The 56967-nt window shown below is 69.3% G+C and carries 52 protein-coding genes and 2 pseudogenes (1 of these 54 only partly in view); 28 read left to right on the top strand and 26 right to left on the bottom strand.

Annotated features, from left to right (window positions below; translation table 11 throughout):
- The 4 genes from G3I71_RS24035 to G3I71_RS24020 all read left to right on the top strand — a co-directional run.
- Positions 1-714, top strand: the 3' portion of a protein-coding gene (locus G3I71_RS24035; protein WP_203731175.1) for a hypothetical protein. 435 nt of this gene lie to the left of the window's left edge; 714 of the gene's 1149 nt are visible here — the last part of the coding sequence; the start codon falls outside the window, past its left edge; it ends in the stop codon at positions 712-714.
- A complete protein-coding gene (locus G3I71_RS24030; protein WP_164317124.1) occupies positions 711-1508 on the top strand; it encodes a glycosyltransferase family A protein in 798 nt (265 codons plus the stop codon). Before G3I71_RS24035 ends, G3I71_RS24030 begins: the two co-directional genes overlap by 4 nt.
- Positions 1509-1635: 127 nt before the next feature.
- Entirely contained in the window at positions 1636-2313 is a 678-nt protein-coding gene (locus tag G3I71_RS24025) for a class I SAM-dependent methyltransferase (protein WP_164317122.1), read from the top strand.
- Positions 2307-3296 carry a class I SAM-dependent methyltransferase gene (locus G3I71_RS24020; RefSeq protein WP_164317120.1) on the top strand — a complete coding sequence of 330 codons (990 nt, stop codon included), beginning with the start codon at positions 2307-2309 and terminating at the stop codon, positions 3294-3296. The genes G3I71_RS24025 and G3I71_RS24020 overlap by 7 nt, the downstream gene beginning before the upstream one ends.
- A 123-nt stretch (positions 3297-3419) precedes the next feature.
- On the opposite strand, the gene G3I71_RS24015 is transcribed toward G3I71_RS24020, so the two are convergent.
- Together G3I71_RS24015 and G3I71_RS24010 are read right to left on the bottom strand one after the other, a co-directional pair.
- The gene (locus tag G3I71_RS24015) at positions 3420-4319 is read right to left on the bottom strand and encodes a glycosyltransferase family 2 protein (RefSeq protein WP_164317118.1); all 900 of its coding nucleotides are present in this window, start codon (positions 4317-4319) and stop codon (positions 3420-3422) included.
- Positions 4316-6373, bottom strand: coding sequence for an O-antigen ligase family protein (locus G3I71_RS24010; RefSeq protein WP_164317116.1), 2058 nt, complete (start codon positions 6371-6373; stop codon positions 4316-4318). Before G3I71_RS24010 ends, G3I71_RS24015 begins: the two co-directional genes overlap by 4 nt.
- A 125-nt stretch (positions 6374-6498) precedes the next feature.
- Here G3I71_RS24010 and G3I71_RS24005 point away from each other — a divergent pair, with 125 nt between their 5' ends.
- Positions 6499-7170: a hypothetical protein gene (locus tag G3I71_RS24005; RefSeq protein WP_164317115.1), complete on the top strand. Its 672-nt coding sequence runs from the start codon at positions 6499-6501 to the stop codon at positions 7168-7170.
- A gap of 41 nt (positions 7171-7211) precedes the next feature.
- Here the strand turns inward: G3I71_RS24005 and G3I71_RS24000 are convergent, their stop codons facing one another.
- The 8 genes from G3I71_RS24000 to G3I71_RS23965 form a co-directional block, all read right to left on the bottom strand.
- On the bottom strand, positions 7212-8258 hold the full coding sequence (locus G3I71_RS24000; RefSeq protein ID WP_164317113.1) for a glycosyltransferase: 1047 nt from the start codon (positions 8256-8258) through the stop codon (positions 7212-7214).
- Between the two features lie 75 nt (positions 8259-8333).
- A complete protein-coding gene (locus tag G3I71_RS23995; protein WP_164317111.1) occupies positions 8334-11936 on the bottom strand; it encodes a DUF4082 domain-containing protein in 3603 nt (1200 codons plus the stop codon).
- Between the two features lie 70 nt (positions 11937-12006).
- The gene (locus G3I71_RS23990) at positions 12007-13125 is read right to left on the bottom strand and encodes a DegT/DnrJ/EryC1/StrS aminotransferase family protein (protein WP_164317109.1); all 1119 of its coding nucleotides are present in this window, start codon (positions 13123-13125) and stop codon (positions 12007-12009) included.
- Entirely contained in the window at positions 13122-13826 is a 705-nt protein-coding gene (locus G3I71_RS23985; protein ID WP_164317107.1) for an acetyltransferase, read from the bottom strand. The genes G3I71_RS23990 and G3I71_RS23985 overlap by 4 nt, the downstream gene beginning before the upstream one ends.
- Positions 13823-14962 (bottom strand): DegT/DnrJ/EryC1/StrS family aminotransferase, encoded by a 1140-nt coding sequence (locus G3I71_RS23980; protein WP_164317105.1) that lies wholly within the window; start codon positions 14960-14962, stop codon positions 13823-13825. The genes G3I71_RS23985 and G3I71_RS23980 overlap by 4 nt, the downstream gene beginning before the upstream one ends.
- Positions 14959-15954: an NAD-dependent epimerase/dehydratase family protein gene (locus G3I71_RS23975; protein ID WP_164317103.1), complete on the bottom strand. Its 996-nt coding sequence runs from the start codon at positions 15952-15954 to the stop codon at positions 14959-14961. Before G3I71_RS23975 ends, G3I71_RS23980 begins: the two co-directional genes overlap by 4 nt.
- A 30-nt stretch (positions 15955-15984) precedes the next feature.
- Positions 15985-17040, bottom strand: a complete 1056-nt coding sequence (locus G3I71_RS23970; protein WP_343243062.1) for a Gfo/Idh/MocA family oxidoreductase — start codon at positions 17038-17040, stop codon at positions 15985-15987.
- Between the two features lie 23 nt (positions 17041-17063).
- A complete protein-coding gene (locus G3I71_RS23965) occupies positions 17064-18503 on the bottom strand; it encodes a sugar transferase (protein WP_164317099.1) in 1440 nt (479 codons plus the stop codon).
- A 285-nt stretch (positions 18504-18788) separates the two neighbouring features.
- On the opposite strand from G3I71_RS23965, the gene G3I71_RS23960 reads away from it, so the two are divergent.
- The 3 genes from G3I71_RS23960 to G3I71_RS23950 are packed head-to-tail and all read left to right on the top strand — an operon-like array spanning position 18789 to position 22007.
- Positions 18789-19655, top strand: a complete 867-nt coding sequence (locus tag G3I71_RS23960; protein WP_164317097.1) for a glycosyltransferase — start codon at positions 18789-18791, stop codon at positions 19653-19655.
- 26 nt (positions 19656-19681) lie between these two features.
- Complete coding sequence (locus tag G3I71_RS23955) at positions 19682-20953, top strand: MFS transporter (protein ID WP_203731173.1); 1272 nt, start codon at positions 19682-19684, stop codon at positions 20951-20953.
- A gap of 31 nt (positions 20954-20984) precedes the next feature.
- A complete protein-coding gene (locus tag G3I71_RS23950) occupies positions 20985-22007 on the top strand; it encodes a PD40 domain-containing protein (RefSeq protein WP_164317095.1) in 1023 nt (340 codons plus the stop codon).
- Between the two features lie 9 nt (positions 22008-22016).
- Here the strand turns inward: G3I71_RS23950 and G3I71_RS23945 are convergent, their stop codons facing one another.
- The 4 genes from G3I71_RS23945 to G3I71_RS23930 all read right to left on the bottom strand — a co-directional run bounded on the left by G3I71_RS23945 (position 22017) and on the right by G3I71_RS23930 (position 28825).
- Entirely contained in the window at positions 22017-23267 is a 1251-nt protein-coding gene (locus tag G3I71_RS23945; RefSeq protein ID WP_164317093.1) for an SGNH/GDSL hydrolase family protein, read from the bottom strand.
- Positions 23268-23271: 4 nt separating this feature from the next.
- Positions 23272-25689, bottom strand: coding sequence for a glycoside hydrolase N-terminal domain-containing protein (locus G3I71_RS23940; protein WP_164317091.1), 2418 nt, complete (start codon positions 25687-25689; stop codon positions 23272-23274).
- 26 nt (positions 25690-25715) lie between these two features.
- Positions 25716-27515 carry a carbohydrate-binding protein gene (locus tag G3I71_RS23935; protein ID WP_164317316.1) on the bottom strand — a complete coding sequence of 600 codons (1800 nt, stop codon included), beginning with the start codon at positions 27513-27515 and terminating at the stop codon, positions 25716-25718.
- 128 nt (positions 27516-27643) lie between these two features.
- Entirely contained in the window at positions 27644-28825 is a 1182-nt protein-coding gene (locus G3I71_RS23930; RefSeq protein ID WP_164317090.1) for an ROK family transcriptional regulator, read from the bottom strand.
- A gap of 582 nt (positions 28826-29407) precedes the next feature.
- Between G3I71_RS23930 and G3I71_RS23925 the strand changes: the two genes are divergently transcribed.
- Genes G3I71_RS23925 through G3I71_RS23915 form a run of 3 tightly spaced genes read left to right on the top strand, consistent with a single transcriptional unit; the run spans position 29408 to position 31865 of the window.
- Positions 29408-30391 carry a hypothetical protein gene (locus G3I71_RS23925; protein WP_164317088.1) on the top strand — a complete coding sequence of 328 codons (984 nt, stop codon included), beginning with the start codon at positions 29408-29410 and terminating at the stop codon, positions 30389-30391.
- Entirely contained in the window at positions 30388-31137 is a 750-nt protein-coding gene (locus G3I71_RS23920) for an endonuclease/exonuclease/phosphatase family protein (protein ID WP_164317087.1), read from the top strand. The genes G3I71_RS23925 and G3I71_RS23920 overlap by 4 nt, the downstream gene beginning before the upstream one ends.
- On the top strand, positions 31134-31865 hold the full coding sequence (locus tag G3I71_RS23915; RefSeq protein WP_164317085.1) for a hypothetical protein: 732 nt from the start codon (positions 31134-31136) through the stop codon (positions 31863-31865). Before G3I71_RS23920 ends, G3I71_RS23915 begins: the two co-directional genes overlap by 4 nt.
- On the opposite strand, the gene G3I71_RS23910 is transcribed toward G3I71_RS23915, so the two are convergent.
- Positions 31823-32263, bottom strand: coding sequence for an NUDIX hydrolase (locus tag G3I71_RS23910; protein ID WP_343243061.1), 441 nt, complete (start codon positions 32261-32263; stop codon positions 31823-31825). The two genes, G3I71_RS23915 and G3I71_RS23910, sit on opposite strands and share 43 nt — an antisense overlap.
- Before the next feature lie 178 nt (positions 32264-32441).
- Between G3I71_RS23910 and G3I71_RS23905 the strand changes: the two genes are divergently transcribed.
- Both G3I71_RS23905 and G3I71_RS23900 read left to right on the top strand, forming a co-directional pair.
- Positions 32442-32660, top strand: a complete 219-nt coding sequence (locus G3I71_RS23905; RefSeq protein ID WP_164317043.1) for a hypothetical protein — start codon at positions 32442-32444, stop codon at positions 32658-32660.
- A gap of 180 nt (positions 32661-32840) precedes the next feature.
- A complete protein-coding gene (locus G3I71_RS23900; RefSeq protein WP_164317083.1) occupies positions 32841-35777 on the top strand; it encodes a LuxR family transcriptional regulator in 2937 nt (978 codons plus the stop codon).
- A gap of 76 nt (positions 35778-35853) precedes the next feature.
- Here G3I71_RS23900 and G3I71_RS23895 read toward each other — a convergent pair whose 3' ends face one another.
- The 4 genes from G3I71_RS23895 to G3I71_RS23880 form a co-directional block, all read right to left on the bottom strand.
- Positions 35854-36711 carry a hypothetical protein gene (locus G3I71_RS23895; protein ID WP_164317082.1) on the bottom strand — a complete coding sequence of 286 codons (858 nt, stop codon included), beginning with the start codon at positions 36709-36711 and terminating at the stop codon, positions 35854-35856.
- A 119-nt stretch (positions 36712-36830) separates the two neighbouring features.
- Entirely contained in the window at positions 36831-37661 is an 831-nt protein-coding gene (locus G3I71_RS23890; RefSeq protein ID WP_343243060.1) for a hypothetical protein, read from the bottom strand.
- Positions 37662-37702: 41 nt separating this feature from the next.
- Positions 37703-38104 carry a hypothetical protein gene (locus G3I71_RS23885; RefSeq protein ID WP_239149325.1) on the bottom strand — a complete coding sequence of 134 codons (402 nt, stop codon included), beginning with the start codon at positions 38102-38104 and terminating at the stop codon, positions 37703-37705.
- A gap of 449 nt (positions 38105-38553) precedes the next feature.
- Positions 38554-39042, bottom strand: a complete 489-nt coding sequence (locus tag G3I71_RS23880; protein WP_164317042.1) for a hypothetical protein — start codon at positions 39040-39042, stop codon at positions 38554-38556.
- Here G3I71_RS23880 and G3I71_RS23875 point away from each other — a divergent pair.
- A pseudogene (locus G3I71_RS23875) lies at positions 39028-39285 on the top strand (IS256 family transposase); the annotation flags it as partial. The gene G3I71_RS23880 and the pseudogene G3I71_RS23875 sit on opposite strands and share 15 nt — an antisense overlap.
- 36 nt (positions 39286-39321) lie before the next feature.
- Positions 39322-39996: a class I SAM-dependent methyltransferase gene (locus G3I71_RS23870; protein WP_164317078.1), complete on the top strand. Its 675-nt coding sequence runs from the start codon at positions 39322-39324 to the stop codon at positions 39994-39996.
- A gap of 331 nt (positions 39997-40327) precedes the next feature.
- Here G3I71_RS23870 and G3I71_RS23865 read toward each other — a convergent pair whose 3' ends face one another.
- On the bottom strand, positions 40328-40816 hold the full coding sequence (locus G3I71_RS23865; RefSeq protein WP_164317076.1) for a GNAT family N-acetyltransferase: 489 nt from the start codon (positions 40814-40816) through the stop codon (positions 40328-40330).
- Positions 40817-41357: 541 nt separating this feature from the next.
- On the opposite strand from G3I71_RS23865, the gene G3I71_RS23860 reads away from it, so the two are divergent.
- Positions 41358-42455, top strand: coding sequence for a barstar family protein (locus G3I71_RS23860; RefSeq protein ID WP_164317074.1), 1098 nt, complete (start codon positions 41358-41360; stop codon positions 42453-42455).
- A gap of 149 nt (positions 42456-42604) precedes the next feature.
- Here G3I71_RS23860 and G3I71_RS23855 read toward each other — a convergent pair whose 3' ends face one another.
- Both G3I71_RS23855 and G3I71_RS23850 read right to left on the bottom strand, forming a co-directional pair.
- Entirely contained in the window at positions 42605-43162 is a 558-nt protein-coding gene (locus G3I71_RS23855) for a hypothetical protein (RefSeq protein WP_164317072.1), read from the bottom strand.
- Positions 43162-43365, bottom strand: a complete 204-nt coding sequence (locus tag G3I71_RS23850; RefSeq protein WP_164317070.1) for a hypothetical protein — start codon at positions 43363-43365, stop codon at positions 43162-43164. The genes G3I71_RS23855 and G3I71_RS23850 overlap by 1 nt, the downstream gene beginning before the upstream one ends.
- 6 nt (positions 43366-43371) lie before the next feature.
- On the opposite strand from G3I71_RS23850, the gene G3I71_RS23845 reads away from it, so the two are divergent.
- The 7 genes and pseudogenes from G3I71_RS23845 (at position 43372) to G3I71_RS23815 (ending at position 49911) form a co-directional block, all read left to right on the top strand.
- Positions 43372-44127 carry a GntR family transcriptional regulator gene (locus G3I71_RS23845; protein WP_164317068.1) on the top strand — a complete coding sequence of 252 codons (756 nt, stop codon included), beginning with the start codon at positions 43372-43374 and terminating at the stop codon, positions 44125-44127.
- A 131-nt stretch (positions 44128-44258) separates the two neighbouring features.
- Positions 44259-45383 (top strand): TIGR03364 family FAD-dependent oxidoreductase, encoded by a 1125-nt coding sequence (locus G3I71_RS23840; RefSeq protein ID WP_164317066.1) that lies wholly within the window; start codon positions 44259-44261, stop codon positions 45381-45383.
- 7 nt (positions 45384-45390) lie between these two features.
- The gene (locus G3I71_RS23835; protein ID WP_164317064.1) at positions 45391-46092 is read left to right on the top strand and encodes a phosphonatase-like hydrolase; all 702 of its coding nucleotides are present in this window, start codon (positions 45391-45393) and stop codon (positions 46090-46092) included.
- Positions 46092-47147 carry an ABC transporter ATP-binding protein gene (locus G3I71_RS23830; RefSeq protein ID WP_164317062.1) on the top strand — a complete coding sequence of 352 codons (1056 nt, stop codon included), beginning with the start codon at positions 46092-46094 and terminating at the stop codon, positions 47145-47147. Before G3I71_RS23835 ends, G3I71_RS23830 begins: the two co-directional genes overlap by 1 nt.
- 473 nt (positions 47148-47620) lie before the next feature.
- Positions 47621-48016, top strand: a pseudogene (locus tag G3I71_RS23825) (ABC transporter permease subunit); the annotation flags it as partial.
- Positions 48003-48800, top strand: a complete 798-nt coding sequence (locus G3I71_RS23820) for an ABC transporter permease subunit (protein WP_164317060.1) — start codon at positions 48003-48005, stop codon at positions 48798-48800. The pseudogene G3I71_RS23825 and the gene G3I71_RS23820, both read left to right, overlap by 14 nt.
- A gap of 55 nt (positions 48801-48855) precedes the next feature.
- On the top strand, positions 48856-49911 hold the full coding sequence (locus G3I71_RS23815) for a 2-aminoethylphosphonate ABC transporter substrate-binding protein (protein ID WP_164317058.1): 1056 nt from the start codon (positions 48856-48858) through the stop codon (positions 49909-49911).
- Positions 49912-50197: 286 nt separating this feature from the next.
- Here G3I71_RS23815 and G3I71_RS23810 read toward each other — a convergent pair whose 3' ends face one another.
- Entirely contained in the window at positions 50198-50518 is a 321-nt protein-coding gene (locus G3I71_RS23810) for a three-helix bundle dimerization domain-containing protein (protein ID WP_164317056.1), read from the bottom strand.
- 364 nt (positions 50519-50882) lie between these two features.
- Between G3I71_RS23810 and G3I71_RS23805 the strand changes: the two genes are divergently transcribed.
- The 3 genes from G3I71_RS23805 (at position 50883) to G3I71_RS23795 (ending at position 52577) form a co-directional block, all read left to right on the top strand.
- Entirely contained in the window at positions 50883-51095 is a 213-nt protein-coding gene (locus G3I71_RS23805; RefSeq protein ID WP_164317055.1) for a hypothetical protein, read from the top strand.
- A gap of 244 nt (positions 51096-51339) precedes the next feature.
- The gene (locus G3I71_RS23800) at positions 51340-51669 is read left to right on the top strand and encodes a transposase (protein WP_164317053.1); all 330 of its coding nucleotides are present in this window, start codon (positions 51340-51342) and stop codon (positions 51667-51669) included.
- Complete coding sequence (locus G3I71_RS23795; RefSeq protein WP_203731171.1) at positions 51657-52577, top strand: IS3 family transposase; 921 nt, start codon at positions 51657-51659, stop codon at positions 52575-52577. The genes G3I71_RS23800 and G3I71_RS23795 overlap by 13 nt, the downstream gene beginning before the upstream one ends.
- Before the next feature lie 69 nt (positions 52578-52646).
- On the opposite strand, the gene G3I71_RS23790 is transcribed toward G3I71_RS23795, so the two are convergent.
- Positions 52647-53069 carry a hypothetical protein gene (locus G3I71_RS23790; RefSeq protein WP_164317051.1) on the bottom strand — a complete coding sequence of 141 codons (423 nt, stop codon included), beginning with the start codon at positions 53067-53069 and terminating at the stop codon, positions 52647-52649.
- A 176-nt stretch (positions 53070-53245) separates the two neighbouring features.
- On the opposite strand from G3I71_RS23790, the gene G3I71_RS23785 reads away from it, so the two are divergent.
- The gene (locus G3I71_RS23785; protein ID WP_164317049.1) at positions 53246-54142 is read left to right on the top strand and encodes a hypothetical protein; all 897 of its coding nucleotides are present in this window, start codon (positions 53246-53248) and stop codon (positions 54140-54142) included.
- Here the strand turns inward: G3I71_RS23785 and G3I71_RS23780 are convergent, their stop codons facing one another.
- A complete protein-coding gene (locus G3I71_RS23780; protein ID WP_164317047.1) occupies positions 54143-54331 on the bottom strand; it encodes a hypothetical protein in 189 nt (62 codons plus the stop codon).
- Positions 54319-55371, bottom strand: coding sequence for a radical SAM protein (locus G3I71_RS23775; RefSeq protein ID WP_164317312.1), 1053 nt, complete (start codon positions 55369-55371; stop codon positions 54319-54321). The genes G3I71_RS23780 and G3I71_RS23775 overlap by 13 nt, the downstream gene beginning before the upstream one ends.
- A gap of 403 nt (positions 55372-55774) precedes the next feature.
- Here G3I71_RS23775 and G3I71_RS23770 point away from each other — a divergent pair, with 403 nt between their 5' ends.
- Positions 55775-56863, top strand: a complete 1089-nt coding sequence (locus G3I71_RS23770) for an NB-ARC domain-containing protein (RefSeq protein ID WP_164317045.1) — start codon at positions 55775-55777, stop codon at positions 56861-56863.
- Positions 56864-56967 lie beyond the last annotated feature (104 nt).

Below are 56967 nucleotides of genomic sequence, written 5' to 3'. Positions count from 1 at the left end.
CTCGTCATCCGGGGCCAGGACATCACCGGCACGCTCGACATCTACGCCAACAACGTCACCGTCATCGACACCAGGATCACCTCGGACAACTGGTGGGGCATCAACCTGCGCCCCGGTTTCAGCGGCCTGAAGGTCCTGCACTCCACCATCACGGCCGTACCAGGCAAGGGGCCGGACAACGGCGGCGTGGACTACGCGGTGTCGAACATGGGGGTCAGCTCCATCGAGGTCGGCTGGTGCGACGTCTCGGTGTTCGGCGACGCCCTGTCCATGGGGCAGGGGAACCTGCACGACAACTACGTTCACGACATCGAGCCGTTCATCAACCTCGGCGGTGAGTGGCAGCACACCAACACGGTGATCAGCGGCGGCGGCAACACCGGCCACTTGATCATCCGCCACAACACCCTGCTGAACCCGACCAGCCTCAAGCAGGGTGCCTCGGGCAGCATCGGCCTGTTCGCGGACACCGGCGTGGTCCGCAACGTCACCGTGGACGACAACTGGATCGCCGGCGGCGCGTACGCCCTGTACGGCGGTGACACGGGCGCCACCGGGATCAGGGTCACCGACAACATCTTCTCGACGGAGTACCACCCCGCGTCCGGCGGCTACGGCGTCGTCGCCCACTGGAACGCGGGCGGCGCCGGAAACGTGTGGAGCAACAACCGGATGTCCGACGGCCGCCTCGTCCAGCCGGAGCCGTCGTCGTGAGCGGCGTCGTGCGCCGTGTCGCACGGGCGCCCTGGACCCTGCTCAAGGCGTTGTTCGGCTGGCTGGTGCTCTTCGAGGCCAGGAACAAGGTCCTGCTGGCCCCCACCGCGGTGCGGCTGCGCCGGATCGAGAACGCCGAGACCCGACGGCTGGCCGCCGGACTGCCGTCACCGCCCTCGGCGCTGGTCGCCACGGTGATCGCCACCCACCGACGTCCCGAGGCGCTGTGTGCGGCGGTGCGCTCGGCTCTGGACCAGACCGTTCGCGACCAGGTCGTGATCGTCGTCGACGACGGCGCCGGACTGCCCGAACTCCCGGACGACCCAAGGCTGTTCGCCGTCTCGCTGGCACGCAACACCGGCGTGGCGGGAGTCGTGCGCAACGTCGGCATCCGCCTCAGCCGCTCGCGGTACGTGGCGTTCCTGGACGACGACAACCTGTGGGAACCCGACCATCTGGAACGGGCGTTGGCGGTCCTGGAGTCCCCCGGCGGGCCCGACGGTGTCTACACGGCGCTGCGCCGTGTCCTGGCCGACGGAAGCGAGCGGGACGTCCTGTCGGTGCCCTACGACCGGCGCCGGGCCGCCCGCGAGTCCTTCCTCGACACGAACGCCTTCGTCGGCCGCCGCAGTCGCTCCCTGTACTTCAGCCGTCTGCGCCGGACACCGGAGGTGATGCCCCGGGAGGACTGGGAGCTGATCCACCGGTACGCCCGCAGTCACCGGGTGCTTCATGTGCCGCACCCCACCGTCCGCTATCTGGTGAACCCGGCCAGCTTCTACACCCGGTGGTGACGCCCGGATGAAGCCGCCCTGCTACGCCGACCGTTGCTCCTCCCCCGCCGCGCCTCCCCCGCGGTTCTTCTCCCGCTGCTCTCTCCCGCTGTTTCTTCTCCCGTTCCGAACACAGGTGGTTGATCCCATGCCCCGCTCCCGCGCCCTCAGGAACAAGTTCGTCGACGCGCCCGGCTCGCTGGGCGAACGCATGCGCATCGCCCGCTGGGAGCGGTTTCGGCGATGCTTCCCCGGCATCGAGAACATGAGCGTCGTGGACCTGGGCGGGACGGCCGACATGTGGCTGCGCGCACCCGTACGTGCCAAGCACGTCCATCTGATCAATCTGGCGGAGCATCCCGCCGAACTGCCCGACTGGATCACCGCAGAGGTCGCCGACGTCACCGACGAGGCGGTCGCCGCCGAACTGAGCGCCCGCGGCGGCTTCGACCTGGTGTTCTCCAACTCGACCATCGAGCACGTGGGCGGCCACAGCCAGCGTCGGAAGTTCGTCTCGGCCGTCGAGTCACTGGCGCCGCTGCACTGGATCCAGACGCCGTACCGGTACTTCCCCGTCGAGCCCCACTTCGTGGCGCCCGGCTTCCAGTTCCTGCCGCTCGCGGCCAGGGCACGTCTCGTACGCCGCTGGCCGCTTGTCCACAGCCGCCCCGACAGCCCGGAGTCGGCGATGGACGCGGTGATCAACATCGAGCTGCTGACCCGCACCGAAATGCGTTATCTGTTCCCTGGTTCGGTGCTCCTCAGCGAGCGGGTGCTCGGTGCCCCGAAGTCACTCATAGCCGTCAGAACGGAGCCCGTATGCTGAACAACCTGGTCAACAGACATGACGCGGACCGATTACTGCGCAAGTTACGGCGATTGGAACTCGACCCGGTGCTGGCCAAGTTACGGGTGCGGGGCGGCGCACGGGTGGTCCAGCACTGGTCCCAGGTCGACCCGTCGCTGACCGAGTGGTGGGCGATACCGGCGGTCGTCGAACGCTGGAACCTGCTGATGACCGGCGACCCCGACATATCATTTCCCGAGTACGTGGCCGCCGAGCACTTCGCGCCGCGCACCGATCTGCGCGGCCTGTCGCTGGGGTGCGGCACCGGCGGCAACGAACTTCTCTGGGCGAAGACCGGCGCGTTCGGCCTCCTGGAGGGCGTGGACGTGGCGCAGCAACGGATCGACTTCGCCACCCGCGCCGCCGCCGAGCACGGCCTCGCCGACGTACTGCGCTTCCGGGTCAGTGACGTCAACCGGATGGCCGGCGACGGGGAACGCTTCGACGTATTACTGGGCCTGCAGTCGCTGCACCATTTCGACGACCTCGACGAGACCCTGCCCCGACTCTCCCAACTGATCGAGCCCGGCGGGACGTTCGTGGTCGACGAGTTCGTCGGACCCACCCGGTTCCAGTGGACCGACGGCCAACTGGACGCGGCGAACGACCTCCTGGGCCGACTGCCCGAAGAGCGTCGGCGCCTGGCCGACGGCCGGATCAAACACCGTGTCGTACGGCCCAGCAGACTGGCGATGGTGCTGGACGACCCCTCGGAGGCGGTCGACGCGGCGGCGCTGCTGCCGGGTCTGCGGCGCGAGTTCGACGTCGTCGAGGAACGGCCTTACGGGGGGACGGTGTTGCACATCGCGTTCTCGGGGATCGCGCACAACTTCCTTGACCAGGAGTCCGAGACGCTGGCGCTGCTGGAGCGGTGCTTTGCTCTGGAGGACGCGGTCCTCCCTGACCTGGGGCACGATTTCGTTGCCATGGTGTGCCGGCCACGGAGTACGGCAGCGGGCTGAGGGGGTGCCTCGATCTGCTGGCGGCCGGCTGCGGCGCCATCGTGGCTTGTCGCGCCCACGCGGCGGAGCCGCATATCGATACAGCCCCGCGCCCCTGTGGGGCGCCCCTGTGGACGCTCGCTGTTACGGGCCCGGTGTTTTGCGCAGGGCGCCCGGTCTGGCCAGTGCGGTTGCCGCCGCGCGGGCGGCCGGGCGGCCCAGCGCGGCGCGTGACGTTTCGCGGAGCAGGACCGCTGTGCGGAAGGCCGCCGTGGCCAGGGCGCCGTGACGTCGGCGGTACAGGCGGACCCGGTTGAGGGTGAGGAGGGTCCAGAGGCGGGGTGACACCTGGGAGTCGCCGCCCAGGTGAACGGCCTCGGCGGTCGGCTCCAGCTGGGTGGCGTATCCGTGGTCCCGGGCGCGCAGGCAGTACTCGGTCTCCTCCGAGTAGAGGAAGAAGGACTCGTCCCACAGGCCGCAAGCGGCCAGGCAGTCCTCCGAGATGGCCATGAGCGCGCCGGTCGCCCAGTCCGCGCGCGTGGGCCGCCGGTACGCGGCGGGGTCGGTGACGAGCTCGCTGAGGAGTGGGAAGCGTCCGGCTCTGGTGTTCCCGATGAGGGCCTCGCCGAGCGCCCGGGTCACACTCGACTCGCGGCGCAGCGAGTAGTGGGGCGTGTCGCTGCCCTCTTCGTACAGCAGGGGTACGGCGATCCCGACACCCTCGCCGAGACTGTCGACGAGGCGTTTGGCGCAGCCTTCCCCCATCCGGATGTCGGCGTTGCAGATGAGGACGGTCCCGTGCTCACCGGCCGCACCCAGCGCCGCGTTGACCCCGGCCGCGTACCCGGCGTTGCGCCCGGTCTGGACGACGGTGGCGTCGGGGGCCAGTGTCCGGAGAACCTCGACGGTGTCGTCGGCGGAGTCGTTGTCGGCGACGACGAGCCGCCAGTCGAGGCCCGCCATGCCGTCGGGAAGCGCGGCGAGGAACCCGGGGAGCACCGAGGCGCTGTTCCAGGTGACGACGATGACGGCGACGGGGCTCATCGGGACTCCGCGAGTTGGGGGAGCTGGGCTTCGGGTGCCTTACGGGGGCCAGGAACCGTCACGGTGTCCGCTGCCGATGTCTCGGCTTCGGCCTCGGCGGCCTCGCGGCGGATGAAGCCGAGGTAGCTGCCGCCGGCCCCCAGGGTCAGGAAGAACATCCCGGCGTACATGGGGAAGCTGAGCGCGTCGAAGGTGGCGCTGATGACCAGGGCGACCAGCGCCGAGGCGAGGAACGCCTGACCGAGTTCCCGGTCCGAGTCGTTGCGGGCGAGCCGGCGGATGGCACCGCCGGTGTGGATCCCGGTGACGAACAGGGCGAGCAGCGCGACGAGCCCCACAATGCCCATCTCGGCGAGGGTCAGCATGTACTGGTTGTCCGTGAAGAAGTACAGGTCGGGAGTGAAGGTGCCGAACCCCCTTCCGAACCAGGGGTGTTCGTTGAGGTAGGGGACGATCGCGCTGTACTTCACGGTGCGCGCCTGGGTGCTGCTGTCGGAGCCGGCGAAGAAGGTGGCGAACAGGTTGGTGATGGTCCCTATCAGCCCGGGGATGATCACCTTGAAGCCGGCCACCGAGGCCACGGTGATTCCGATCGCGGCCCAGCGCCGCTCCGGCTTCCAGCGGGGCACCATCACCAGGATCACGATGGCGGCGCCGATGATGGACGTCCTGGACACCGTCAGCGGAAGCGCACCCGCCATGATCGCCACCGGGGCCCAGCGGCGCAGCGCGCCGGCGTGACGACGTACCGGATCGAACGCCTGGTGGCCGGCGAAGGGAACGAGGATGGCGAGCATCCCGCCGAACTCCAGCGGATGGGCCGTGGTGGAGCGCGGCCGGGTGAACGAGCCGCGGTCCATGGCGCTGATCCCGGCGGTGCTCGACTGCAGGCCGGGGATGTGGATGGAGTCGGCGATGTTGGTCGCCGCGAAGAAGTCGTAGTAGCCGATCAGGGCGACCACCGTGCCCAGGACGACGAGCCGGCGCATCAGGGTCTCCAGCCGGCTGCGCTCCTGGATGCCGGCCGAGGCCAGCACCACCAGCGCCACCCACACGCCGAGCCCGATGAGCCCCCGGTCGGCTCCGAGGACCTCCTCGTGCGAGCTGTCGCGGCTCGCGTCCGCGAGGTACGACAGCAGCACCGCCACGGCGAGCAGGCACATCGCCACGCGTGGCAGCCTGGTGCCCTCGGCGGGACGGATGCGACCGCCGAGCCAGGTCGCGAGGTACCAGAGAAGCCCCAGCAGGGCGAACACGTTGGCCGGGGTGCCGACACCGCCCAGGGCGGGCAGGGTGAGGTTGGACGGGACGAAGAAGGCCAGCGCCAGATAGCCGGTGAGGATCGTCGTGGCGTCCAGCTTCCGCACCAGCAGGCCCCTGGGCTCCCGCTCGGGGGGCTGGGCGCGATGGCGCCGGGGAACGTATCCGGCCGTGGCGCGTCCCCGGCGGCGGACCACCGCGACGCCCTCGGCCAGGATGGACAGCAGGAACGCGCTGACGATCCCGACGATGAGGACCGACGCGATGTTCTGGTAGCGGGCCTTCGACTGTGAGACCGGTGTCTGCGGCAGTACGACCGGCGTGGCCTGCACGGAGTACTTCGCCGGCACCTTGGAGGCGGCCTGCAGGGCCTTCAGCTGCTCGCCGGTGAACTTGGTGAGGGTGGTGGTCTCGCGCAGCACCTTCGCCCGGTCGGTGCCGGTGACGCTCAGGGTGAGCAGCGGGCTGTCGGCCTCCGGCGCGAAACCGGCCGTGTACCGGTCGGTGACACCGCGGGAGTGCAGTTCCTTGGCCGAGTCGCTCGACTGGAGGGTCCTGATCAGCACGTCGGCCGTGACGACCAGCGAACCGCCCGCGTTCGATATGGGGTTGCCGAAGGTCGGCGCCAGATCGGCGACCGCGGAGGAGTCGAGCAGTGTGACGGAACTCTGCGACTCGTAGGACACCGGGATCGTCCGGTACAGATAGCCGCCCGCGAACAGACTGAGCAGGGTGAGGGGCACCATGAAGTACCAACGCCTGCACATGATCGCCCAGATGTCACCAAGGCTCATGATCTCTCCCCCCGGCCCGGTGCCGCGTGACCGGACGTCCGGGCTCCGGCACAGCATAGGCCTCGTGATCTGGTGGCGATCCGCCCCCGCGCCTGCGAGGATCGGTGCCGACGGAAGGAATCCCTGTGTCGCCCCGTGACGTCGCCGAAGCGCTGCTCCGCCGCTGGTACGTGCTTGTGCTCGCGCTCCTGCTGACGGCCGCCGGCGCCTACCCGGTGCTCCGCCCCGCTCCGCGGTATCTGAGTTCGGCGGTGATCGTCCTCAAGCCGCCGGTGACGGGGAACCAGCCGAACCAGCTGACGAATCTGCAACCGCCGCTCGCCACCCTCTCGTACGGGGTCATCCAGCAGCTCGAATCGCCCGCCGGACGGAAGGAACTGACCTCCGCCGGCGTCCACGGGACGTACCAGCTGATCCCGCGCAACAGCGGCACCAGCGCGACGCCCGCCTATCTGATCCCCTCCTTGCAGGTCCAGGCTCGGGCATCCGACCCGGTCGAGGCCGACACGGCGGTCCGCAGGATCATCGACGTGTACTCGGGGCATGTGGCGGACGTCCAGGAGGCACAGGGGATCTCGGCGGCGGCGCGGATCAACGCCTCCGTCCTGGTCGCCCCGAGCGCCGCCCAGGTGCTGGGGACCAAGAGCCGCGCGGTGGCCGGTACGGCACTGCTGGGCGCGACCGCCGCGCTCCTGAGCGCGCTGTGGTTCGACCAGTACGTCCTGCGTCGCAGGAGCAGGAAGGGCGACTCCCCCGACCCACGCCAGCACGCAAGTGCGGTACCCGTGGCCAACTGAGCCGGGCGCCGTCACCGCGTACTGAACGGAGCGTTCCCGCATCAGATGCCGCGGCGCTTCCAGGACTGCCACCACAGCCATTCCCGCCCGCGATCGACCACGGCCGACCACACCAGCGGCTGGAGGTACGGCATCAGCCCGGCGCCGATGCGCCGGCGCCGGTACAGCGCCTGGTACTCGGGAAGGGAAGTGAAACCGGGACGGCACTCCGCGGCGAAGGCGACGAGATCGTCGACCGGGACGATGTCGGTGCGCCCCCGGTCGTAGGCGCGGTACGCGCGCCGCAGGGCATAGCGGGCGAGCCGGGTGTGCACCGTGTCGGCCAGCTGCTCGGCCTGCGGGAGCTGGTCGGCGCACTTGGCGAGGACGGAGTCGAAGGCGACGAGGCGCTGGCGGAGGTCGTCGAGCTGGCCGCCGAAGTCGGTGGTGGACATGTTGTTGCCGTGGACGCGGTAGAAGGCCTGGTCCGCGCCGCGTACGTAGCCGACGTCGGCGCGGGCGGCGAGCCGCATCCACATCTCGATGTCGCCGGCGTGCGGAAGTTCGGGGTCGTAGCCGCCCACCTCGCGCTGCAGGCTGGTGCGGACGACGACCTCGGGCGAGGTGATGCAGCCGGTGCCTTCGCGGAACCGGCGCTCCAGCCACCAGTGCCCGGGATAGACGACCGAACCGGTGCCCTGCGTACGGGCCTTGGGCAGCGGGCCGCCGTGCTGGAAGCGCAGGGGACGGCCGTAGGCGAACCCCGCTTCCGGATGGGCGTCCAGCAGGTCGGCGGCGCGCACCAGGGCGCCGGGCACCAGTCGGTCGTCGGCGGAGAGAAGTGCGACGTAGTCACCGTCGGCCCACTCGAGGAGTCCCTCGTTGTAGGTGGCGATGTGTCCCTTGTTGCTCTCGTGGACGCGGACCTGGATGCGTGAGTCGGCGGCGGCCAGCTTGAGCGCGGTCTTCGCCGAGTCGTCGGGAGAGGCGTCGTCGATGATGAGTACCCGGACGTCAACGCCGTCCTGCTCGTCCAGGACGCTGCTCACGCAGTCGGCTAGGAAATGGCCGTACTTGTAGCAGGGGATGACAACACTGACGGTACTCATCTGTGGGGAAAGCCAATCCCCGACAGTGGCCTCCCGCGAGTGTGCGGGAGGCCACTGTCGGTGGGTTGTGATCGGTCAGTTCTTCTTGCGGACGGTCTTGCTGGTGAGGGTCCAGACCCGGGACGTCACCATGTGGTTCTGCTTGTCCCGGGCCATGACCGTGATCTTGAACCGCGTGCCGTCCGGCAGCGGGGTGGACAGATGGACGGACACCTTGTGGGTGGCCCGGTTGTAGGAGAGGACGGCCTTGACCTTGAGCTTCCCGGCGGCAGCGGCCTTCGCGCCCGGCAGGACGGTCACCGTCGCCTTCACCGTGGACAGCTTGGCGGTGCTGGGCAGCGAGGTGACCAGGGGGTTCGCCGCGTCGGCGGTGCGCGCCAGCGCGGAGGTTCCCACCTCCGAGGAGGTGCCCGACGTCAGCGACGCGGACGGGTCGTCGGCGGTGAAGACGGGACCGACCCAGTAGTTCGCGGATCCGTAGGAGCCGTTGGGGAAGGCCACGTCACTGCCGTACCGGTACAGCCCGTTGTGGGCCGTACTGATGTCGGCGGTGGCGGTCAGCGGATAGGACTTGTGGGCCGACGCGAAGTAGCCGCCGTCCACCGCGTAGTTGCCGTTCGGCGCGTGGTAGGAGACGACGTACGCGGTGTCAGCGCTGATCGCCACCGGGGTCGCGAACGTCATCGTCTGCCAGCCGGAGGCGGACTCCGTGGTGAAGGTGCCGGAGGCGAGGAGCGTGCCGTCGGCGGACCAGAGACTCCCGGTGTGGGTGCCGGTGTTGGTGGCGCCCTTGTAGAAGGTGACACCGGTGACCCAGCCGCTCGCCGAGGACTGGAACCTGGTGCCCAGTTCGAGGGAGTTGGGGTCGTCGGTGACGGCCGTCCTGGCCGGCACGGTGCCGGCACTCCACAGCGTGCAGGGGCAGGTGACCGCGGGCGGGGTGGAGCTGGTGGTGAACGACCACGTCACCGGGGCGGTCATGGCGTTGCCCCACAGGTCCTCGGCCTGGACGGACGCGGTGTACGTGGTGTGCAGTTCCAGTTCCGTCGACGGCGTGAACGTCGCCTGGTTCGACGCGGGGAGCGTCTTGGTGCCCGGCACGGTGTTGCCGTTCGGGTCCTTCAGGGTGAACGTCAGCGTGTCGGCGTCGATGGCGTGGTCGAAGACGGCCGACACCGGTGCCGTGATCGACGCGCCGGTCGCTCCCGACGTCGGTGAGGTCGAGGTGACGACGGGCGGGGTCGTACTGGCCGTCGAGGTGTCGAGCACCACGTCCACCCAGTAGTTGCTGCCCGAGGACGCCGAGGACGGGAAGGCGCTGGTCGAGTTGTACCGGTAGACGCCGTTGCCGCCGTCGGTGCCCGACTGGAGTGCCGTGAGCGGGGCCAGGCCGGCCGCGCTGCCGGAGAAGTAGCCGCCGTCGTAGGAGTATCCGCCGTTGGGGGCGAAGTACGAGGCGACGTAGGTGGTGTTGGCCTTGACCGTCACCGGGGTGGCGAAGTTCAGCTGCTGCCAGCCGGAGGCCGTCTCGTTGGTGAAGGTGCCGGTGGCCAGGCGGGTGCCGGAGGCGCTCCACAGGCTGCCGGTGTGGGTGCCGGTGTTGGCCGGCGACTTGTAGAAACGGACGCCGGTGATCGAACCGGCCACCGTGGTACGGACCTTGACGCCGAGCTCCAGCGGACCGTTGTCGCCCGCGTTGAGGGTGCCGGGCACCGCGGTGGCGGGCCAGATGGTGCAGGGGCACGCCTGGGGACCGACGGTCACCGGGCGGGTGTTGACGGCTCCGATGTTGACGCTGTCGTCCACCGCGCGGACCTTGATGGACGCGGCGCCCGGGGCCGTCGGCGTCCAGCTGTAGGTCCAGGACGTCAGTCCGGTGGCGGCGTTCCAGGTCGTCCCGCCGTCGGTGGACACCTCGACGCGGGCCACCACGCCCCCGCCGGAGTCGGTGGCGGTGCCACTGATCGTGACCGGCTTCAGCGCCGGGACGGTGACCCCGGAGGCCGGGGTCGTCACGGTGACGGCCGGGCCGGTGGAGTCGGTGGTGGCCGTGGCGGAGACGAGGTTGCTCTGCAGGGTCAGCGGCTGGACGCCCATGTCGGCGAGGACGTTCGCCGTCGCCTGCTGCATCCGGGCGTCCTCGGTGACGACCACGTCATCGGGGTCGTACACCGGGAGGTTGGTGAGCCCCCACGACCACTGCACGGTCCCCGCACCGAACACCAGGGCCCCGGAGTCCTGGTCGCGGAACTCGACGAGATTGTGCGTCGCCGTGCCGTTGCCGTACATGTTGCCCCAGTCGAGGCGGTACTTGCCGTCGGTGATGTCCACTGTCGTGGACGACACGTCGATCGCTCCGGCGGGTCTGGTGCTGTTGACGAGGTCGCTGTCCCACTCGTAGCCGAGGGTGCCGGTCGGGAAGGTGGCGGTCTGGCTCGACGTGAGGTTCGCGATGGAGGTGTTGCGCCAGATCCGGTTCTTGCCGTACGCGCCGGGGACCGTGATCGCGTCGGCGCGGTAGCCGTTCACCGTGAACATGGAGCCGGTGAGGATGTTCGGCGGCTGGTAGGTCTGACCGTAGGAGGTGCTGGTCGGGTCCATCCAGGTGCCGGTCCAGGTGCCGCTGGGGTCGGCGATGCCGTTGCCCTGCACCATCTTGGTCATCTTGTAGCAGACCAGGGTCCGGTTCGCGGTGCTCGTGCCGTCGTTGCTCGCGGCGAGCCGGGTCTTCCAGAAGACCTCGTTGCCGCTGAAGAAGGCCTGCCGCACGCCTGCCTTCCTGGCCGCCAGGACGTTGGAGTACTGGCTCTGCGTCCAGTACTCGTCATGGCCCGAGGACAGGTACACCTTGTGCTTCGGCAGCAGGGTGGCGCCGTTGGTCGACACGTCCACGCCCGACAGATAGCTGACGTCGTAGCCGTTGCGCTCCAGCCAGGACAGCATCATGAACTCGGAGCCGTAGATGCCGTTGTCACCGCCGATGTCCAGCGGCCGGTTGTAGCTGACCTCGTAGGCGCGGCCGTCCGGCGCGGGTCCCGCGCCACCGTAGAAGTCCTGGCCGCCGTAGTCGTTGTAGGCCTGCCAGGTCTGGTCGCTGGTCTGCACGACGATGTCGGAGGTGCTGGAGTCCTTGCGGACGACGAACGGGTACGGCATCAGGCCGTCGCCGTCCGTCTGCGTCAGGTTCGCGATGTACAGGCCGGACACGGCGTCGCTGGGCACCGCCCAGGAGGCGGTCACAGGCCAGTTGCCGCAGTCGACGAGTCCCGTGCTGCTCTTGGTGGTGCAACTGGCGGGATTGTTCGAGTAGTTGGCCGAGTAGGTCACCGCGGCCTGGGCCGCGGTCGATATCAGCCGCGCCCCGTCGCCGCCGTACCAGCCCAGGCGGTAGATCTCCACGTGGTAGGTGACCGGGGACTGGATCTTGAACTGGACGGTGTCACCGGCCTGGACGCTCTCCTTGGTGGAGAAGCCCTTGATGCCACCGTAGGCGTTGGGCGAGTACCAGTCGGACATAGGGCTGCCCGTCTTGGAGTTCTCGCAGACGATCGCGTTCGATGCCGTTCCGCACGGATCGGATGCCGCCTGTGCGGGCAGGGCCTGCGGGAGCACCGCCCATATCAATGCTGCTACGACGGCGAGGCGCCCGCCCCGGATCCGTCTGCCCCATCTGTTCATGTGTACCTCTCAGCGGTGCTGTGCACGGCCGACCCGTGAGGTCGACGTGGAGCGTCAAACAGGGGACCGATCAGCTTTGGAGCGCCTTGGCGAGCGTGTCCACGACGCGTTGCTGCTGGTCGGGGCTTATCTGGGGGAAGAGCGGCAGCGACAGGATGCTGTCCGCCGCCTTCTCGGCGTGGGGGAAGTCGCCGCGGGCGTGCCCGAGATGTCGGTAAGCCTCGGTGAGATGGACGGGCGCGGGGTAGTGCACCCCCGCGCCGATGCCTTCCGCGTTGAGCTTGCCGACGATGTCGTCGCGGTCGGTGCCGGAGACCTGGACGACGTACAGGTGCCAAACGTGGACGTTGCCGGCGTCCGTCGTGGGGAGCACGACCCGCCCGGCGGACGCCAGGTCGGCGAGCAGTGTGTCGTAGCGGGCCGCGGCGGCCCGCCGGGCCGCGTTGCCGTCCGCCAGCCGGGCCAGCTTCGCCCGCAGGACGACGGCCTGCAGCCCGTCCAGCCGGCTGTTGAACCCGGGTACGTCATGGCGGTACTTGGCGACGCCGCCGTGGTTCGCGATCGCGCGGACCAGGCCGGCGAGTTCCTCGTCGTCCGTGAGGACCGCGCCCGCGTCGCCGTAGGCGCCCAGGTTCTTGCCAGGGTAGAAGCTGGTCGCCGCGATCCCGCCGCTGCCCGGCGACCGGCCGTCGCGGGTGGCGCCCTGGCACTGGGCGGCGTCCTCGACGACCGTTACGTGGTCGGGCAGTCGACCGGCCAGCCCCGTCACCTCGGCCATCTGCCCGTACAGGTGCACCGGCACGACCGCGCGGGTGGCCGGGCCGACCGCCTCCAGCGCGGCCTGCGGGTCGAGCAGGTAGGTGTCGGGCAGGCAGTCGGCCAGGATGGGCCGGGCGCCGATCCGGGCCACGGCGCCCGCGGTGGCGATGAAGGTGTTGGCGGGTATGACGACCTCGTCGCCGGGCCCCACCCCGCTCGCCCGCAGGGCGAGTTCGACCGCGTCGGTGCCGTTGGCGACACCCACGCAGTGCGCGACGTCGCCGAAGCCGGCGTACTCGCGCTCGAAGGCCCCCACCTCGTCGCCGCCGATGAACGCGGTGTTGGCCAGGATCCGTTCGAATCCTGCCCGTACCTCGTCGGCGACCTCCTCATGGGCCGCTTTCAGGTCCACAAGCGGAATCTGATTCATCTCAGCGGTCCCCCCACTGTTGTTCGTGCTGTTGTTCGTGTCGCGAGTTCATCGAGTGCGGGCGCCGCCGCCGCGCGCAACCGCCGGGCCGGGCTCCCCACCCAGACCTCGCCCGGCGGCACATCACCGAGCACGGCGCTGCCCATCCCGATCAGCGACCAGGCGCCGACCACCGTGCCCTCCCTGACCAGGGCCCCGGAGCCCACATAGGCGCCCCGCTCCAGCCGCGCTCCCCCGCCCAGCCGGACGCCGGAGGCGATCGTGGCGAAGTCCTCGACGACGTCGTCATGAGTGAGGACGACCTGGGGCATCACCGCTACATGCGCGCCCACCCGCACGGCGGCGGTCAGGACGCAGTGCGCGAGCAGCACCGAGCCCGGGCCGACCTCCGAGGTCGCCGACACCGACGCCGTCGGGTGGATCACCGTGGCGTAGCGGTCCGCCGACAGGCCCAGCCTGCGGACCAGGCGGGCGCGGGCCGCGTAGTCCCGGGGATTGCCCACACAGATCACGACCCGCGCCTCGGGCAGGTCGTGGACCAGGTCGCAGCCGCCCAGTACGGGCACGCCGTCCACCTCGGTGCCGTGCAGGGCGGAGTTGTCGTCGAGGTGCCCGAGCAGCTCGATGTCCCCCGCGTCCCGTACGGCCTGTGCGGTCTCCCGGGCGAAGCCGCCCGCGCCGATGATCAGCAGTCCGCTCATCTTCGGGCCTGTTCGCGCAGCGCCGCCACGACGCGGTCCTGCTGCGCCTCGGTGAGCGTGTGGAACAGCGGCAGGATCAGCGAGTCGCGGCTGATCCGCTCGGTGACCGGCAGCGGCACGCCGGGGTGACCCTCGTAGGCGGGTTCGAGGTGCGAGGCCATGATCCCGCGCCTGGCGGAGACGCCGGCCTCGGCGAGCGCGGCGAGCAGGTCGTCCCGGCCGACGGGGAAGTCCTCGTCCAGCAGCACCCAGTAGGACTGGAAGTTGCTCTGCCCGTGCTCGGGGTCGCGTACGGGGGTGAGTCCGGGGACGTCCCGCAGCAACGCGTCGTAGCGGGCCGCCAGTTCGCGGCGGCGGGCGATCATCGCGTCGAGTTTGCCGAGCTGGACCAGGCCGATCGCGGCCTGGACGTCCGTCATCCGGTAGTTGTAGCCGACCTCGAGGTAGCTCTCCAGGACCGGCTTGCTGCTCGAATGGCGTTCGGCGGCCGAGGCGTTCATCCCGTGCTCGCGCAGCCGGCGCAGGCGTGCCGCCCACTCGGCGTCGTCGGTGGTGATCATGCCGCCCTCGCCGGTGGTGACGAGCTTGCGGGGGTGGAAGGACCAGGCGGCGATCAGCGCGCCCTGTCCGACGGGCTTGCCGCCGACGGTCGAGCCGATGGCGCAGGCCGCGTCCTCGACGAGGGGCAGGTCCCACTCGGCGCAGGCGGCACGCAGGCTGTGCACATCGGCCGGTACACCGCCCTGGTGGACGACGAGGACCGCCTTGGTGCGGGGGAAGCGGACCGCGTCCACGGTGGCCGCCGTCAGGTTGCCGGTGGCCGGGTCGACGTCGGCGAACACGGGCTCGGCGCCGACGTACCGTACGGCGTTGGCCGTGGCGATGAACGACAGCGACGGCACCACGACCTCGTCGCCGGGCCCGATGCCGAGCGCGACGAGCGCCAGGTGCAGGGCGGTGGTGCAGGAGCTGACGGCGATGCCGTGTTCCGCTCCCACCCGCTCGGCGAAGGCCTGTTCGAAGGCGGCGACCCGGGGGCCCTGGGCGACCCACCCGGACAGCACGGCGTCGGAGGCGGCCTTGGCCTCCTCCTCGCCGAGCCAGGGGATCATCACCGGGATGCGGTCGGTGCTCACTTGGCCGCCTCCGCAGCGGCGGCGTCGGCGACGCGCTCGGCACGCCACCACTCCACCAGGTCCTTGAGCCCGGTCCGCATGTCGATCCGTGCCGTGAAGCCGAGCCGCTCGGCGGCCTGGGTGGTGTCCGCGAGCCGCCGGACCACGCCGTTCACCGCGCGGGCGGGCCCGTGCTCCGGTTCCAGGTCGGACGCGCCCATGGCCTCCAGCAGACCGTCGGCGAGTTCGCGCAGCGAGGTCTCCGTACCGCTGGCGACGTTGAACACCTCGTCGGTGAGGTCCGACTCGGCGGCCAGCACATTGGCTCTGGCGATGTCCCGGACGTCGACGAAGTCCATGGTCTGCGTGCCGTCGCCGAGGATCAGCGGCGGCTCGCCCGCCTCGATGCGCTCCATCCAGCGGATGAGCACCTCGGTGTAGAGCCCGTGGATGTCCATCCGGGGGCCGTAGACGTTGAAGTAGCGCAGCGCCACGTAGTCCAGTCCGTACATGGCGTGGAAGCTGCGCAGCATGCCCTCGTTGAAGGCCTTCGCCGCGCCGTAGAAGGTGTCGTTGTTGTACGCGTGGTGGCGCTCGGTCGTCGGGAAGGCCTCGGCCATGCCGTAGACGGACGCCGACGACGAGGCGATCACCTTGCCCACCCCGGCCTCGGCCGCCGCCTCCAGGACGTTGAAGGTGCCGTCGACCATGACCTCGTTGGCCAGCCGGGGTTCCTGCGCGCACTGGGTGATGCGTATCGCGGCGAGGTGGAACACCAGGTCGGCGCCCTCGGTGACCTTCCGTACGGTGGCGGCGTCCCGGATGTCGCCCTCGACGACCTCCACCACGCCGCTGGGCATGGCCTTGGCGAGGTTGGCCCGCCGCCCGCGCACGAAGTTGTCCAGCACCACGATCTCGCGGGCGCCACCCTCGGCCAGGAGGTCGACGAGATTGGAGCCGATGGTGCCCGCTCCCCCGGTGACCAGGATCTTCTTGCCTCGTACGCTGCTCAACTGCCCTGCCTTCTCAGTGAAATGGGAACGTCAACGCCCGGCACGCAGGCCGACGACCGCGCCCTTGAATTCCAGACTCCGGGACGCCGCCTCGAGGATGTCCAGCACCCGCAGGCCCGCGCGGCCGTCGGTGAGTGGTGCCCGGCGCTGTCTGATCGAGTCGCCGAACTCGTCGACCATGCTGCGCAGCGCCTCCTTCTCACCGATGGCGGGAGCGACCATGTCGCCGGAGCGGTACGACACGAGCATGTCCCGGCGCTCGTCCGCGCCGATCTCCTGCGGCGCGGCCAGGTCCACTCCCCGGTCGTAGACCGCCACGCGCTGGAGGGGATTGAGGTCGTCCCAGACCAGGGTGCGTTTGGCGCCGCCCACCATGGTGGTGCGAACCTTGGTCGGCGACAGCCAGTTCACGTGTACGTGGGCGATGGCCCCCGTGTTGAGCTGAAGTGTCAGATAGGCCACGCAGGCCTGTCCCGCGCCGATCGGGTCGGCCCCGTGGGCGGCGACGGCGACCGGCTCGACGTTGTCCGGAAGGATGAAGTCCAGGATCGACAGGTCGTGCGGGGCGAGGTCCCACATCACGTCGATGTCCTTCTGGACCAGCCCGAGGTTGATCCGGACCGAGTCGACGAAATGGATATCGCCGAGTTCACCGGAGCGGACCAGCTCCCGGATTCGGCCCACGGCGGGCGTGTAGCAGTAGGTGTGGTCGCACATCAGGGTGAGCCCGCGCTCCTCCGCCTCGGTCACCAGGCGCACCCCGTCGGCGTAGGTCGCCGCGAGCGGCTTCTCCACGAGGACGTGCTTGCCTGCGCGCAGGGCGGCCAGGGCGATGTCGAGGTGGGTCCCGGCGGGCGTGGCCACGGCGATGGCGTCGACGGTCGGATCGGCGAGGACGGCCGCGTAGTCCGAGGTGGCCTGGACGGTCGAGTAGCCGCCGAGGACCCGCTGGGCCCGGTCCACGTCGAGATCGCACAGCCAGCGCAGCCTGAACTGCTCACTGGCCTGGAAGTTGCGTACGAGGTTGGGACCCCAGTAACCGGCCCCGACGACCGCGATCCCCAACGGTTGTGTGCCCTGCGTCACTTGGTTCCTCTTCCGTCGGTCCATCAGTAGGCCCCCGTTCCACGCACCACCGCGGACCCGGTGCGCGCCAGAATCTCCAGGTCGAGACCCATCGACCAGTTGTCCACGTATCCGAGATCGAGCCGGACCGCCTCGTCCCAGGGCAGGTCGGAGCGTCCGCTGACCTGCCACAGCCCGGTGAGGCCGGGCTTGACGAGCAGCCGGCGCTTGACCTCCGGCGTGTACTCCTCCACCTCCTCGGGCAACGGCGGACGAGGGCCGACGAGCGACATGTGGCCGCTGATCACGTTGATCAGCTGCGGCAGTTCGTCGAGCGACGTGCGGCGCAGCACCGAGCCGACCCGGGTGATCCGCGGGTCTTCCTTCACCTTGAACAGCAGGCCGTCGCTGTTCTCGTTGAGGTGCTCCAGTTCCGCCCGGAGGGCCTCCGAGTCCGGCCGCATGGTGCGGAACTTGAACATGGTGAAGTGGTCGCCGTACCGGCCCACCCGCTGCTGCCTGAACAGCGTCGCCCCTGAGCTGTCCAGCCGGACGATCAGGGCGATCAGCAGCATGGGCAGTGCGAGGAGCGCCAGGAGCGCCGCCGCGAGCGACCGGTCGAGCAGTTCCTTGGGCAGCCGGGAGATCCGGGTGAGGTTCGGGGCCTGTATCCGGACCAGCGGCACCCCGTTGGTGGGGCGTACCGCCAGCCGGGAGGCGGACACGTCGGTCAGTACCGGGGCCAGCAGGAAATCGACGCCCTGTACGGCCGCTGTCCAGGACATCCGGCGCAGGACGGAGGCATCGGCCTCGGGGATCGGCAGTGCCACCACGGTGCTGATGCCCATGACCCGGACCACGTCGTCCATGTCGCCGACGCCGCCGAGGACGGGGAGCCCCAGCTTGTGGATCTCCGACCGGTTCTTCGGATCGCTCAGGCACACCCCGGCGACGTGCAGTTCCTGTGAGCCGCCTCGGCGGAGCACGGCGACCAGTTCCACGATGCCGCGTGACGGCCCGACCAGGAGCGTCGTGCTCCGGTCCCGGCCGCGTGCCCATCTTCGGTGCAGTCGGCGGCGGAGTGCGTAACGGCCCGGAAGGGCGATCACGACAGCCGGCACCGTGGCCATGATCATGTCATGGAGAAGTCCCTCGTCGTGCGCGAACAGGTAGTGCGCGACCGCGGCGAGCGCCGGCAGCACGAGTGCGCCGCGAAGCACCCGTCGGTACTCCTCGGTCCCCAGCCCCAGGGCGGTGCGGTCATAGGAGCGATGGGCGACCATGACCACGATCCACATCGGAGGCAGCACGAGGGCCACCGCCCAGCGGCCGTACACCGCGTGGATCAGAAGGGCCGCGACAACGGCCGCGAAGCCGTCCGCGACCAACAGAGCGATCCGGTATTTGCGATCCCAACGTCTTCGGCGAGCATCCGGAGTCCTGCGTTCCACAACCAGTTGCTCATGCGTGACCTCAATGGCCATGCTCCCCCCACCACATGCGCGGCTACCCCCCGATCGAAGTGCCCTCCACACAGCGACACTGGAAAGCGAGGGAGCGTCAGCGGTTCCCCAACCGCTTCATGCCCCCCAGCATGCATTTCCTGCAAGTTCAAATTCGGGCAAAAAGCCGCACCATGACATCAAGTTGAGGACAGTTCCCCACCCAAACCGGTCCGGCGGCACTCAATCTAGACCACGGAACGCAATGACGGGAACGGTTGAACGAAACACACATCGCATTAGTGACACTGACGGCATACTGCCCACGTGACGAGCATCGTGATCCCGGCCCACAACGAGGCGCAAGTCATCGGCCGACTCCTAGATTCGCTGATGGCCGACTCCGCCGACTCCACCGGCCCCGCCGACGGCGAGACCGACATCGTGGTCGTATGCAACGGCTGCACGGACGACACCGCGCGGATCGCCGCCGCCCGCGGACCGCGCGTCCGCGTGGTCGAGATCCCCACCCCCTCGAAGCACGCCGCCCTGCGCGCGGGAGACGACCACGCGCGTGGCTTCCCCCGCCTCTACGTGGACGCCGACGTCGTGATCACGGGCGCGGACGTACGGGCACTGGTCGAGCCGCTGAACGACGACAGCTCGGACATCCTGGCCACCGCCCCGGAGCGGCGGATCCCGCTGACCGGCTGCGGCTGGCGGGTGCGCGCCTACTACCGGGTGTGGCAGCGCCTCCCGGCCGTGCGCGAGGGGCTGTTCGGCCGGGGCGTCATCGCGGTCTCCAAGACCGGGCACGCCCGCATCGCCGCACTGCCCCCGCTGATGGCGGACGACCTGGCCGCATCCCTGGCGTTCGCTCCTGCGGAGCGGCTCGTGGTCGACGGGGCCGGTGTCGTCGTCCACCCTCCGCGCACCTGGCGGGACCTGATGAAACGGCGTGTCCGGGCCGCCGTGTCCACCGCCCAGGTGGAGCAGCACCAGGGACCGGAGGATGCCTCGGCGCGCACCAGCGTGGCGGATCTGAAAGCCCTGGTCCGCAGGGATCCGAAGCTCTTCCCGAGTGTCGTAGTCTTCCTCGCGGCGGCGGTCGCCGCCCGGCGGGCATCCAGAAAGGCCATCCGGGCGCAGGACTTCGGTACCTGGCTACGGGACGAGAGCAGCCGGCAGAACTGATCGCACCGCACCTGGAGTTCTCGATCATGTATCTCACCGACCGTTCCGCCCCCGGCCAGGCGGACTCCGAGCAGGGCCGAAGACGCGGCCCGGGGCACAAGGTCGCCCCGGTCGTGCTCGTGCTGGGCTCGGTCAGTCTGATAACCGACATCTCCTCGGAGATGGTCACCGCCGTTCTGCCGCTCTATCTCGTCACCACGCTCGGTTTCACCCCGCTGGTGTTCGGCACCCTCGACGGTGTCTACAACGGTGTCAGCGCGCTGGTACAGCTCACCGGCGGCCACCTCGCCGACCGGGTACGCAACCACAAGCTGATGGCCGGGCTCGGGTACGGCCTGTCCGCGCTGTGCAAGCCCCTGCTCCTGCTCGTGAGCAGCATCGGCGCACTCAGCACGGTCCTCGCCCTGGACCGGACCGGCAAGGGCCTGCGCACCGCCCCGCGCGACGCGATGATCTCCCTGTCCACGCCGTCCGAGCGACAGGGCCGCGCCTTCGGCGTGCACCGGGCGATGGACACCACGGGCGCGATGCTCGGCCCACTGGCGGCCTTCTTCATCCTGCGCGCGGCGACCGACGGCTACGACGCCGTGTTCGGCGTGAGCGCGTGCGTCGCCGTGCTCGGCGTGCTCGTACTGGTGCTGTTCGTACCGGGCAGACGGCAGGGCGCGCGGCCGGACGAAGCCGCCGCGACGGACGCCAAGCCGCCCGTGCGCGTGCGCGAAGCGCTGGCACTGCTGCGTCTGCCGCGGCTGCGGGCGCTCGCGATCTGCGCCGCGCTGCTCGGCCTGACGACGGTCAGCGACGCCTTCGTCTATCTGCTCCTCCAACGGCGTGCGGGCATCGCCGACGAGTGGTTCCCGCTGCTGCCGCTGGGCACCGCCGCGGTGTTCCTGCTGCTGGCCGTGCCCCTCGGCTCACTGGCCGACCGGATCGGGCGGCGCACCGTGTTCCTCGCCGGGCACGCCAGTCTGCTCACCGCCTACGCCCTCCTGCTGTGGGCCCCGGCCACACCCGCCCTGCCCTTCCTCGTACTCGCCCTGCACGGCGTGTTCTACGCGGCCACCGACGGCGTACTCCCGGCCGCCCTGGCAGACATCGTGCCCGAACAGCTGCGCGCCAGCGGCCTCGCCATCGTCGGGACCAGCCAGGCGCTGGCCCGGTTCTGCTGCTCGCTGGCCTTCGGCGCCGCCTGGACGGTGTGGGGCGACGGCCCGGCGCTGGCCGGATCGGCGGTCGGTCTGCTGTGCTGCGCGGCCGTCGCGGGCATGTTGCTGCGGCCGAGCGGCGAATCCCGATGACCATCACAGTCACGAAGCCCCGGGGATCCACATGACATCGCTGCGCCGACGCCTGCTCGTACTCGTCACGGGGGTGCTGATCCTCGCGGGCGTGGCAACCGGCGTGGTCCTGCACGCCGCCGACCGCGCGGACCGGGCGAACCAGTCGCAGCCGGGCGGCCCCGCCGTCAGCACGGGCAGGCTGACGCTCGACCAGAAGAGCCGCCTGACGTTCGTCAACGCCGCCGCCGGCCCGCACCGCACCGCGGTCGCCTCGGTCCCGTCCACCGACCCCGGGGCCGGCCGGACCGCCTCCGACCTGAAGTGCGCGCGCTTCTACGCGGCGGCCGGCACCGGCGTCTGCCTCCAGTCCGTCCCCGGTGTCCTCAAGCAGAGCAACCGCGCCCTGCTCCTCGACGCGGACCTCCGCACCCTGCGCACCTATCCGCTCGCGGGCACCCCCAGCCGGGCCCGGGTCTCGCCCGACGGCCGTTTCGTCGCCTGGACCGTCTTCGTCTCCGGCGAGTCCTACGCGTCCGCCTTCTTCTCCACCCGGACGTCGATCCTGGACACCCGCACCATGAAGCTGACGCCCAGCCTGGAGACGTTCTCCATCACCATGGACGGCAAGTCCTACCGCGCCTCGGACGTCAACTTCTGGGGCGTCACCTTCGCCTCCGACGACGACACCTTCTACGCCACCCTCAACACCGGCAACAAGACCTACCTGGTCCGCGGTTCGCTCTCCGGGCGCAAGGTCACCACCCTGCTCGAGAACGTGGAGTGCCCCTCGCTCTCCCCCGACGGGACCCGCGTCGCCTTCAAGAAGCGGGTCCTGTCCCGTACCGCCCTCTGGCACGAGTACGTCCTCGACCTGGGCACCCTGAAGGAGACTGCGCTCGCCGAACGCCACAGCGTCGACGACCAGGCCACCTGGCTCGACAACGACACCGTCGCCTACGCCCTCCCCACCGACGGCAAGATCGGCAGCAGCGACCTGTGGACCGTACCCGCGAACGGCTCGGGCAGCCCCCGCCTGCTGATCGCGGGGGCTTCGTCCCCGGCGCCGCTGTAGACGGCGGGGTCAGGGGGCGTCGCGATCGCAGGAGAGGTCTCGCAGCCCCACTGAGTCGGCCATCGCCTGCATGCCGGTGTCGTTGGGGTGCAGGTGATCGCCGTTGTCGAAGAACGGCAGGATCCGCTCGTGGTCGTAGGGGCTGCGCAGGATGCGGTCGAAGTCCGCCACGGCGTCGAACTCGCCGCCGGTGCGGAGGAACTCGTTGACCTCCCGGCGTACGGCCTCGGCCGGCGCGTCCCACTCGTACCAGCCCTTGAAGGGCCCGACCGTGGCCCCGACGACACACACACCGGCCGTGTGAGCGCGGTCGATGATCCGGCGGTAGCCGTCGATCAGGTCCTGGGCCGTGACACCGGTGTGGGCCTTGATGTCGTTGACGCCCTCGAAGAGAAGGACCGTGCGTACGCCGGGGTGGGAGAGCACGTCCCGGTGCAGCCTGTTCAGGGCGCTCTGCCCGGCTCCGTCGGCGAGGACCTTGTTGCCGGAGATCCCCTCGTTGGCCACCCCCTCGATGTGGGTGTCGGCATCGGCCTGAAGACGGCGTGCCAGGTAGTCGGGCCAGCGGCGGTCGTGGTCGGTGGTGGACTGCCAGCCGTCGGTGACGGAGTCGCCCAGCGCGACAACCGCACCCACGTCCGGGCCTGTCCGTACGGTGACGGCGTCCAGGTAGAACCAGGATCCCGTGGTTCCGGTCCAGTCGGCCGGGCCCTCCGCCGCCACGTGGTCGCCCGCACTGGTGTAGGACGTCTGCATGGCCATGCCGTGACCCGTGGCCGGGCCACCGGTATCGGCCACGTACAGACTGACCACCAGCGAGGTCGCCGCCGGCAGCCGTCCGGGCAGCGGATCACTGAGCGCGGACTCACCGGCGGGTACGGTGACGGACCGCTCCCCGCCGAACGTCAGAGACCGGTTGCTGCCCCGGACCAGGGCGGCGCCCTCCTTCTGCACGCCCGCGTACGCCCGGCCGAAGGTCAGGGGCCGGTCGCCGAAGGCGTTGGACAGCCGGACGCGGAGGTCGGTTCCGCCCGCGCTGGTCCGTACGACGAGCCGGTAACCGCGGTTCGAGGCGGCCTCGCCCATACGGTCGGCGCTCGCACCCCAGGTGACGATCTCGTGCGCCGAGGCATGCGCGGGAGCCGTGGCGGGAGCTGCCGTGGCCGACGCCGTCAGCAGTTGGGCGGTGGCGGTCAGCGTGACGACCGTGAAGGTGAGGCGTCGTAGCATGCCGGCGAGACGAATGGTGTGTTGGGACATCCCCTCACCGCCCCAGATCGCGAAGCGTCACGGACCGGCCGGGAGCCAGGGTGAGTTGCCGTTTCCCCGTCCCGTACGCCAGCGTGGTCGTGCGCCCGCCGACGCTCGTCACCGTGGCCTCGGTCGGCCTGCCGTCCTTCCAGCTCAGATCCACGGTGAAGCCACCGCGTACGCCCACTCCCGTGATCGATCCGGACGCGGCCCAGGCGTCGGGCAGCGCGGGCAGCAGTTCGACATGGCCGGGCCGTGAGTACACCAGCATCTCGATCATCGCGGCGGGCGTACCGAAGTTGCCGTCGATCTGGAAGATGCCGCGGCCCTGCTCGACCTGGTAGATGTCGAACAGGTTGGGCGCGGTGCCGTTGCCGCCGTCGGCGGAGGGCCGCAGGTTGTTCACGACGAGCTGGTAGGCCTCGTCGGCGTCCTTCAGCCGGGCCCAGCACAGGCTGCGCCAGGCGTTCGCCCAGCCGAAGCTCTCCATGCCGCGCGCGGTGAGCAGTGCCGTCGCGCCCTCGACGATCTCTTCCGGCGTCGAGCCGTCCGGGCGGATCCGGTCGCCGGGGAACAACTGGACGAGCGGGGACAGGTGACGGTGGGTGGTCTCCCCCAGGTTGTCCGGGGACATCCACTCCTCCAGCCAGCCCGTCTTCGGGCTCACCTGAGGCAGATAGAGCCGATTCTGCAGGCCGGCGACGGTCCGAGCGTATGCGCTGTCCTTGCCCAACACCCCACATGCCGCCCGGTAGTTGGCGAACAGTGACCAGACCAGTTCCTGGGCGTACGTGATGCCCTTGGCGTCGAGCGGGCCGTGCTCGGGCGACCAGTCGCTGTCAGCGACGAGGACCTCCCGTTTTTCGCCGGTGACCGGGTCCGTGACCGTCGTCGTCAGCAGCCTCGCCTCCCAGAACTCACAGGCACCTTTGAGCATCGGGTGGATACGGGCGAGGTGGTCGCGGTCCTGGGTGAACTCGTAATGCTCGTACAGGGAGTTGCACAGCCAGGCGTTGCCGGCCGGGTGCCACCACCAGCCCATGCCACCGTGGATGTTGGTGGAGACGGCGACGGTCCAGCCCGCGACCCTCCCGGTGGAGTTGCGGTAGCGGTTGCGGGGGTCGTTGAAGTGGGTGTGGGTGAGTTCGGTCCACGAGGGCAGCTGGGCCAGGCAGTAGTCGGTGAAGGCGTCGAAGCAGTCGGACAGGGCGGCTCGGTCGGTCATCCAGTAGTTCATCTGGAGGTTGATGTCGGTGTGGTAATCGCCCATCCAGTCAGGGGCGTTGCCGTCGAGCCACAGTCCCTGGAGGTTCAGCGGCAGACTGCCGCGTGAGCCGGCGATCATGAGGTAGCGCCCGAACTGGAGGTAGGAAGCCTCCAGTTCGGGGTCGGGCGTGTCGTCCGCGTGGCGTGCCCTGAGCCGCTCCCAGGTGTCCATGCCGCGTTGCAGTTCGGTGGAGGTGCCGAGCGACACGTTCATGCGCTCGAACAGCCTTCGGTGGTCGGCGACATGGGTGTGCAGCAGGGTGGTCGCGGAGTGCCCGGCGGCGTCGAGGACCTTCGTGCGGGCGAGCTTTCGGGGGTCGAGCGACGGATCGCGGTAGTCCTTGGCCGCGTCGGGCGCGTAGTCGGTGCCGCCGGTGACGATCACCGTGACGCTCTCGCAGTTCCGGAAGGAGATCCGCGCCCCGTCGACGGCGACGGTTCCCCCGCTGCCGTACGCGGTGACGGCCGCTCCGTACCGCAGGCGGTTGGGCAAATCCGCGCCGAAGGACGCGTAACGACCCGCCGGTACACCGGTGGTGGTCTCACCGTGGGTGCCGTCCAGGCTGATGTCGCCGGTGTAGCGCCCGCCGCCGTCCTGGGTGAAGTGCAGGACGAGGACGTCGTCGGGGGCGCTGGCGAACACCTGCCGCCGGTAGGTCACACCGGAGCGCACGTAGGAGGCGGTGACCAGGCCCTGGCGGAGGTCGAGGGCGCGCCGGTAGCCGGAGACGGCCGAGAGGCCGTGGTCGGGTATGTCGACGGTCAGCTTGCCCAGCAGGGTGAACGACCCGAAGTCCTCGCGGGCGTACGGGAACTGGCCGTCGCTGCCGAGGGTGGCGTTGAGCCCTCCGGTCCACATGGTGGCGTCGGTGATGAACAGCCGTTCCCGGCCCGGGTCGTTGCTCACGAGCGCCCCGAGGCGGCCGTTGCCTATGGGGAGGCCCTGAGTGATCATCGAGCCGTCGTCGGCGGGTGCCTGCCACCACAGTTCGGTGCCGGTACCCTTGGACACCATCGGGGAGTCGGCGGGTCTCGCGGGTGCGGCGGAGGCGGTGAAGGCGGGCGCCCCACCGAGGGCGGCGAGTGCTCCGGAAGCAGCGGCGAAGGAGAGAAGGCCACGTCTACCGGGAAGGGTTCGTGGCGAATCGGGGCGTGGGGTGTCCATGGATGCGCTCCCTTACGAATCGGCCGTCAGGACAGGTTCGGTACGTCGATCCGGTCGATGTCCGGGGCGTAGCCGTCGCCGCTGTCGAAGGTGATGGTGTTGACGCCGGCCTTCAGGTTGAGCGGCACGCTCACCGTCTCGACGGTCCCCCAGTCGCCGGTGGAGGGGAACTTGTGGCTGGTGGCACCGCCGCCGTTGGCGGAGATGCGCACGGATCGCGCGTCGCCGCTGACGTAGGCGATGTCGACGACGTAGCGTCCCGCCTTCGCGGCCGTGACGCCGTTCACGGTGAGCTTTCCGCCGACGTAGAGGTTGCCGACCTTCTTGCCTCCGGAGCAGGCGCCACAGCCTGCCACCGAGGCGTTGCCGCTGAGGGCGTTGGTCCCCGCCTCCGCCTCGTAGGCCGTCTTGGCCAGGGCCGGGCCCTGCGGGGTGACGGTGAACAGCCGCGAGCCGTGCGTGGGCAGCGCCTGGGTGACCTTGTCCTTGTACGTGCCGAGGTTCTCGTGGTTCCACAGGTCGCGGACCTTCGCCTTGCCGGAGAAGCCGAGGGTGGACCAGTCGGCGGTCACGGACGCGGGCGCGTTCCCGAGGTTGAACAGGGCGACCGTGAAGCTGCCGTCGGGGTTCCTGGCCGCCCAGACCTGCTGGTCGTCGGAGGGGGTGAGGGGCCTGGCGGGCGGTGCGGCGCCCTGGTTGACCCCGATGACCTCCTTGTTGGTGAGCAGGGAGAGCCCGTAGGAGTCGAGGCGCGTCGGGTCGTCACCGGTGTACAGGGGCGACTTGGCGACGGCCCACAGGGTGGCGTAACTCTGCCGTTCGGCCTTGGTGAGCCCGTCCATCTCGCCGTTGCCGACGTTGAGGGAGTCCAGGTCGTTCCAGCCGCCGGGGCCGGCGTGGCGGGTCCAGGCGGGGGTGTCGTCCCAGCGGTCCTCGACGGAGTTCTCCCAGGTGACCAGCGTGTTGCAGTAGCACTCGACGTCGGTGTCGATGCGCCAGCCGCCCGAGTACCGCTTCCAGTCGGCGGCATGGCCGATGTCGAGGGACCAGGACAGTTCGAGGTGGATCGGCCGGCCGGTGGCGGTGATCGCCTTCTGCCATGCGGCGACGTCGGCAACGTTGTCGTAGTTCTCCCCGCTCTTGAACGAGCCGGGACCGACACCGTCCAGCTTGAGGAAGTCGTAGCCCCAGTCGGCGAACAGCCGGGCCTGGGAGTCGATGTACTTCTGGGCACACGGCCGGGAGAAGTCGATCTTGTACGCGCTGTCCCACCCGTTGGTGGTGCGCAGGTCGCCGTGGACGATGTCGGCGGTCGTGCAGTCCCCGTCGTTCCAGACGGGAACCCGGCCCTCGCCGTAGGCCTCCTTCTCCAGCCCGACCGGCAGATAGATGCCGGCCTTCAGCCCCTTGGCGTGGAGGTCGTCGGCGACGGCCTTCATTCCGCGAGGGAAGCGCCCGGGGTCTGCGGCCTGTCTGCCGTACCCGTCGAAGCGGGGCTTCCAGCTCATGTCCCGCCACCAGCCGGCGTCGATGTTGACGTACTCGTAGCCGTACGGCTTGAGCTTGGCGGCGAGGGCGTCGGCCTGCTTCAGGACGTTCTTCTCGGTCAGATAGCTGTAGTCGCCGTCCGGGTTGAGCCCCGGATACCTGGACGACTGCATGCTCCAGCTCGTCCAGCCCATGTACGGCCGGTCCGCCGGCGCCGGGACGGCGTCCGCGACCGGGGTGGCCGTCGCGGCGGGGGTGAGCGCCGCGAGGCCGGCGGTCAGGGCGAGAACGAGCAGGGCGCTGCCGGTGCGGCGGGCGCGGTGGGGGGACAACCGCATGACTGTGACCTCCGGGTCGGTGAAGGACGTACGGGGTTGCGGGTGCGGGGACGGCCTGGTTGCGGGCGCGCCGAATCGCGCGTCCGGGGCAGCGGGATGCAACGGGAAGGCCTCGGCGCTCTGCGTCACTACTCCTTGGGCGTGTCCGATCTGATGAAGGACTGGATGGCGGTGGCCGCCGCTCCACGTGCCCACTCCTCGAAGGGCAGCGGACGCGTCCTGACATCGCAGCGCGCGGCGGCGCCGAAGGCGGAGGCGGCGAAGGTCTCCCTGATCCGCTCGGCGAACAGGTCGTAGGCGGCGAGCCCTTCGCCGGAGATGATCACTCGTTCGGGTCCGAGCAGATTGACCACGGACCCGATGGCCCGTCCGATGGCCGCGCCCGCACGTGCGTACACCTCACGGGCTCCGGGGTCGCCGCGGTGGGCGAGTTCCAGGGCCTCGGCCGCGTCGGCCACGTCGATCCCGGTCTCCGCCCGTACGTCGCGCACGATCGCCGAGTCGGAGGCGATGGCCTCCACACAGCCCCGGTTGCCGCAGTGGCACCGCGGGCCCGCCGGGTCGAGGGAGAGATGCCCGATCTCACCGGCGACGCCGTGCGCGCCGGAGACCACCCGGCCGCCCACGACGAGACCGCAGCCGATACCGGCACCCACCGTCACCAGCGCGAAGTCGGACAGGCCCACGCCCGCGCCGAACCACTGCTCGGCGACAGTGAGCGCGCGGACGTCGTTGTCGACGGTGACCGGCAGGCCGACCGTCATGGCGGCGAGGTTGGCGAGCGGGACGTCCCGCCAGTCGAGAAACGGGGAGTACCGCACCATGCCCTCCGCGCGGTCAACCTCACCGGAGACGGCGATTCCCACACCCCTGACCGGTACCCCGAACCCCTCGGCGTCGGTGAGCAGTTCGAGGACGAGGCCGCTGAGGGTGGCGAGAACACCCCCGGGCCGTCGGTCGCCGAGCGGGATGTGCCGAGCGACCCTGATACGGCAGCACAGATCCGTCAGCACGGCGATGATCTCGTCGCCGGTCACCTTGACCCCGATGAACAGCGCGCGATCGCCGTCGACCCGCACCGGGTTGGCGGGGCGGCCGAGCGCCCGCCTGTGCTCCTCGTCGACGTCCTCCAGCAGGTATCCCGTCTCGATCAGAGGCCGGACGGCCTTGGTCACCGCCGCGGGCGACAGGGCGGCCCGCCGTGCGATCTCCGCCCGGGTGAGCGGGCCGTGGGAGAGCACGATGGTGAAGATCTGGGCGGCGGCGGGCGTATGGACCGGGAACGTCTCGGAGGGCGGGGTCGAGAGCATGGCCGGAACGTACGGTTCATTCTTTTCTGTTGTCAATAAAAGAAGCACGATTACTGTGAAGTTGCTGTCCCTCCCCCTCGCGCGGATACCGGACCGGCAGGCGTTGTGCGGGCCCCCACGAATCCGCCGGGCAGGGCGGCACTTGTTTTGGTGTGCAGGGGATTCTGCCGTGTTCCGTATCTCCGTATAATCCCCATCATCCCGTTTGGGTTGCACCCAGCGGGATGCGTCTCGGGGGGAGAGATCGTGGTTCAGTCACCGACGCTGGTCCGGTCCCGGAGTCGTACGACAGCCGCCTTACGGGAGCTTTCGCGTTATGGGCCGTTCGCGGCTGCGTACGCGATGTTCCAGTCACTGGTCGGCGTGCTGCCGGAGACGATTTCCGGCACCAGCGCACGGTATGCGCTGGCCACGTGTGCAGGGCTTTCCACTGGAATCATCGTGCATCTCTCGGCGGTCACAGCACGTCATCGTTCCGAGCAGCGTGCGATACCGACGCGAGGGCCGCAAACCGTCCCGTTCGTCGGTTCGTCCAGGCTTGTCGATGGCACGGCCGCAGCATTGCTCGCCAGTTGCTCCACCGTGGTCGACCCCGAGCGGGGGCGGCTGACGGGCTGGTCGCATTTCCTCGAGGAGGGGCAGGCGGGGGAGCCGCCGACGGCAATCGGTACGGCTTACGGACTGCACACCGTGCTGACCCTCGGCGCCACGGACGGCCGACTGGCCCCGTCGGAACTGGTGGAGACGTTGTGGCGGTTACGGCTACGCGACGGCGGATGGGCAGCCCGCACCGGTGCGGGCGTCGGCCGCCCGGAGGTGACTGCGCTGGTGGCCGGGGTCCTGAGCCGAGCCGGCGCGGACCGCGGCCGACTGGACGAGGCCGTGGCCAGTCTGGAACAGATGCTGCAGCTCGGTGAGGACCCGGAGGGACTTGCCCGTACGTACGTGGTGACGACGGCTTTGCGTGGACTCGTGCGTGCCGCGCCGCACTCTCCGCTGATCGCGAGCCTGCGCGCCGAACTCCTCAGCGGGACCCTGCGAGACGCGGAGCACGGTGGACTGCTGTGCTGGGGGGCGTGGCTGGGCGGCCCCACAGGACTCTGGAGTGCGCCGTCGCCCTCGACGGTGCACACGGCTCAGGCGGTTCTCGCGCTGTCGAGAGCCGCTCAGGTGCTTCAGGAGGACAACCATTGCCGGCAGTCACGCGAGCAGGGCGTGCGTTGGCTGCTCACCGCAGGCGGTCTCGACAACCGCGTCGAGCATGTACGGCGTTCCCTCTCCCCGCCTCAACAGGGCCGTGATCACGCCGTGGTGCGGCACTTCACGGCGGCCTGGGTCGCCAAGGCCCTGCTCAGCACCCCTGCCGACTACCTGGCCGGTGGCGCGGACAGCGAGCAGCGCCGGGTCGACCGCCTGGAGGCCGCGGTCGCCGCGGTCTGGCGGTCGCAGAGCGACGGGGTATGGGGATGGGAGGACGACCGGTATCTGCGTCCGATCTGGATGACCTACCAGGGCCTGTCCGTGCTGCGGTCACCGGAGCTGTGCGGCTGGACGCCCCCCTCATGACGGGCAGGCTGCGGGTGGTCGGCTGGAACATCAGAGAAGGAGTGCCGGTGCGCGACCCGGGCCGCCCGGTGGCCGAGGCGCTCCGGGCGGACGTGGCTCCCCTGCACCCCGATGTGATCGCCATGCAGGAGGTGCCGTTCACACCGGGAGGAGAGTCGCCGCTGCTTGATCGCGTACAGCCCCTCCTCGGCCTGCCCCATCGGCTGTCCTTCCCGTATTCACCGGCCATGCATGTCGACGGGGGACGCGCCGGGCTCGCGCTGCTCAGCCGTCACGCTTGGCACGAGGAGTCGCGGTTGCTGCTGCCCAATCCACGCCTGCGGCACTCGGGTCCCGCCGGAGAGCTGGTGAGCTGGGACAAGGGCATGCTGTTCGGACGACTGAGGTTCTGTGGCCGGGACCTGTGGATCGGCAGTGTGCATCTGCCTCCCTTCCACCTTTTCGGACGGCAACCCGACGACCCGGTGGTTCGGCCCGTGTGGGAGGGCCTGACCAACTTCATCCAGGCCCTGCCGTCGGCCCCGCTGATCGTCTGCGCCGACCTGAACACCGAACGCAGAGACCTGCTCGGCGACCTGCTGCGAGGACGCTTGCTGCGTGGAGCGATCAAGGAAGGCACCTCCCGCATCGGCATGGCCGTCGACGACATCCTCATCGGTCCCGAGTTGACGCTGCACGACTGCCGTGTGCGCTACGGCTTTTCCGACCACGCACTGTGCGCCGTGGAACTGGAGTTGAAACCATGACGGCCGTCGAGACGGTACGCGGCATGCTGGCAGAGACACTGGGCGACCGTACGGGCGGCCGAAACGCGGGCCCTGCCGCGCTCGAGGCCGTAGGACGTCTGTGCGGACACGACCTGCTGGGCTCGTTGGTGGAGGCACTGATCCTCCAGGTCGAAGCCGACCGACCGGACACCGCACGCCGGGCCGCGCTGTCGTACGACCACGCCCTGGGCTTCAGCAAGCTGATGCTGCTGACCGGCGAACCCGACTACATGCTGCGCGCCCACATCTGGTCAGCGGGCCCCGCGATCCGCACCCACAACGATCCGGAGCACATCCACAACCATCGCTTCGCCTTCGCCTCCGCGGTCCTGCGAGGAGCACTGCGGATGAGGATCTACGTCCCCGATCCGCAAGGAGAACCGGTCGCGGCCTACCGAGAGGAGATCGGACCGGGTGACACCGCCTGGCAGATCACCGACGCGGGAACGGCGAGGCTGCGCATGGCAGCGGACCTGCGCCTCGAAGCCGGCAGCCGGTACTGCCTGGACGCGGACACCCGCCATCAGGTCGCCCTGACACCCGGTCTGTCCACCGTCACCTGCTTTCTGGAAACGGCGGCGTTACGACAGACCACGGACGTCTACGCCATCCCGCACGATCATCTGCCGGTCAGCATCCCCAAGCAGCCCCTGTCGCCGGAACGTTACCTGCTGCGGCTACGGGAACTGGCCGAACTCATCTCATGAGGTCGTTTCAGGGCCTGACGGATCGTGCCCAGGTTGTGCTCGTCCAGACCCGCGTCCTCCAGCTTTTCCGTGGACACCCAGCGGTAGGCCTGGTCGGGCTCGGGCAGCACTACATCGAACGTCAGAGGACGGATCAGAAAGTTCGACTGACAGCTGTGCACGGTACGACCGTCCCACTCGCTGACGAAGACGCGTTCACCCGCCGCGGCCAGAACCTGTCCCTTCAGCCCCGTCTCCTCCTCCAGTTCGCGCAGCACCGCCTCTTCCGGCCGCTCGCCTTCGTCCAGTTTGCCGCAGGGCACACCCCACACACCCGGCAGGAACCCTTCACGGTAGCTGCGACGGACCACCAGGACGCGATCGTCGTGCACGACCACGCCCGCGGCGAGACGTTTCACGGTGTGTGGTCTGTCTGGGCTCGCTGTCATATCGCTCCACCAGTCGTCGGCACAGTCGGCTCTCCAAGAAGTTGCCCATTCTCCATGACGCCGGCCTGTCCGGGCGACGACTGCCGGATGACCGCGACGAAGCCACTCGGCCCCGGTGTCGACCCAGCGATCACCCACGACACGGGACTTGCCGTTCGTCCGACCGAACGTCACCAGTGGCAGACCGCGCACCGCGTCCCTGCGGCACCGTCCGAACGACCAAGGTGTGGGCCGTCCCGTCCCCCGCCGCCAGGAGCAGCTGTTCGGCGCCGCCCCCACGGCCGAGGACGCCCTCGGCCGGTACACCGACGAGCTGGGCATGGCGCCGGCCGATGGCCCGAGCGGCCAACCGGAAAGCGACCTCTGAGGAAACCACCCGTCTCCGACCTGACCGGCGGCTCTCCCTGTGAGAACCGTCCCTCCCGGTTCACCGACGCGGCGGTTACGACGATCAACAGGAGAGAATGATATGTGAGGGGAATGTAAAGACAGGGGGGCAACTGTGGGAGCAGATACGGTAGTTGAGTACAGCGGGAACGGGGCTCCGTTGCTGGGCCGCTCCGTCGAACTGGCCCGGTTAGACGCGCTGCTCGACCGTGCGGCAGACGGCGCGCGCGGCACGGCACGGGGTGAGGAGTTCCCTGACAGCGGCCGTTCCCGGCTCGTCGACATCACCGGTGAGGCCGGCATCGGCAAGAGTCGGCTGCTCGGCGAGGTCTGCGCGCGGGCGCGCCGACGCGGAATGACGGTACTGCGCGGCAGAGCCACGGAGTACGAGCGGCAGGTGCCGTTCCAGGTGTTCACCGACGCGCTCGCCCACCTCGACCCGCACGCCCTGGACGGCTTCCAGGAGACCGACGCGGTGGCGCCCCTTCTCCAGCGGAGCGGCGCGGTCGACCGTTTCGGACTGCACCGGTCCACGGCCGTCCTGCTCGCCCGGCTCGCCGCCCCGTCCGGGCTGCTGCTGGCCCTCGACGACCTGCACTGGGCGGACCCGGCGTCACTGGAGTTGCTGGACCATCTCGTACGCCATCCCGTGCACGCCCCCGTCGTCCTGGCCGTGACACGCCGTGACCGCCAGAGTCCCGAGTCCCTCGCCGCCAGGCTCACCCGAGAACTCGACACCGGCACGGTCGTCAGACTCGGTCTGAGACCGCTGAGCGCACGCAACTGCGCCGAACTGGCCGGCCCCGGCCTGCCGCCCGCCGAGACCGCCGCACTGTACGCCGCGAGCGAGGGCAACCCGTTCTACTTCCTGACCCTTCTTCAGGCCCATCGCGGGGGTACGACGCCCGAGTCCTCGGCGCCGCCCGAACTCGGCACCCTGCTGCTGGACGAACTGACCGTGCTCGACCCCTCCCGGCGCGGCATCGTCGACGCCGTGGCGGTACTGGGCGAGCACGCCACCCCGGCGATGGTCAGCCGGGTGACCGGCAGCTCCGGCGCCGCGTTCACCGCCGACGTCCACGCTCTCACCCGACGCGACCTGCTGCGCTCCGCCCCGCAGGGCCTGCTGACCCTGCGGCATCCGGTCGTGCGCACCCTCGTCCACGAAGGCACACCCTTCTTGAGGCGCGTGGAGATCCACCGGCTCGCCGCGCAGGAACTGGCCCGCGCAGGTGCCTCCGCCGCCGAACGGGCCCACCATGTGGAACAGTCGCTGACCGCCTGGGACCCGGCAGCGGTGGCCGTGCTCGACGAGGCCGCCGCCCGAACCGCCCGAACAGCCCCGGCGAGCTGCGCCCACTGGCTCGATGTGGCACTCCGCCACCTTCCGCACACTCCCGAACACACCTCCCGGCGGCGTGAGTTGATCCTGAGGCGGGCCCACGCCCTGGCCGCGTGCGGTGGCCTGCGCGAGAGCCGTGACCTGCTCCAGGAGCTGATCGCCACCCCGCGCCGGTCACCCGGTGACCCGGCCACCGGCGAGAACAAGGGCCTCGGCGAGCACCAAGACCGCCTCAGAGTGCGCGCGGTCGTCCTGTGCGCGCTGGTGGAACGTCATCTGGGGCGCTGCACCGAGGCGGTCGCGCTGTTGCGCCGCGAGCTGGCTCGCGGCCCCGCCCCGGCCGACGTCGTCCGGCTCGGCCTGGAGCTGGGCTCGGCCGCGCCCCAGGACAGCGACACCTCGTACGCCCAGGTGCGCACCGAGGTCGAGGTGGCGCTCGCGGCGGCCCGGTCCACGGGGGACGAGGTCGGGGAGGCGGGCGTCCTCGCCGTCGCCGCCCTGGGAGAAGCGTACGAGGGCAACATGACCGCCGCGCACGGACTCGCCCGGCAGGCCGCCGCCCTGGTCGACTCCCTGCCCGACAACGACCTCACCGCGCTGTGCGAACCACTGGCCCGGCTCGGTTGGGCGGAGGCCTTCCTGGAGCACTACCCGGACGCGGAGCGGCACACGGAGCGCGGCCTCGACATCGCCCGCCGCAGCGGCCAGCTCTATGTCGTGCCCCATCTGCTGCTGTGCCTGTCCCATGTCCGGGTCCAGACCTGCCGGATCTCCTCGGCGCTGGAACTCGCCGAGCAGGCCGAGGACATCGCCCGCGGGATCGGCAGCGACCAGTTGCTCGCGGTCGTACTGGCGAGCAAGGCCGCGGCACTCGTCGCCGCCTGCCCGCCGGGCGATCCGCGCCCTCTGGCTGTCGCCGAGGAGGCGGTGACCGCGGCCGGTACCGGGGTCGACTGGTGGGCCTCCACGGCCTGGTGCATCTTCAGCTGGGCCGCGCTCATGTCCGGCGATCCGGTCCGGGCCCGGGACGCGATGCTCCAGGCGGGCGGCCCCGAACTGCAGCGGATCCAGCCCTCGCTGCGGCCGCTCTACCTGGAGATCCTGGTCACGTCCGCACTGGTGACGGACAGGCCCGAGGAGGCCCGCAGCTGGGCCGAGCGGGCGCGTAAGGAGGCGGAACAGCTGGGGCTGCCGATGCAGCGGTCGTCCGCGCTCCGCAGCGCCGCCCATCTGCCGCTGGCGCAGGGGGACACGGCAGCGGCGGCGGACCTGTTCGCGGAGGCCGCGGCGGAGAGCGCCCGCTGCGGCGCGGTCTTCTGGGAGGCCCACTCCCTGTTGCTCGGCGCCCCGCTGGAAGCGGCGGCGGGCCATGGCCCAGGCGGCACGCGCGCCTGGCTCAGAGGGCGCCGGCTCGCCGAGGCGGGCGGCAGCGGAATGCTGGTCGGCCTCGCCGACGCCACCCGTCCGCCCGGTGGCGGCTCCGAGCCTCCGTACGGTTCCCCCGACCGCGCCGAACTCACCCAGCGGCTGGCCACCCTGACCGCCCGGGAGCTGGAGATAGCCGAACTGGTGGCGCAGGGGCTCACCAGCCAGGCCATCGCGGACCGGCTCTACGTCAGCCGGCGTACCGTCGAGACCCATGTCTCCCGCGCCTTCCGCAAGACCGGGGTCTCCTCACGTACCGCCCTGGCCACGCTGATGGCCCGCCGCCGCAGCGGGAGCCGTTTCGGGGACGCCCGCGCGGAGCAGGACTGAGCCCGGTCCAGGTGCCCTCGGCGGTGATCGGTGAGCCTCTGCGGACCGGCCGGCGCGGTCTCGGCCGGGAAGCCGCCTACCTGACGTCGACGACGTCGCCGGGCACCGTCGCGGAGCCGGTCGTGAAAGTGCCGTCGAAGACGAAGCGGTAGTCGCCGTCGACGCCGGCCTTGGTGGTGGTGCTCAGGGCGCCGGTGCGGCTGGTCTTGACCGTCTTGAGGGTGGTGTAGGTGCTGCTGCCCTTCTTGCGGAACTGCAACTTCACCGGCTGGGTCGCGTAGCCCGAGTACTTCCCCGTGCTCCAGTCGGCGCGAGTGAGCTTGCCGGTGACCGTGATGGTCTTGCCCTTCTTCACCGGCTCCGGGGAGGCGTTGACGGTCAGCTTGGCGGCACGCTTGATATTCCCCCTGACGACGTCGTCGTCGATAATGATGTTCAGGTAGAGGTCGTAGGCGCCCAGGAAGAGCTTCCAGGGCCCCGCGGTGCCGTTGCCGTCCTTCAAGTCGACCGCGGGGTCGATGGTGAAGACCGTCTTGCAGCTGTAGCTGTAGCCGCCCTCGACCGTCGTCTCCGTGCAGACGGGGTCGTCGTCCGTCCCCAGGGCGCCGGTGATGGTGTCCGTGTCCGAACTGTCGGTGCCCTGCCACAGGAACGCCTGGGTGAGTGCCAGGCCTTCCTCGTCGAAGGCGGTGAACGTGACGGGAACGGCCTTCTTGCCCGTCACGCCGAGAACGACGTCCTTGCCCTTGTTGACGACCCCGTCCTTGAAGGTGGTGTCGCCCAGCGCGTCCTTCGGCTGGACGCTCCGCGAGGCGAAGGCTCTGAGATCCGTCGCCGCCCCAGTGTGCGACGCTCCCTGGGCCGCGCCCGGAAGAACGATCGCCGAGAGCACGAGGGCGCTGGAAAGGACGGTGGCCGGAGTGTACAAACGCATGTGATTCCCCAGGGTGAAGTCGGGCGGTACTGCCGAACTGACCTCGCGGCAGGGCCCGTTGATGTGGTGAAGAAGAAGAGGTCAAGAGGTCGGTGCACGCCGGGACCCGAGGAAGGGCCTCAGGGCGTGGGAGAGCGGAAGACGTCGTCGATGTCGAGGCTGTAGTCGGGCGTCGGGTAGAGGTCCGTCGGGTAGAGGTCCGTCGGCTGGGAGCCCGGGATGGGTACGTCGGCCGGGTCGGCGGTGGGCTTGCCGTCCGGGCTGCACACCTGCGGTGCCGAGGGCTCGGACAGTTCGTAGTCCGCGACCCGCTGCGACCGGAAGTCCACAGTGGCGCGACCCCAGAGGTCCTTCTCGCCGCCGACCTCGACCTCCTCGGGCAGTTCCTTGCTCGTCAGCGGCTTGCCCACGGTGATCGAGATGAGGGCGCCCACGCAGGGACTGCGGTCCGTCGCGTAGAGGGACGTGGGCAGGGCGATCGTCCGCTCGACGCCCGCGTCCGTGTGGAGTTCGACGCGTTTTCCCCGGCGGATGTCGAAGTAGTAGGCGGGTGGCATCCCGTTAGAGAGGCGTTCGCCGTCGGTGCCGTTCGCGACTCCGTACACCAGCTTCCAGAACTCCACCTGCACGGTGATCTTCCGGCAGAGCGGTCCGTTGTATCCCGGCAGACTGACAACCCTCAGCTCGTCCTCCCCATAGTTCTCCTTGGGCGTGTCGACGACGAGCCCAACCCAGTCCGTGGATTCCTCGGCCGTCCACCCCTTGTTGTCGTGGCAACCGGACGCCCCGGTCGGATACGGAGGAGTGAGCGACGGGGTCGGCGAAGGGCTCGGCGACTCGGACACCCCTGTCGCGCTCTCGGACGGATCCCCGGAAAGGGACGTGCCGTGGGCGCTCGAACAACCCCCGGTGAACAGGACGGCCACGGCGAGGGCCGCGACGACAGGCACGACGGAGTCGTTCCGCCCGGGTACGCGCCTCGGTACGTACCTCATCGGTCGAACCAGTTCCTGCCTTCCGCGCTGCTGAAGCCCCGCAGCACGATGAGGGCCAGGACGATGCCCGGGAGAACCGAGACGCCGCCCTGGAACAGGGCCAGCACACTGCCCAGCAGGCCCAGTACCTCGATGACGATGACCGTGACACGTATCCCGTTCAACCGCTTGTCCGCGAAAACGCCGCACAGCAGAAGCGCCCCGGCGATCACCAGCGTCAGCACCAACAGGAACCGGAGCATCCCGGACCCTTCGTCCCGGCCGTGGTTCGCCGCGTCGTTCAGCAAGGCCATCGACAGGAATCCCACCACCAGGTTCAGCACGCCCTGGATCCAGACCCCCACCAACGCCAGCCTGACACTCTTCGGCATCTGCGCTTTCACGCTCAATGTCGTCATGAACGCAAGAAAACGGCACACGCGTCAGGGACACGTCGGTAGGAGTACGTACTCCATGTACGTATGTGCCATCGCCGCCCGGCCGCCGCGATCTCCTCCGCCGTCGCGTCGGCGCCCGGAAACACGCTGTCCGCTCTCGGCGACGACGTCCACGGGCGAGACCAGGATGCGAGCACCGGGCCAACCCGCCGACCGCACGGTCGACGCGCCCCTGGACGCGCCCGGGCGCCGGCATGGCCGCCCGTTACTCGACTGCCGCGTCGGGGATGTCAGCCCTTGCTGTGCAACCTGCCGTTGGAACAACACGAACCAGCCTGAAGACATCGTCGCCTCGACCACGGCCACAGCCACGCCGTCCCGGCCCCTGTACGGCCCGTGGGTTTTCCATCGCCGGGGCTTGACGCAAGGCCGGGTAATTAGCGTATTTCCGCTGGTGGCAGGGTATTTGATCAGGTTCTCGGGCTTCTGTAGGTGGCGGGTCCGGTCTTGGTGATGAGTCCGTGCGCGGCCCATCTGTCGAGCTGGTCGTACATCGTGAGGGTGATGCCTCCGAGATGGCGGGCGAGGTCGCGGGTGTGCCAGTGGCGGTCGGGTTCTGCGTGAAGGAGGTCCAGGACGCGCTGTCGGCGTCGGTCGGCGTGCGGTATGTACCGGTCGTCGCAGGAGACGGCGGGCAAGTCGCCCGCGGGTTCGAGGATGGCAACATCGAGGGCGGTGACCGGAAGCCTGACGTCGGGGCGGCCGTCGTCCTGGCGTCCGGCATATCTGGAGACCGCCGACCTGACTTTTCCGGTGCTGAGGCGGAGGCGCCGGTGCGGGAGGAGTCCATCCAGGAACCGCTTGCCGATGACGCCAGTAGTGCCGGCGCTCGGGGCGACGAGCTTGACGACGTCGGCGGCCTGGAGGACGAGGTCACGGGCCACTTCCCGGCCGAGCACTGGGTTCACCTGCGCACAACGAGTCCCATCGAATCGGCCTTCGCGACGGTGAGGCTGAGGACCAAGGTCACCAAGGGCGCCGGCAGCGCGGCCGCCGCGCTTGCCATGGTCTTCAAGCTCGTCGAGTCCGCCCAGGCGCGCCGGCGAGCGGTCGACGCACCCCACCTCGTCGCCCTCGTCCGCGCCGGAGCCCGCTTCGAACGCGGCCACCTCGTCGAACGCCCCGAGACTGTGGCAGCGTGACCACCTTCCCCGAAACGCCCTTGGGAGGCATCCACCGTGTCCGACCTCGACAGCCAGACCGCTTACTGGGACGCCGCCGCGACGACGAAGCGATTCACGCACCCGCTGCACACACCGTGGCTGGACAACGTCGAACGAAGCGCCGCGATCCTGGACTACGGCTGCGGCTACGGCCGAACCCTGGACGCGCTGGAACAGCAGGGCTTTGACAACCTCTCCGGCGTCGACACATCACCGGGGATGATCGCCCGGGCCCGCAGCCTGCACCGCACGATGCGCTTCGCGGTGCTGGACACACCGCCGACACTCGCGTGCCTGGACGCGAGCATCGACGTGGTCGTGCTCTTCGCGGTGCTGACCTGCATCCCAAGCGACGACGCGCAGCGGCTGCTGATCGGCGAGCTGAACCGCGTACTCAAGCCCGGCGCACTGCTCTACCTCAGTGACCTGCTGCTACAAGACGACCAGCGCAACCGCGACCGCTACGCGAGGTTCGCCGAGCCCTACGGCACCTACGGGGTATTCGAGACCGGCGACGGCGCAGTGTGCCGCCACCATCCGAGCGGCTGGTTCACCTCCCTGCTCGCCGGTTTCGAGACCATCGACACCCGACGAACCACCGTGACCACCATGAACGGCAACACATCGGCGGGCCTTCAGATCCTGGCCCGCAAGCCGGCCCCAAGTCACCAGACCCCTACCAGGTATTGACAATTACTCGGCCTGCTCCGGCAAGGCATCATCCTCTACAGCGCTGACGGTGGACTGTTGCCACTTTCGCCTCGCAGATCAGGGTTGTGTGAACCACGTATTTACGCGGCCGACCTCGATCGTGTGTGAGCGAGCCGAGGTGTACGCGATTTCGATGGCCCTGGGAGTGCCGGAGGCGAGGCAGTCGCCGGGAGAGGCCGCCGGCGCAGGCGATCCACCCGCCAGGACAGAGACGGCGGCACACACTGAGAGCGCGGCGTCCAGCGGCTCCTGCATGCCGGCCCAGCCATCATGCAGGCGAAGCCGGTGCCCTGCGAACCGGCACACTGCGTCACTCCGATGGAATGCGAAACTCGAATGTGGGACGGTCCCACGGCACGGCCGGCGGGTTCGCGAGCGCGGTCCCGGTCCGCACTGCGCCGACGCGGTGGTAGAAGTCCTCCGCGGGAAGATGCGACACGACCTTGACACGGTCGAGCCCGGCGGCACGGGCCTCGGACTGCATGTGTGCGATGAGCAGCCGTCCGATACCACGTCCTTGCGCTTCGTCGGCGACGAACAGCAGGTCGAGCTCCGGTGGAGCGAGGACGAGCGAGTAGAACCCGAGGACCCGGCCTCCTTGCTCGTCGGCACCGACGGCTACGAAGGCGCGGTGAGTTTCGATGTAATCAGGACCGACCTGGTAACCCGCCACTGCGGATGCGTACTTGCCCTCGTATGCGCCTGAGCCACGCACGAGCCGCGTGAGCCGTTTGGCATCCCGCGCGACTGCCCTCCGTATCGTGATCGGCTGGCTGATCGGGGAAGTGCGTGATCTCATCGGGAGAGTATTTCGCACCGGGGAGTGCCTTCCTGCGGTGGGTCGACTGCTCGGGCAGGCGTTCCTGTACCGCTCCCGCGATCCACCCGCTGCCGGCCAGACAGCGGCACTGGGCCAATACTGCCCTGCACGCTGAATCCCCTGACCTGCAATTTCATGCCCACGATTAACTGGTGTAGACGCCTGGAGGGTCCCTACCGCCTGTGCCTTTCCCTCTGTCGTCCCCGTCCATAAGGCGAGCAGCAGCGTGGCGATAAGGGCGCACGGCATCACCAGCTCACCGCAGAGGAGCCACACCCGACTCAGCTCGGATTGCGAGGAGATTCGTTGCGCAGCCTCCAGATTTCCTTCCACTGGCGGGCGTGATCGGCCGCCAACAGCGGGTCGGGCGCGTCGGCCCGCTGCACCGCGAGGCTGACCCCGCATGCCCTGCACAGCAGATGGATCCGGTAGACGCCGTCGTTCGCACGTCACTTCGGCGGCCCAGAGTTTCGCCCCGGCAGTGCGGAAAAGGGCTGCGCCACGGAAGCCGGGTCCGGGCATGATTTCCACCGTGGATGAGGACAAGAACGATCGCGGGCGGGCACGGTACACGCTGACCGGGACGGAGCACGGCCATGCCTGGGGCGTCTGCGCCGAGGCGAAGGGGCTGTTCGGGGAACCCCGGCGTGGGACATACGAACTGTTCGGCTGGGTTGACGAAGGAGCCGAGGTCCGCGGCTGGGCCGGCAGCCGGGTGTGGTTGGTGCCGGAGGACGAGGCACTCGGGCCTTGGCTGCTGGAGGACGCGGAGAGCGTAGGGCAACTGCTCGCGACAGACAGCCTCGTGCTCACCGGTCCGGACGACTACGAAGGTCCGCCCGATGGGCACAGGGGTCCCGTCCGAGTGCACGACGGGCACCGGTGGCTGGGCTCCTGCCGGGAATTCGCCCGTGTCCTGCCGCCCGAGCAGGTGGCGCCCCCGCTCGTCCTGCGGGGGCTCGCCCCGGGTGATCGGCTGCGGGCAGCACTGACGAAGGGCACCCGGCGGGCACTGGACCTGGAGGAGGCCGCCCTGGAGATACAGGACGACCGGGGCGAGCCGCTCACCGAACGACTGCTGTGGGCCCAAGTCAGCACCTGGCGCCCATCCCCCTACGGGACGAATCTGATCGACCTGGAGCTCCACGGCGAGCTCTTCACGCCCGTTCCCGAATACGCCCGGCCCATCTGGGAGCGATGGTTCGCCGGGCCGCCGGACACTCCGGGTGCCTGGGCCGGCCTCGACACCCGCCGCCGCGGGGCCTGGCTCGATCTCGTCCGAGAACGAGCCTGCCGACGCACCCACCACGACCGGCCCGCGGATCACACCTATGAACTCGACGGCCGGCACATCACCGACGAACCGGGCCTCTACCTGGCGCTCGGCGAGGCGGTGAACGGGCCGGGTGGCTACTTCGGCGGCTGCCTTGCCGCCCTCGACGACTGCCTGCGCGGTACCTTCGGCTACACCGCCCCCGCAACCATGCTCTGGCGGGACGCCGCGACCGCACGCGAACACCTGTCCCGGACCCGCACACCGGCCGGCCGGCCCTACAACCTGTTCGCCGGACTTCTCGATGTCCTGGCCGAGGGCGGCATGCACGTCACCCTGGCGTGAGCGAGTCCCCGATGCCAGGCACCGGCGCCACCGCCTCGTCCGACGTGGCACTACCCAACAGGGCCCCTCACCGGCCCCTGAGGGTCTTCGAGGCGAACGCTCGCCACAGCAGCAGCCGCGTCCGCCCGGTTCAGCCAAGAGCATTGGGGCTAGACGGTGACATGTGCGTAGACCAAGGGCTTGGCCACCTCGCTCTCGTCGACGGTCAGCAGGGCGGTTCCCACGGTGTCGCTCTGCTCGGGGATGTCCGCGTAGAGGCCGGCGAGGTGCCCCTTGCTTCCGATCTTCCAGGGAAGGTCGACGGAGTCGATGTCGTCCTGGTCCAGGACGGCGTCATCGGCCGTCAGGTCTCCGGTGGTCTTGTCCAGGGAGGTCAGGAACCCCTTGAGGCCTGCGGCGGTGGTGCGGAAGCGCAGGTAGAGGTCCTGGCTGCTTTCCGCGCTGCCGTCGCCCGGGACCACCAGGTAGGAGGCCTCCCGGGCGCCGGCCGGCACCGCGAGCCGGAAGGTCTTCTGGAGCGCGGCGCCGGGGACGCCGCGCTTCTCCCCCGTGGCGCCCAAGGAGGGCCCGGGAATCGTCGGGGTTACGGACACCACCGGCCAGACCACCACCGCGACGGCGGCCAGCAGCAGCACACCGCACAGCACGACCAGCAGCGGCACGGCGGGTCCCCGCGAGGCGCGCTCCTGGCGCGAGGAGTGCGGCATCACGGCTTCTTCCTCATCTTGGACGTCCCCCGGACGTCGTAGTCCCAGGCTAGTACCACGGTGTGCAGATGGGCGATCTCGGGCTGGGCGATGTCGTAGCCGAGCACGCCGGGGATGCTGATCTTCAGATTCGCCCGGTGTTCACTGGGCACACCGCATGAGGCGGATGTCCCGTCGGAGCCGGTGACCGTGTCTGCGACCATCCTTGTGTGGACTACCCGAACGACCAGGCCCCGGGCGCACCCGTCCGCTCCGGGATCCCGGAGCACGGCCGTGTGCCGAAGTACTACGCCGTGAAGGCGCGGATCGACCGCCTCGTGAGCGAGTTGGGGGAGGGTGACACCATCCCCACCGAGCGGGATCTCTCCGAGCGGTACGAGGTCGCCCGCGAGACGGTCCGGCAGGCGGTGCGCGAACTGGTGTTGGAGGGCAAGCTGCGCCGGCAAGGCCGCGGCACCGTCGTCGCGGGGCCCAAACTGGAGCAGCCGTTGTCCTTGGCCAGCTACACCGAGGGCGTGCGCCGCCAGGGCCGTACCCCCGGCCGTACGCTCGTCACCCTCGACTGCTTCCCGTGTCCCGAACCGCTCGCCGCCGAGACCGGCCTCACGCGTGGGGAGCCGGTCTGGCACCTGGAGCGGGTGCTGCTGGCGGACGAGGAGCGGGTCGGCCTGGAGAGCACCTATGTTTCCGTGGCCCGCGTCCCCGACCTGGACACCGCCTTCGACCCGGACTCGTCCTTCTACGCTCACCTCTCCGAGCGGGGAGTCGCCTTCGGCGAGGCTGACGAACGCATCGAAACCGTCCTTGCCACCCCGCGCGAGGCATTGCTCATCGGCACCCCGCCCGCCCTGCCCATGCTGCTCATCCACCGCATCTCGCGAGACGCGGAGGGCCGCCCGCTGGAGCGCGTGCGCACCCTGTTCCGAGGCGACCGCTTCTCCTTCACCGCCCACCTGCAAGGCTGAGAGCCACCTCCTCTCCACACCGCAATAAGTAACTAAAAGATAACGGGTCTAGCCCAAATGTGACAGCTCGTTCACGCTCTCGTCGGCAGCCGGATTCCTCCGGTTCCCCGATGCCGAAGAGCGTTGCGGTCATGAGAGTGATAGTCGTCGGAGCCGGCGTGGTGGGCACCATGCACGCCTGGCACGCAGTCGAACGCGGCCACGAGGTCGTACAGATCGAGCGCGAGACCGAGGCGCGCGGTGCCTCACTGCGCAACTTCGGCCAGATCTGGGTCAGTGGCCGCGCGGGCGGTGAGGAACTGGACACCGCGCTGCGGGCCCGAGAGCTGTGGGAGGAGATCGGTGACCGTATGCCGGCGCTGGGCTTCCGCCCCAACGGTTCCCTGACCCCGGTCCGCGGCGACCTCGAACTCGCCGTCGCCCAGGCCGCTGTAGCCCGCCCGGATGCCGCAGCCCGCGGCTACAAGCTCCTCACCCCCGGTGAGGCCCGCGCCCTCAACCCCGCGCTGCGCGGCGAGTTCGACGCGGCCCTGTACTGCGAGCGCGACGCGGCCGTCGAACCACGCACCGCCCAACTCGCCCTGCGTGCCGAGCTGCTGAAGTCGGAGCGCTACACCTTCCTGGCCGGCCGCGAGGTCCGCGACGTCATCGGCGAGAGGGCCGTCCGCGACGACCACGGCGATATCCACACCGGCGACGTCGTCGTCCTGTGCACCGGTGCCTGGCTCGGCGGCCTGGTCCGCGAACTGGCCGGTCCGGACCTGCCCGTGCGCCGGGTCCGCCTCCAGATGATGCAGACCGACCCTCTCGGTGAGCCGATGACCACCTCGGTCGCCGACGCCGACAGCTTCCGCTACTACCCCGCCTACACCTCGCCCGCCCTGGACGAACTCAACGCCCGGCAGGCGCAGGCGGAGACGGCCGCGGAGCACGCCATGCAGTTGCTTCTGGTCCAGCGGGCCGACGGCGGCCTGACCATCGGCGACACCCACGAGTACGAGCACCCCTTCGCCTTCGACACCCACGAAGCCCCCTACGAGCACCTCGCCGGCGTCGTGGAGTCCCTCCTCGGCCGCCCGCTGCCGCGTATCCGCCGCCGCTGGGCCGGGGTGTACGCGCAGTGCACCGACAAGAACCGGGTCGTGCACCGCCAGCAGGTGCGCGACGGCGTCTGGCTGGTCACCGGGCCCGGCGGGCGCGGCATGACCTGCTCGCCCGCGATAGCCGAGACCACCGCGAACGAACTGGGCTGGTGACACCCTCATGATTACGACGACCCTTACCGACATCCGCCTCGTCGTCCTCGACATGGCCGGCACCACCGTCGCCGACGGCGGACTCGTCGAGCGCGCCTTCGAAACCGCCGCCCGCGAGCTCGGCGTCGAGCCCGGCACGGAGGAGCACGCCGGGAAGCTCGCCTACGTCCGCGCCACCATGGGTGAGTCGAAGATCTCCGTCTTCCGGCACCTGTTCGGCGACGAGGACCGCGCCCAGCGGGCCAACGCCGCCTTCGAGGAGGCGTACGGCGAACTCGTCGACGGCGGCCTGATCGCCCCCCTCCCCGGCGCCCGCGAGACGATCGAGGAACTCCTCGCCGACGGCCGGAGCATCGCCTTGACCACCGGCTTCGCCCGCGTCACCCAGGACGCCATCCTGGACGCGCTCGGCTGGCGGGACCTCGTGCCGCTCACGCTGTGCCCCGCCGACGCGGGCGGGCGCGGACGGCCGTACCCCGACATGGTGCTGGAGGCGTTCCTGCGCACCAAGGCCGCCGACGGGGTACACCAGGTCGCCGTCGTCGGTGACACCTCGTACGACGTGCTCAGCGGCGTACGGGCCGGTGCGGGCCTCGTCGCCGGGGTGCTGACCGGAGCCCACGGCACCGACGCCTTCCGCGAGGCGGGCGCGACCCACGTCCTGGACTCCGTCGCCGGCCTGCCCGCCCTCCTGCGGAAAGCCGGCTGATGGGTACCGGCGGAATCCGCTTCGACGCGGTCACCGTCGCCTACGACGGCAACGTGGTGCTCGACGCCCTGGACCTCACCGTCGAACCCGGCGAGGTCATGGCGCTGCTCGGGCCGTCCGGATCCGGCAAGACCACCGCGCTGCGAGCGGTCGCCGGGTTCGTACGGCCCGCCGCGGGGCGGGTGTTCCTCGGCGACCGTGACGTCACCGACCTGCCCCCGCACCGGCGCGGCATCGGCATGGTCGTGCAGCAGTACGCCCTGTTCCCGCACCTGCGGGTCGAGGACAACGTCGCCTTCGGGCTCCGGGCCCGTAAGGCCGCCCGCGCCGAGATACGACAACGGGTAGCCGAGGCGCTGGAGATGACCAGCATGGGCGGCTACGCCCGCCGCTACCCGCGCGAGCTGTCCGGCGGCCAGCAGCAGCGCGTCGCCATCGCCCGCGCCCTCGCCATCCGCCCAGATGTCCTCCTCCTCGACGAACCGCTGTCCGCGCTCGACGCCCAGCTCCGCTCGGGAATGCTCGCGGAACTGGCCCGTCTGCACCGCGAACTGCCCGATGTCTCCTTCCTCTACGTCACCCATGACCAGGTGGAGGCGCTGACCCTCGCCGACCGGATCGCCGTGATGGACCGGGCCCGCCTGCAGGCGTGCGGCACCCCGCGCGAGCTGTACCGGGCCCCGGCAAACGCGTTCACGGCCTCCTTCGTCGGCAACGCCAACCTGCTGCCCGTCACCGTGGGTGCCGGGGAGGTGGCCTTCGGCCGCGCCGCGCTCAAGGTCGACACGGCGGGTGCCGCGCCGGGTGCCTCGGCGACGCTGTGCGTCCGCCCGCACCTCGTCGGGCTCGGCGACGGCCCCAACCGGCTCACCGGCACGCTGGCCGAGATCCAGTGGCGGGGCGCCACGCACCGGCTCTACGTCGACGTGGAAGGCCACCGCGTCATGGCCGACCTGCCGGAACTGCGGGACCCGCCGGCCCACGGCGAGACCGTCACCCTGCACTTCGCTCCGGAGGACGCGGTATTGCTGCCCGCAGGGGTGAACCATGGCTGAGGTCGCGCAGAAACCGCGGGTCGTCCTCGGCCGGCCGAAAGGCTCTCCGCGTCCCCTGAAGGCGCTGATGTGGGCCCTGCCTCCGGTCGTCCTGCTCGCCCTCGTCTTCCTCTACCGTTCCTGTGGACTGAGCGGGAGTGAGTCCGCTCAGCCGCGCGCCCCGAACGGTCTTGGGCGAGCTGGTCCCCGGCGTACTCGACCCCGGGTGGCGACACGCATCCTGTGCGTGGTCCTGGCCCGGGAGGCCAGTTCCCTACACGACCTGGCCATATAGATACAGCCAGAGGCGACGAGGAGGCCCTGAACCATCACACCGGTGGAGCAGGGGCCCCGCACGCTGACGCCGTACCCCGCGTCCCAGATCGCACCGTCACGCTAACCCAAACAGCCCAGGGCACCGCAAGCCCGGAAGCCGACCATCACACGATCGAGCTAATTCGACCTCGTGCGCACTCCTTGGAGAGCAGCTGCAACCCTGGGGCGTGCTGCTCGCGGAGATCACGTACTTCACACCGTTCGTGATGCGCCCGTTGCTCGCCGCCTTCTCGCAGCTCGACACCGGCCAGCTGGAAGCCGCCAGTTCGCTGGGCGCCCGTGCTCCCCGCATCATCCGACAGGTGATCCTGCCCGAGTCGCTGCCCGCCCTCGCGGCCGGCGGCAGCCTTGTCCTGGTGCTGTGCCTGAACGAGTTCGGGATCGTGCTGTTCACCGGTGCGAAAGGAGTCACCACCCTGCCGATGCTCGTCTACAGCAAGGCGATCCTGGAGTCCGACTACCCGGGCGCCTGCGTGGTCGCCGTCGTCAACATCCTGATCTCCGTGGGCCTCTACGGCCTCTACCGGATGGTGAGTCGCCGTGCTGGTGCATAGCCGCAGGGCGAAGTGGGCCGTGTGGGCGGTCTTCTTCCTCCTCTTCCTTCCCCTGTTCGCCCTCCCGCTCCTCGTCGTCCTCGCTGCCTCCTTCGCCACCCACTGGTCCAGCGTCCTGCCCTCCGGCTTCACCACCGCCAACTACGAGACCGCCACCCGTGGTGAGGCCCTCCAGGCCCTCACCACCAGCCTGGTCACCGCTGTCACCGCCAGCCTGCTCGCCCTCGCCGCCGGCACCTGGGCCGCCCTCGCAGCGGCGGCGTCGAGGAAGCGGTACCGGGCAGTGCTCGACGCCCTGTTCGTTCTGCCGGTCGCCGTGCCCTCGGTCGTCGTCGGCCTTGCGGTCCTGGTGGCCTTCTCCCAGCCGCCGATGCTCCTCAACGGCACCCGCTGGATCGTGATCATCGCCCACTCCGTCCTGGTCACCGCCTTCGCCTACCAGTCGGTGTCCGCCGCGATCACCCGCCTCGACCCCGCCTACGAGCAGGCCGCCGCATCCCTCGGCGCGTCCCCCGCCCACGTCCTGTGGCGGGTCCGGCTGCCCCTGCTGCTGCCGTCCCTGACCGCCGCCGCCGGCCTCTGCTTCGCCCTGTCCATGGGCGAGCTGAGCGCCACGATGATGCTCTACCCGCCCGACTGGACCCCGCTGCCGATCCTCATCTACGCCGCCACCGACCGCGGCGCCCTGTTCACCGGCTCTGCCATCGCCGTGGTCCTGATGGCGGCCACCCTGCTGGTCCTGCTCGCCGTCTCCCGCATCCGCACCAGAGCCTCGTACCGCTAGTCACCGTCCATCCACGCGATCAACCGGTCACCCACCGCAAGGAGTTCACCTCGCCATGCCCAAAAACACCCTCACGCTCGCGGTCGCCCTGGCCCTCGCCGCCACCCCGCTGCTCTCCGCCTGCGGCGCCACCTCGGCCGCCTCCGACGAGAAGGTCGTCACCGTCTACAGCGCCGACAGCCTCAAGGGCGAGCGCGGCGACGGCTGGTACGACCAGGTCTTCAAGGACTTCGAGAACGAGACCGGCATCAAGGTCGAGTACGTCGAGGGCGGCTCCGGCGAGATGGTCCAGCGCGCCGTCCGCGAGAAGGCCAACCCGCAGGCCGACGTCCTCGTCACCCTCCCGCCCCTCATCCAGCAGGCCGACAGCAAGGGCCTGCTCCAGAAGTACGCCCCCGAAGGCGCCGACCAGGTGGACGCCGCCGACAAGGCCGTGAACGGCACCTGGACCACCGTCGTCAACAACTACTTCGGCTTCATCTACAACAAGAAGGACCTGAAGCACGCCCCCGCTGCCTGGGAGGACCTGCTCGACGGAAAGTACGAGAACAAACTCCAGTACTCCACCCCGGGGGTCGCCGGCGACGGCACCGCCGTACTCATCAAGGCCATGCACGACTTCGGCGGCGAGAAGCCGGCCCTGGAGTACCTGAAGAAGCTCCAGGCCAACAACGTCGGTCCGTCTGCCTCCACCGGCAAGCTCGCCCCCAAGGTCGACAAGGGCGAGCTGCTCGTCGCCAACGGCGACGTCCAGATGAACTACGCCCAGTCCAAGTCCATGCCCAACCTCGGCATCTGGTTCCCGGCGAAGGAGGGCGGCAGGCCCACCACCTTCGCCCTGCCCTACGCGGCCGGCCTGGTCACCAAAGCCCCGCACGGCGACAACGCCAAAAAGCTCCTCGACTACATGCTGGGCCGGAAGGCGCAGCAGCAGGTCAGCGAGATCGGCGGCGGCTTCGCAGCCCGTCGGGACGTCAAGGCCACCGACGCCAACGCCATCGCCCTCACCAAGGTGATGGACGGCGTGGAGGTCTTCGAGCCGGACTGGGACGACATCGACAACAACCTCACCGCCTACATCAACGGCTGGAAGTCGGCCACCGGCAGCTGATCCGTCCGACTCCAGCGGCACGGGTGAAGACGGGAGTGAGCGGCGCGTCACGCGGAAACCCTCCCTGGCCTGCCGCGCCCCCGCGCCGAAGATCAATATGGTCAATCGCCCACCGGGTCCAGGCATGCAACGCGAGCCTTCCAGACGGAGGCGCAGATAGGGCCTTCGCCGGGCCTGGGGAATAACGAGAACGTTCACATACCCGGGGCGTTGCGGCGTACGGATCAGGCAGGGCCATGGCCATGGCCGGCAGGGTGGTGCGGCTGACAGGCACCGGCAGAGAGGGCTATGCCGAACGGGTCAGGGCGACTCGAACCCTTCGACAGGCCCTCGTGATCGAGTGGCCTCGTGCCCCGTCGGAATGCTCGCGAGTCAGAACCGTGGGATCGGAGCGCCGGGTGAGTTGCCGTAGCTTGGTACGGCTGCTGTGCTCGACGAGGATCGGCACGTAGGTGGGGATACGAGCGTTGCTGAGCGGCCGGTAGGAGTCCTGCACCACATCCCGCACGATCGCAGCCGTCAGCAGGTCGGCGTAGGAGGTCGTCAGTCGGTCCGTCAGCGCCTGAATAGCGTCAGGTACCGCGGCTTCGGCCGTGTTCGCGCCCATGGGGCGCTCCTCACTGTCGCAGACGGCCGAAGCCCGCGGCAGCCGATCAGTGTCCAGGTGCCCGGTGTCGGCCTGTCCGCTTCCCACACTTGCACGGATCACGCCCGTGGAACGAACTACCGGATCTATTCATCACCTCGCCATCTCGAGTCGGTCGAGCTGCGGACCGGGCGGCCGAAGGCCCGTGGTAAACAGCAATCCCGGTTGCCTCGTTCACACCATCAGCAGTTCTGGAGGGCGGGGTGTGGCTGCCGATTCCGGCGTGGAATGTACGCGACTGATCGGCGCCGTCCGGGGAACCCGGCAGGTAGCGGCGCAGCCACCGGGATCACGCGCGGTTCGTCGTCCACCTAGGGGTAGACAGATGCTTGCATTCGTGGCCGCCGCGCTCTTCGCCATCGCCTTCATCATTCGTGTCACCGAGACGTCGACCGACGTGATCTTCAGCCCGACGAGCCTCATGCTCGTCGGGCTTGCCTTCCTCGCTGCGCACTCGGCCGGATTGGGGTCGGGCTGGTCCACCCGGCGAAGCTCCACCCGAGGCAATTCCACCCGGAGAAGCGGAAGTCGACGCTGAGCAAGCGACGCGTTCCATCCTCTCACCGACGGATCCGAACGCGAAGCTGCCGTGAACTACCCACCAACCGAGGCAAGTTGAGCCCGGATCAGGCGATCACCGCCTGCAGTCGGCGGTTGTCCCCACTCCGCGAAGGAGCGATGGGGCAGAGTCCTCACCCCCGCTCACCTCGCGACTGGAGCACCCGGTCGCTGTCCCTCCCCTTGTAACGTGGAGTCCGTGAATGCAGGGGAAGTTGAGGTTCATGGGGTCCAGGCAACGGACGTACACACCTGAGTTCCGTGAGGGTGCTGTACGCATTGTGATCGAGACGGGCAGGCCGATCCCGGAGGTCGCCGAGGAGCTCGGCGTGCACTCCGGCACGCTGCACAGCTGGGTGTCGCGGTGGCGGCGCAACGGCTCTGCTTCCTCCGACCGGCCCGCGCCCGCTGCCTCCGGTGGCCGGCTGCGGGAAACCGAGCGCGCCGAGCTGGAGCAGCTGCGGCGGGAGATGAGCGCGAAGAACAAGCGGATACGCGAGCTGGAGATGGAACGTGATGTCTTCAAACGCTGCATGGCCTTGTGGGCGAAGTAGCTGCGGCGGACCCGGCCCAGGTGGCCGGGGTGATCAGCGACTGCAAGGCCGAGCAGGACATTCCGCACACCCTGACGTGCCGTGCGCTGGGTGTGAGCGAGTCCTGGTTCTACAAGTGGCGCAACCAGCCCGTCACCGCTCGCGAGGTCCGGCGCGGGAAGCCGGCCGACGCGATCCGGCAGATCTTCGATGAGCCGGGCGGCACGTATGGTTCCCCGAAGGTCTGGATCACGCTCGTGCGCCAGGGCTGGAGGGTGTCGCTGAACACCGTCGCCAAGCTCATGGCCGAACTCGGCCTGGCCGGACGCAAGATCCGAAGGCGCCGGGGGCTGACCAGGCCGGGCAAGCGGCCCGCGTTCCCGGACTTCGTTCGCCGCGACTTCAGCGCCACCGCTCCCGACCAGGTGTGGGCTGGGGATATGACGGAGATCGTCACCAGCGAGGGCAAGCTGTACCTGGCCACCGTGATCGATCTGTTCTCGCGCCGCATGCTCGGCTACGCGATGGGCGAGCGCCACGACGCGGAGCTGGTCGTCGCCTCCCTGCATATGGCCGCGGCCACCCGCGGCGGCGACGTCAGGGGCGTGATCTTCCACTCGGACCGCGGCAGCGAATACCAGTCGCGGCGCTTCAGACTGGCCTGCCGCCGGCTCGGCGTGACCCAGTCCATGGGCCGTGTCGGCTTGTGTTTCGACAATGCCGTCAGCGAGGCGTTCAGCAGCGTGCTGAAGGTCGAGTACGTCCACCGGCGCACCTTCACCACCCGCACCGATGCGCGGCTGAAGATCGCCACCTGGATCACAGGCTTCTACAACACCCGTCGGCTACACAGCGTGTGCGGATACCGGAGCCCGATCGACTACGAACGAGACCATCAGGCCGACCCCACAATGGAGTTCGCCGCTTGAAAGATCTCCACGGCGCAAGGGGATTGACATCCAGCAGAACCTCGCGCTCAGGTGATACCGCCGACGTCACTACGCGTCACTATCCGCAGGGAGCGGACTATGCCCGAAGCTGATCCCGCCGTTCACGGTGTCCGCCTGAATCACCGTGGCCACGCGGGCGTTCCCCGCCACCTCGTTGTGCACGCCGCTCAGTCGAGAAGCGAGTCCCAGCCGGGCACTGGCGACATGAGTCCAACTCTCCAAGGCCACCGCGAAATCGTCGTTCCGCGCTGCTTCCTCGAGGATGAGCCCGGCGAGCACCTGGACCTGAGCCGGATCCTGCGGGTCGACGGGTAGCACGTCGCCGTCAGAGGTTCTGGGTGAACATCGAACGGCCCGCCGTGCGAGCTCGAGCAGTGACATCCACGCCTCGCGCCCTGCCTCGGTAGCGGCACCGGTTGCGGCCGCGGTCACCACCACTGCCACCGCCTGTGCCGTTGACGCGTCGAACATGGGCTCCCCTTCCCTCTCCGACCCCTTCAAAATAGCGCCTTTTGACTGCCTCGGACAGAGGTCGAAGCTGTGCCCCGGCCAGCCCGCGGCGAGGAGTGACGAAGGAGCCCTGCGGGTAGTCCCATGGTCGACTTGCAAGGTTTCGCATCATCCGCCGCCGACCGCGAGGAGATGCTATGGGTACGGGTTCTGTGGAGGCCGCGCTGGCCTCTCTGCATGTAGACGACAGCTCGATCAGGCTCGACTGCTCTGGCGGGTGGTTGCGGATGCACCGACACCGACTGTCGGTGTGCGGCGTCCATGTGGCGACGCCGGAAGAGGTGGCGCACGGGGGATTCGCGGAGCATGCGATCGTGCCGGATGCGCCTGTGCCGCTGACAACCGGGCGGCTCGAGTGCGTCACACCGTTCCTGGCTGCTCCCGGGACGCCCGCAGGCCTGTGTGTCGGCTTCGGGAGACTGAGCCGCTCCCACCACCGGGTGGTGACCGCCGCCTCGGAGGAGGCCGCCAGGCCGGACTTCGTACCCCACTACGGTTCCCGCTACGCGCTCGGCCCGCATTCGGGGCGACTGGTGGATGTGCTCACGGCGCGGGGCGGCACGCGGACTACCACGGTGATGGACCCGCGCATCGCACGGTATTCCGAGCCCAATGTGGCCCGCTGGGTGGGTATGCACTACGACAACGCATGGACCAGTCAGGGAGAAGGTGAACGCTATCCCCGCAGCGTTCGTGTTACGTGCGCGGATCGACGCGTCATTCACAACCTGGGGCCGGGCGCCCGGTCACTGGTCTTCTCGCTGAACATGTCTGCCCTGCATCTGTCTGACAAGGTCAGCCCCGGCGATGGCAGCAATATACCGACTGCCCAGCAACTCCGTGAATTCCTCATCAAAAATCCGGCTGAGGTGTCGAAAATCGTTTGTGTCGTCTGGACAATCGAGGTGGGAGATCTGGTCGTCCTGCCTGCCGGACTCGCACTGCACGACGGGTCGATGGAGGGTCGCCGACATTCGTCCAGCGCCTTAGTCTTCGCCGGAACATTTCCGCGGGGTGCGTTCTCCCGGAATTGATCAGGTGCCGGAACGGCTCCACGTTTGGCTCATCGACTGGAACTTGTGGAAGACGAGGCCACCGTCGCGATCAGGCGGGGTGCCTATCCGGGATATCGGCCGCAGAAGCCATTCGAGCTGCTCCGCATTGGCGAGCAGGACATCTTCGAGATTTGAGTCCGGGTTATGTTGGCTGGTCAGGGTTGGCACAGCAACGCTCCTTCGGTCTTCGCTTGATGGAGGTTTCGGCAGAAATTCGTCTCGGTACCATCGAGCCGCCCAAGCTCGAAGTACTTGTTCGCCGGCCAGCTTCCGCCGCAGGCGACGGCATAGGGGCAGGTTCGGCGACACGCATCCACACCGGCGAGCGCCTCGCGGACCCACGCAACCGAGCCCGCCCTGCTCAGCAGATCCTCAAGAGGGTGCCGCAACACGTTGCCTACCGTGAAAGCCCCGTGCCTTGGATGTCGGAATCCCGCCAGATCCGGGGACATGACCGTTACCTCTCCGTTGTACGACACGGTAGGAATGGGCTCCACGGGCATACTCAGGACCTCCGCTGCACTGATCCCCGATCGAACCGCGTCGTAGCAGTTCGCCACCGACTCGAGCTCCCGCAGCCGCACCACGGGGTTCGCCCGCCACTGCGTAAAGAGTTCGGCGAAGAAGCCCACCCATTCGCTTTTGCATGCCGGTGAGTCTTCGCCATGGGAGCCCTTCCTTTCCTCAGGCAGGATTCCCAGTACTTCAGTTCCGATGTCGCAGGCGTGGGCGTAGACCAACCGAGCGACCTCGGGCGCCGGATCGCGCACCACGGAAAGCATGTGGAAGGGGATCCCTCGACGTCTCAGCACCGCGATCCCGGCCTCGATTCTTCGCCAGGCGGGGCCACCCCCGCGTGTGACCCTGCCCGAGTTCATGCCCCGTGGCCCGTCGGTGCTCACGGACACCTGAACGTGGTACCGGTCGAACAGGTCGCACCAGACCTCATCGATCAAGGTTGCGTTCGTCTGGATGTGATGAGCGGTGCCGGGAGGCCAGTCGGAGAGCAGTTCCTCGAACTTCCGGACACCGACTGCGAGCGGCTCTCCCGCGTGCCAGAGGACCCCCATCTGGTGCCCGGAGTCCCTCCAGCGGGCCACGGACTCTGCGGCGGCACGATTGACGGCGGTCGGCATGTCAAGGCGCGCCCCCCGGTCGGGCAGGTAACAATATCTGCAATTAAGATTGCACAAGGTTGTCGGCTGCATCACCAAGACGGACGGTCGCAGCCCAAGAGCCGCCCCGCTGTCACCGCCGGACGCGGAATGCACGCACACCCTCCTATGGTCGTCGTACAGGGAGCGTTGTCATGGAACGGTGACGCAGCCGAGCGTGTCAATGGCACCGGCAGCAGGACTACGCGGAATGTGGCGGTCCGCTTCTTCACGGCCGTGGACAGCGTTCCATGGGCCCCGTACGCTGAATCCCCCACATTCGGACGATTGATGCGGCCTCATGACAGATCGTGTTGATCCACATCCATCCAACGACTCGTGCAATGCCTTTCCCGGTACCGCCGACAACGTCGTCCAGGCGCGACAAATTCTTGGTGGTGTGCACTTCCACACCGGACGCCCCACTCGGATGACGGCGCCTCGTCAGCTTCCCCCAATGCCAACCCATTTCACTGGCAGAACGGCCGAACTGGCGCGGCTCGAGGCGTTCCTCACAGCTTTTGATGCCGGTGAACCGGCAACCCTGCTCATCACGGTGCTCGTTGGCGCCGCGGGAGTCGGCAAGTCGACGCTGGCCATCCACTGGGCCCACGCTGTGCGCGACCGCTTTCCGGACGGTCACCTGTACCTCAACCTGCAGGGCTACGACGCCAGCCCTCCGCTCTCCCCCCACCAGGCCCTGGAGTTTCTTCTCGTGAGTCTGGGTGTGCCTCCAGGCAGCATCTCGCCGGACCTGGACGCCAGGGCGGCCCTGTACCGCCACGTTGTCAGCGGGCGACGCCTCATCATCTTCCTGGACAATGTGCGCAGCGCCGCTCAGTTACGTCCCTTGCTTCCCGGCACGTCAGGATCCTTGATACTCGTGACCAGCCGAAGCCAGCTGTCCGGTCTTGTCGTCCGCGAGGGGGCCAAACGTATCGTCATCGGCCCACTTGCCCCCCAGGATGCGACTGATCTGATGCGGTCCATCCTGAGCAGGGAACGCGTCGATGCAGAACCCGTGGCGTCCGCCAAACTGGTGAGCCATTGTGCCCATCTCCCCCTGGCCCTGCGTATCGCGGCCGAGCGGGCGGCAATCCACCCGCTGTTGCCCATAGAGGCCCTGGCTTCCGAACTCGAGTCCGGAAGCCGGCGGTTGGACGTCCTGACCACGTACGACGACGACGAGACAACGGCGGTCCGTAAGGTGTTCTCCTGGTCGTACCGCGATCTTTCCCCAACGGCTGCGCGGACGTTTCGACTTCTCGGGCTGGTTTCAGGACCCGAGATCAGCGTGCTGGCAGCCGCGGCCCTCACCAGACTCCCGCCCGATCAGGCCGCCCGCGTCCTCGGCGGGCTGTCCAGCTTGCATCTCCTCGAGGTGGCGGGCCAGGATCGCTACCGGTTCCACGACCTGCTGCGTGACTACGCCCGCGAGTGTGTGTACGAAGAATCCGAGCAGGACCGCTCTGACGCTCTTCGACGGTTGCTGACTTGGTATCTGTTCACAGCCGAGGAGGCCGCTAGGGCCTGTGTGGAGTTGTGATCAAGGCTGTGATCCGAGGTGTCGGATCCAGAGGAGGCCGGCACATAATTCGAGTCCGGCCTGGTAGCTTTCAGGCTTTTTGTCGTAGCGGACGGCGAGACCGC

Origin of the sequence: Streptomyces sp. SID12501, assembly GCF_010550245.1 — a bacterium.
In the GTDB taxonomy this organism is placed as follows: Bacteria; Actinomycetota; Actinomycetes; order Streptomycetales; family Streptomycetaceae; genus Streptomyces.
The sequence above is the reverse complement of the archived record's forward strand: the minus strand, read 5'-3'. Positions and strand labels throughout refer to the sequence as shown.

Coding starts and splice junctions, on each gene's coding strand:
- G3I71_RS23770 (WP_164317045.1), top strand. CDS start 55,775: ATGCCAACCCATTTCACTGGCAGAACGGCCGAACTGGCGCGGCTCGAG.
- G3I71_RS23805 (WP_164317055.1), top strand. CDS start 50,883: ATGCTTGCATTCGTGGCCGCCGCGCTCTTCGCCATCGCCTTCATCATT.
- G3I71_RS23895 (WP_164317082.1), bottom strand. CDS start 36,711: ATGCGTTTGTACACTCCGGCCACCGTCCTTTCCAGCGCCCTCGTGCTC.
- G3I71_RS23945 (WP_164317093.1), bottom strand. CDS start 23,267: ATGTCCCAACACACCATTCGTCTCGCCGGCATGCTACGACGCCTCACC.
- G3I71_RS23950 (WP_164317095.1), top strand. CDS start 20,985: ATGACATCGCTGCGCCGACGCCTGCTCGTACTCGTCACGGGGGTGCTG.
- G3I71_RS23990 (WP_164317109.1), bottom strand. CDS start 13,125: ATGAATCAGATTCCGCTTGTGGACCTGAAAGCGGCCCATGAGGAGGTC.
- G3I71_RS23835 (WP_164317064.1), top strand. CDS start 45,391: ATGATTACGACGACCCTTACCGACATCCGCCTCGTCGTCCTCGACATG.
- G3I71_RS24020 (WP_164317120.1), top strand. CDS start 2,307: ATGCTGAACAACCTGGTCAACAGACATGACGCGGACCGATTACTGCGC.
- G3I71_RS23935 (WP_164317316.1), bottom strand. CDS start 27,515: ATGCGGTTGTCCCCCCACCGCGCCCGCCGCACCGGCAGCGCCCTGCTC.
- G3I71_RS23800 (WP_164317053.1), top strand. CDS start 51,340: ATGGGGTCCAGGCAACGGACGTACACACCTGAGTTCCGTGAGGGTGCT.
- G3I71_RS23830 (WP_164317062.1), top strand. CDS start 46,092: ATGGGTACCGGCGGAATCCGCTTCGACGCGGTCACCGTCGCCTACGAC.
- G3I71_RS23915 (WP_164317085.1), top strand. CDS start 31,134: ATGACGGCCGTCGAGACGGTACGCGGCATGCTGGCAGAGACACTGGGC.
- G3I71_RS23850 (WP_164317070.1), bottom strand. CDS start 43,365: ATGGTCGCAGACACGGTCACCGGCTCCGACGGGACATCCGCCTCATGC.
- G3I71_RS23855 (WP_164317072.1), bottom strand. CDS start 43,162: ATGCCGCACTCCTCGCGCCAGGAGCGCGCCTCGCGGGGACCCGCCGTG.
- G3I71_RS23965 (WP_164317099.1), bottom strand. CDS start 18,503: ATGGCCATTGAGGTCACGCATGAGCAACTGGTTGTGGAACGCAGGACT.
- G3I71_RS23995 (WP_164317111.1), bottom strand. CDS start 11,936: ATGAACAGATGGGGCAGACGGATCCGGGGCGGGCGCCTCGCCGTCGTA.
- G3I71_RS24010 (WP_164317116.1), bottom strand. CDS start 6,373: ATGAGCCTTGGTGACATCTGGGCGATCATGTGCAGGCGTTGGTACTTC.
- G3I71_RS24025 (WP_164317122.1), top strand. CDS start 1,636: ATGCCCCGCTCCCGCGCCCTCAGGAACAAGTTCGTCGACGCGCCCGGC.
- G3I71_RS23840 (WP_164317066.1), top strand. CDS start 44,259: ATGAGAGTGATAGTCGTCGGAGCCGGCGTGGTGGGCACCATGCACGCC.
- G3I71_RS24000 (WP_164317113.1), bottom strand. CDS start 8,258: ATGAGTACCGTCAGTGTTGTCATCCCCTGCTACAAGTACGGCCATTTC.
- G3I71_RS23865 (WP_164317076.1), bottom strand. CDS start 40,816: ATGAGATCACGCACTTCCCCGATCAGCCAGCCGATCACGATACGGAGG.
- G3I71_RS24015 (WP_164317118.1), bottom strand. CDS start 4,319: ATGAGCCCCGTCGCCGTCATCGTCGTCACCTGGAACAGCGCCTCGGTG.
- G3I71_RS23955 (WP_203731173.1), top strand. CDS start 19,682: ATGTATCTCACCGACCGTTCCGCCCCCGGCCAGGCGGACTCCGAGCAG.
- G3I71_RS23785 (WP_164317049.1), top strand. CDS start 53,246: ATGGGTACGGGTTCTGTGGAGGCCGCGCTGGCCTCTCTGCATGTAGAC.
- G3I71_RS23810 (WP_164317056.1), bottom strand. CDS start 50,518: ATGGGCGCGAACACGGCCGAAGCCGCGGTACCTGACGCTATTCAGGCG.
- G3I71_RS23985 (WP_164317107.1), bottom strand. CDS start 13,826: ATGAGCGGACTGCTGATCATCGGCGCGGGCGGCTTCGCCCGGGAGACC.
- G3I71_RS23790 (WP_164317051.1), bottom strand. CDS start 53,069: ATGTTCGACGCGTCAACGGCACAGGCGGTGGCAGTGGTGGTGACCGCG.
- G3I71_RS23930 (WP_164317090.1), bottom strand. CDS start 28,825: ATGCTCTCGACCCCGCCCTCCGAGACGTTCCCGGTCCATACGCCCGCC.
- G3I71_RS23940 (WP_164317091.1), bottom strand. CDS start 25,689: ATGGACACCCCACGCCCCGATTCGCCACGAACCCTTCCCGGTAGACGT.
- G3I71_RS23885 (WP_239149325.1), bottom strand. CDS start 38,104: ATGACGACATTGAGCGTGAAAGCGCAGATGCCGAAGAGTGTCAGGCTG.
- G3I71_RS23815 (WP_164317058.1), top strand. CDS start 48,856: ATGCCCAAAAACACCCTCACGCTCGCGGTCGCCCTGGCCCTCGCCGCC.
- G3I71_RS23860 (WP_164317074.1), top strand. CDS start 41,358: ATGATTTCCACCGTGGATGAGGACAAGAACGATCGCGGGCGGGCACGG.
- G3I71_RS23775 (WP_164317312.1), bottom strand. CDS start 55,371: ATGCAGCCGACAACCTTGTGCAATCTTAATTGCAGATATTGTTACCTG.
- G3I71_RS23920 (WP_164317087.1), top strand. CDS start 30,388: ATGACGGGCAGGCTGCGGGTGGTCGGCTGGAACATCAGAGAAGGAGTG.